This window comes from Streptomyces sp. NPDC023723, assembly GCF_040639815.1.
In the GTDB taxonomy this organism is placed as follows: Bacteria; Actinomycetota; Actinomycetes; order Streptomycetales; family Streptomycetaceae; genus Streptomyces.
Window position 1 is genome coordinate 57,672 of the sequence record NZ_JBFAAP010000017.1, and the last position, 57,285, is coordinate 114,956.

47 protein-coding genes (2 of these 47 running past the window's edge) are annotated in these 57,285 nt (G+C 71.7%); 25 read left to right on the forward strand and 22 right to left on the reverse strand.

Annotated features, from left to right (window positions below):
• The 4 genes from AB0G32_RS19725 to AB0G32_RS19740 form a co-directional block, all read left to right on the forward strand.
• On the forward strand, nucleotides 1-436 hold the 3' portion of the coding sequence (locus AB0G32_RS19725) for an alcohol dehydrogenase catalytic domain-containing protein (RefSeq protein WP_361164357.1). 593 nt of this gene lie to the left of the window's left edge; 436 of the gene's 1,029 nt are visible here — the last part of the coding sequence; its start codon lies off the left edge, out of view; it ends in the stop codon at nucleotides 434-436.
• Nucleotides 437-511: 75 nt separating this feature from the next.
• Complete coding sequence (locus AB0G32_RS19730) at nucleotides 512-1,363, forward strand: aldo/keto reductase (protein ID WP_361164360.1); 852 nt, start codon at nucleotides 512-514, stop codon at nucleotides 1,361-1,363.
• 291 nt (nucleotides 1,364-1,654) lie between these two features.
• Entirely contained in the window at nucleotides 1,655-4,372 is a 2,718-nt protein-coding gene (gene acnA / locus AB0G32_RS19735) for an aconitate hydratase AcnA (protein WP_361164363.1), read from the forward strand.
• Between the two features lie 334 nt (nucleotides 4,373-4,706).
• Nucleotides 4,707-4,832 carry a DUF397 domain-containing protein gene (locus AB0G32_RS19740; RefSeq protein WP_361164366.1) on the forward strand — a complete coding sequence of 42 codons (126 nt, stop codon included), beginning with the start codon at nucleotides 4,707-4,709 and terminating at the stop codon, nucleotides 4,830-4,832.
• A 261-nt stretch (nucleotides 4,833-5,093) separates the two neighbouring features.
• Here AB0G32_RS19740 and AB0G32_RS19745 read toward each other — a convergent pair whose 3' ends face one another.
• The 3 genes from AB0G32_RS19745 to AB0G32_RS19755 all read right to left on the reverse strand — a co-directional run bounded on the left by AB0G32_RS19745 (nucleotide 5,094) and on the right by AB0G32_RS19755 (nucleotide 10,412).
• The gene (locus tag AB0G32_RS19745; RefSeq protein ID WP_361164369.1) at nucleotides 5,094-5,462 is read right to left on the reverse strand and encodes a hypothetical protein; all 369 of its coding nucleotides are present in this window, start codon (nucleotides 5,460-5,462) and stop codon (nucleotides 5,094-5,096) included.
• Between the two features lie 105 nt (nucleotides 5,463-5,567).
• The gene (locus tag AB0G32_RS19750) at nucleotides 5,568-6,428 is read right to left on the reverse strand and encodes a helix-turn-helix transcriptional regulator (RefSeq protein ID WP_361164372.1); all 861 of its coding nucleotides are present in this window, start codon (nucleotides 6,426-6,428) and stop codon (nucleotides 5,568-5,570) included.
• Between the two features lie 180 nt (nucleotides 6,429-6,608).
• Nucleotides 6,609-10,412 (reverse strand): GH92 family glycosyl hydrolase, encoded by a 3,804-nt coding sequence (locus tag AB0G32_RS19755; protein ID WP_361164375.1) that lies wholly within the window; start codon nucleotides 10,410-10,412, stop codon nucleotides 6,609-6,611.
• 380 nt (nucleotides 10,413-10,792) lie between these two features.
• Between AB0G32_RS19755 and ngcE the strand changes: the two genes are divergently transcribed.
• The 10 genes from ngcE (at nucleotide 10,793) to AB0G32_RS19805 (ending at nucleotide 24,414) form a co-directional block, all read left to right on the forward strand.
• On the forward strand, nucleotides 10,793-12,253 hold the full coding sequence (gene ngcE, locus AB0G32_RS19760; protein WP_361164378.1) for an N-acetylglucosamine/diacetylchitobiose ABC transporter substrate-binding protein: 1,461 nt from the start codon (nucleotides 10,793-10,795) through the stop codon (nucleotides 12,251-12,253).
• A gap of 26 nt (nucleotides 12,254-12,279) precedes the next feature.
• Nucleotides 12,280-13,206, forward strand: a complete 927-nt coding sequence (locus tag AB0G32_RS19765) for a sugar ABC transporter permease (RefSeq protein ID WP_361164381.1) — start codon at nucleotides 12,280-12,282, stop codon at nucleotides 13,204-13,206.
• 4 nt (nucleotides 13,207-13,210) lie between these two features.
• Nucleotides 13,211-14,077, forward strand: coding sequence for a carbohydrate ABC transporter permease (locus tag AB0G32_RS19770; RefSeq protein ID WP_361164384.1), 867 nt, complete (start codon nucleotides 13,211-13,213; stop codon nucleotides 14,075-14,077).
• A 181-nt stretch (nucleotides 14,078-14,258) separates the two neighbouring features.
• On the forward strand, nucleotides 14,259-15,470 hold the full coding sequence (locus AB0G32_RS19775) for an ROK family transcriptional regulator (protein WP_361164588.1): 1,212 nt from the start codon (nucleotides 14,259-14,261) through the stop codon (nucleotides 15,468-15,470).
• A 133-nt stretch (nucleotides 15,471-15,603) separates the two neighbouring features.
• Nucleotides 15,604-16,707 carry a sugar ABC transporter substrate-binding protein gene (locus AB0G32_RS19780; RefSeq protein ID WP_361164591.1) on the forward strand — a complete coding sequence of 368 codons (1,104 nt, stop codon included), beginning with the start codon at nucleotides 15,604-15,606 and terminating at the stop codon, nucleotides 16,705-16,707.
• 182 nt (nucleotides 16,708-16,889) lie between these two features.
• Nucleotides 16,890-17,681, forward strand: coding sequence for an ATP-binding cassette domain-containing protein (locus AB0G32_RS19785; RefSeq protein ID WP_361164387.1), 792 nt, complete (start codon nucleotides 16,890-16,892; stop codon nucleotides 17,679-17,681).
• Entirely contained in the window at nucleotides 17,678-18,961 is a 1,284-nt protein-coding gene (locus tag AB0G32_RS19790; RefSeq protein ID WP_361164390.1) for a sugar ABC transporter permease, read from the forward strand. The genes AB0G32_RS19785 and AB0G32_RS19790 overlap by 4 nt, the downstream gene beginning before the upstream one ends.
• Nucleotides 18,962-19,404: 443 nt before the next feature.
• Nucleotides 19,405-21,327: a 1-deoxy-D-xylulose-5-phosphate synthase gene (gene dxs / locus AB0G32_RS19795; protein ID WP_361164393.1), complete on the forward strand. Its 1,923-nt coding sequence runs from the start codon at nucleotides 19,405-19,407 to the stop codon at nucleotides 21,325-21,327.
• Nucleotides 21,328-21,470: 143 nt separating this feature from the next.
• Nucleotides 21,471-22,964, forward strand: coding sequence for an amino acid permease (locus AB0G32_RS19800; RefSeq protein WP_361164396.1), 1,494 nt, complete (start codon nucleotides 21,471-21,473; stop codon nucleotides 22,962-22,964).
• Nucleotides 22,965-22,998: 34 nt separating this feature from the next.
• On the forward strand, nucleotides 22,999-24,414 hold the full coding sequence (locus AB0G32_RS19805; protein WP_361164399.1) for a glycosyltransferase family 39 protein: 1,416 nt from the start codon (nucleotides 22,999-23,001) through the stop codon (nucleotides 24,412-24,414).
• Between the two features lie 12 nt (nucleotides 24,415-24,426).
• Here AB0G32_RS19805 and AB0G32_RS19810 read toward each other — a convergent pair whose 3' ends face one another.
• Complete coding sequence (locus AB0G32_RS19810) at nucleotides 24,427-24,804, reverse strand: NTP pyrophosphohydrolase (protein WP_361164401.1); 378 nt, start codon at nucleotides 24,802-24,804, stop codon at nucleotides 24,427-24,429.
• 51 nt (nucleotides 24,805-24,855) lie between these two features.
• Here AB0G32_RS19810 and AB0G32_RS19815 point away from each other — a divergent pair, with 51 nt between their 5' ends.
• Together AB0G32_RS19815 and AB0G32_RS19820 are read left to right on the forward strand one after the other, a co-directional pair.
• Nucleotides 24,856-25,875 carry a hypothetical protein gene (locus AB0G32_RS19815; RefSeq protein ID WP_361164404.1) on the forward strand — a complete coding sequence of 340 codons (1,020 nt, stop codon included), beginning with the start codon at nucleotides 24,856-24,858 and terminating at the stop codon, nucleotides 25,873-25,875.
• A 101-nt stretch (nucleotides 25,876-25,976) separates the two neighbouring features.
• Nucleotides 25,977-27,236 carry a nucleotide sugar dehydrogenase gene (locus AB0G32_RS19820; RefSeq protein ID WP_361164407.1) on the forward strand — a complete coding sequence of 420 codons (1,260 nt, stop codon included), beginning with the start codon at nucleotides 25,977-25,979 and terminating at the stop codon, nucleotides 27,234-27,236.
• 53 nt (nucleotides 27,237-27,289) lie between these two features.
• Here AB0G32_RS19820 and AB0G32_RS19825 read toward each other — a convergent pair whose 3' ends face one another.
• The 4 genes from AB0G32_RS19825 to AB0G32_RS19840 form a co-directional block, all read right to left on the reverse strand.
• A complete protein-coding gene (locus AB0G32_RS19825; protein WP_361164410.1) occupies nucleotides 27,290-29,419 on the reverse strand; it encodes a 3-hydroxyacyl-CoA dehydrogenase NAD-binding domain-containing protein in 2,130 nt (709 codons plus the stop codon).
• Complete coding sequence (locus AB0G32_RS19830) at nucleotides 29,416-30,633, reverse strand: acetyl-CoA C-acyltransferase (RefSeq protein ID WP_361164413.1); 1,218 nt, start codon at nucleotides 30,631-30,633, stop codon at nucleotides 29,416-29,418. The genes AB0G32_RS19825 and AB0G32_RS19830 overlap by 4 nt, the downstream gene beginning before the upstream one ends.
• An 86-nt stretch (nucleotides 30,634-30,719) precedes the next feature.
• Complete coding sequence (locus tag AB0G32_RS19835; RefSeq protein ID WP_361164416.1) at nucleotides 30,720-31,754, reverse strand: LacI family DNA-binding transcriptional regulator; 1,035 nt, start codon at nucleotides 31,752-31,754, stop codon at nucleotides 30,720-30,722.
• The gene (locus tag AB0G32_RS19840; RefSeq protein WP_361164419.1) at nucleotides 31,751-34,111 is read right to left on the reverse strand and encodes a glycoside hydrolase family 2 protein; all 2,361 of its coding nucleotides are present in this window, start codon (nucleotides 34,109-34,111) and stop codon (nucleotides 31,751-31,753) included. Before AB0G32_RS19840 ends, AB0G32_RS19835 begins: the two co-directional genes overlap by 4 nt.
• Before the next feature lie 141 nt (nucleotides 34,112-34,252).
• Between AB0G32_RS19840 and AB0G32_RS19845 the strand changes: the two genes are divergently transcribed.
• From AB0G32_RS19845 to AB0G32_RS19855, 3 genes are read left to right on the forward strand one after another with little or no spacing between them, the layout of a single operon-like run.
• A complete protein-coding gene (locus AB0G32_RS19845; protein WP_361164422.1) occupies nucleotides 34,253-35,569 on the forward strand; it encodes an ABC transporter substrate-binding protein in 1,317 nt (438 codons plus the stop codon).
• The gene (locus tag AB0G32_RS19850; RefSeq protein WP_361164425.1) at nucleotides 35,569-36,513 is read left to right on the forward strand and encodes a sugar ABC transporter permease; all 945 of its coding nucleotides are present in this window, start codon (nucleotides 35,569-35,571) and stop codon (nucleotides 36,511-36,513) included. Before AB0G32_RS19845 ends, AB0G32_RS19850 begins: the two co-directional genes overlap by 1 nt.
• Entirely contained in the window at nucleotides 36,510-37,340 is an 831-nt protein-coding gene (locus tag AB0G32_RS19855; protein ID WP_361164428.1) for a carbohydrate ABC transporter permease, read from the forward strand. Before AB0G32_RS19850 ends, AB0G32_RS19855 begins: the two co-directional genes overlap by 4 nt.
• A 3-nt stretch (nucleotides 37,341-37,343) precedes the next feature.
• On the opposite strand, the gene AB0G32_RS19860 is transcribed toward AB0G32_RS19855, so the two are convergent.
• The 7 genes from AB0G32_RS19860 to AB0G32_RS19890 form a co-directional block, all read right to left on the reverse strand.
• Nucleotides 37,344-38,630, reverse strand: coding sequence for a ribonuclease D (locus AB0G32_RS19860; RefSeq protein ID WP_361164431.1), 1,287 nt, complete (start codon nucleotides 38,628-38,630; stop codon nucleotides 37,344-37,346).
• Nucleotides 38,631-38,763: 133 nt separating this feature from the next.
• Nucleotides 38,764-39,273 (reverse strand): hypothetical protein, encoded by a 510-nt coding sequence (locus AB0G32_RS19865; protein WP_361164434.1) that lies wholly within the window; start codon nucleotides 39,271-39,273, stop codon nucleotides 38,764-38,766.
• A 106-nt stretch (nucleotides 39,274-39,379) separates the two neighbouring features.
• Nucleotides 39,380-40,579, reverse strand: coding sequence for a putative T7SS-secreted protein (locus tag AB0G32_RS19870; RefSeq protein ID WP_361164437.1), 1,200 nt, complete (start codon nucleotides 40,577-40,579; stop codon nucleotides 39,380-39,382).
• Between the two features lie 9 nt (nucleotides 40,580-40,588).
• Complete coding sequence (locus AB0G32_RS19875; protein ID WP_361164440.1) at nucleotides 40,589-40,903, reverse strand: hypothetical protein; 315 nt, start codon at nucleotides 40,901-40,903, stop codon at nucleotides 40,589-40,591.
• A 46-nt stretch (nucleotides 40,904-40,949) separates the two neighbouring features.
• On the reverse strand, nucleotides 40,950-41,645 hold the full coding sequence (locus tag AB0G32_RS19880) for a hypothetical protein (RefSeq protein ID WP_361164443.1): 696 nt from the start codon (nucleotides 41,643-41,645) through the stop codon (nucleotides 40,950-40,952).
• A 208-nt stretch (nucleotides 41,646-41,853) separates the two neighbouring features.
• Entirely contained in the window at nucleotides 41,854-42,516 is a 663-nt protein-coding gene (locus AB0G32_RS19885; protein ID WP_003972894.1) for a response regulator transcription factor, read from the reverse strand.
• 306 nt (nucleotides 42,517-42,822) lie between these two features.
• Nucleotides 42,823-43,509, reverse strand: coding sequence for a DUF3000 domain-containing protein (locus AB0G32_RS19890; RefSeq protein ID WP_361164446.1), 687 nt, complete (start codon nucleotides 43,507-43,509; stop codon nucleotides 42,823-42,825).
• Between the two features lie 185 nt (nucleotides 43,510-43,694).
• Here AB0G32_RS19890 and hemE point away from each other — a divergent pair, with 185 nt between their 5' ends.
• On the forward strand, nucleotides 43,695-44,762 hold the full coding sequence (hemE, locus tag AB0G32_RS19895; RefSeq protein WP_361164449.1) for a uroporphyrinogen decarboxylase: 1,068 nt from the start codon (nucleotides 43,695-43,697) through the stop codon (nucleotides 44,760-44,762).
• Nucleotides 44,763-44,784: 22 nt separating this feature from the next.
• Here hemE and AB0G32_RS19900 read toward each other — a convergent pair whose 3' ends face one another.
• Entirely contained in the window at nucleotides 44,785-45,603 is an 819-nt protein-coding gene (locus tag AB0G32_RS19900; RefSeq protein ID WP_361164452.1) for a rhomboid family intramembrane serine protease, read from the reverse strand.
• Between the two features lie 124 nt (nucleotides 45,604-45,727).
• Here AB0G32_RS19900 and AB0G32_RS19905 point away from each other — a divergent pair, with 124 nt between their 5' ends.
• The gene (locus tag AB0G32_RS19905; RefSeq protein WP_361164455.1) at nucleotides 45,728-46,057 is read left to right on the forward strand and encodes a hypothetical protein; all 330 of its coding nucleotides are present in this window, start codon (nucleotides 45,728-45,730) and stop codon (nucleotides 46,055-46,057) included.
• A gap of 6 nt (nucleotides 46,058-46,063) precedes the next feature.
• On the opposite strand, the gene AB0G32_RS19910 is transcribed toward AB0G32_RS19905, so the two are convergent.
• The gene (locus AB0G32_RS19910) at nucleotides 46,064-47,464 is read right to left on the reverse strand and encodes an FAD-dependent oxidoreductase (RefSeq protein WP_361164458.1); all 1,401 of its coding nucleotides are present in this window, start codon (nucleotides 47,462-47,464) and stop codon (nucleotides 46,064-46,066) included.
• A gap of 41 nt (nucleotides 47,465-47,505) precedes the next feature.
• On the reverse strand, nucleotides 47,506-48,546 hold the full coding sequence (locus AB0G32_RS19915) for a DUF4349 domain-containing protein (protein WP_361164461.1): 1,041 nt from the start codon (nucleotides 48,544-48,546) through the stop codon (nucleotides 47,506-47,508).
• 164 nt (nucleotides 48,547-48,710) lie between these two features.
• On the opposite strand from AB0G32_RS19915, the gene hemG reads away from it, so the two are divergent.
• Nucleotides 48,711-50,180, forward strand: coding sequence for a protoporphyrinogen oxidase (hemG, locus tag AB0G32_RS19920; RefSeq protein WP_361164464.1), 1,470 nt, complete (start codon nucleotides 48,711-48,713; stop codon nucleotides 50,178-50,180).
• A 4-nt stretch (nucleotides 50,181-50,184) separates the two neighbouring features.
• A complete protein-coding gene (gene hemQ, locus AB0G32_RS19925) occupies nucleotides 50,185-50,916 on the forward strand; it encodes a hydrogen peroxide-dependent heme synthase (RefSeq protein WP_361164467.1) in 732 nt (243 codons plus the stop codon).
• Nucleotides 50,917-50,941: 25 nt separating this feature from the next.
• Here hemQ and AB0G32_RS19930 read toward each other — a convergent pair whose 3' ends face one another.
• The 4 genes from AB0G32_RS19930 to AB0G32_RS19945 form a co-directional block, all read right to left on the reverse strand.
• On the reverse strand, nucleotides 50,942-52,525 hold the full coding sequence (locus AB0G32_RS19930; protein WP_361164470.1) for an alpha/beta hydrolase: 1,584 nt from the start codon (nucleotides 52,523-52,525) through the stop codon (nucleotides 50,942-50,944).
• 181 nt (nucleotides 52,526-52,706) lie between these two features.
• Nucleotides 52,707-53,486 (reverse strand): TIGR04222 domain-containing membrane protein, encoded by a 780-nt coding sequence (locus AB0G32_RS19935; protein WP_361164473.1) that lies wholly within the window; start codon nucleotides 53,484-53,486, stop codon nucleotides 52,707-52,709.
• 94 nt (nucleotides 53,487-53,580) lie between these two features.
• Complete coding sequence (locus AB0G32_RS19940) at nucleotides 53,581-54,876, reverse strand: DUF692 domain-containing protein (protein ID WP_361164594.1); 1,296 nt, start codon at nucleotides 54,874-54,876, stop codon at nucleotides 53,581-53,583.
• 127 nt (nucleotides 54,877-55,003) lie between these two features.
• Nucleotides 55,004-55,720, reverse strand: coding sequence for a peptidyl-tRNA hydrolase (locus AB0G32_RS19945; RefSeq protein ID WP_361164475.1), 717 nt, complete (start codon nucleotides 55,718-55,720; stop codon nucleotides 55,004-55,006).
• Nucleotides 55,721-55,777: 57 nt separating this feature from the next.
• On the opposite strand from AB0G32_RS19945, the gene AB0G32_RS19950 reads away from it, so the two are divergent.
• A complete protein-coding gene (locus AB0G32_RS19950; RefSeq protein WP_361164478.1) occupies nucleotides 55,778-56,641 on the forward strand; it encodes an ATP-binding cassette domain-containing protein in 864 nt (287 codons plus the stop codon).
• On the forward strand, nucleotides 56,638-57,285 hold the 5' portion of the coding sequence (locus AB0G32_RS19955) for an ABC transporter (protein WP_361164480.1). 24 nt of this gene lie beyond the right edge of the window; 648 of the gene's 672 nt are visible here — the first part of the coding sequence; it begins with the start codon at nucleotides 56,638-56,640; its stop codon lies beyond the right edge, outside the window. The genes AB0G32_RS19950 and AB0G32_RS19955 overlap by 4 nt, the downstream gene beginning before the upstream one ends.

The following is a 57,285-nucleotide window of genomic DNA, read 5'->3' on the forward strand; positions in this document are numbered from 1 at the left end:
CGGCCGCCACCCGGCCCGCACCGACCTGGGCCGCTCCTTCGGTGCCACCGACGTCGTCGCCGAGCGCGGCGAGGAGGGCGTCGCCCGCGTCCGCGAGCTGACCGGCGGCGTGGACAAGGTCATCGAGGCCGTCGGCACCCGACCGGCCCTGGACACCGCGCTCGGCGCCGTTCTGGACGGCGGCACCATCAGCCGCCTGGGCGTGCCGCAGTACGAACAGGGACCGATCGGACCCTCCGTGTTCATGCGGAACATCACGCTGACCGGCGGCGCCAGCCCCGCCCGCGCCTACATCGAGCAACTGCTGCCCGACGTCCTGGACGGCACCATCGCCCCCGGCCGCGTCTTCGACCGCACCTACCCCCTCGACCGGACGCCGGACGCCTACCGGGCCATGGCCGACCGCCAGGTGCTCAAGGCTCTCATCCGTCCCTGAACCTGCCCCCCGTCCCTGAACCTCCCCCCCCGCTCCTGAACCCGCCCCCCCGCACACAGCAGAGGACTTCCGCTCATGCAGTACGTGACCCTGAACAACGGCGTGGAGATGCCGCTGCTCGGCTTCGGCGTCTACCAGATCCCCGCCGAGGACACCGAACGCGCCGTCTCCGACGCGCTCGCCGCCGGCTACCGCCTGCTGGACACCGCCGCCGCCTACGGCAACGAAGAAGCCGTCGGCCGTGCCATCAAATCCAGCGGCATCCCGCGCGAGGACCTGTTCGTCACCACCAAGCTGTGGCTCCAGGACGCTCCGGCCGAGGACAACACGCGCCGCGCGTTCGAGACGTCGCTGACCAGGCTGGGCCTGGACCACCTCGACCTGTACCTGATGCACCAGCCCTTCGGCGACGTCTACGGCCAGTGGCGCGCCATGGCGGACCTCTACCGGGCGGGCCTCACCAAGGCGATCGGCGTGGCCAACTTCTACCCCGACCGCCTGATCGACCTGATCGTCAACAACGAGATCACCCCGGCCGTCAACCAGATCGAGACCCACCCCTTCTTCCAGCGGGCCGGCTACCAGACCCTGATGCGCGAGCACGGCGTCCAGATCCAGTCCTGGGGCGGCTTCGCCGAAGGCAGGAACGACCTGTTCACCAACCCCCTGCTCGCCGAGATCGGCACGGAGCACGGCAAGTCCGTCGCCCAGGTCGTGCTGCGCTGGCTCACCCAGCGCGGCGTCATCGCCATCCCCAAGTCCGTACGCGCCGAGCGCATGGCCGAGAACCTCGACGTCCTCGACTTCGAGCTGACCGACGAGCAGATGGCCCGGATCGCCACCCTCGACACCGGCGGCTCCCTGTTCTTCGACCACCACGACCCGGAGATCGTCGCCTGGCTCGCCAAGCGCCGCCTGGACGCCTGAACCGGCGCTTCCCGGCCAAGGGGCGACTCGATTGACTGCCGGAGGACAACCGGGTCGAGGACAAGCAGGTCGCGGCCAACCCGGTCGAGACAACCGGGTCCGGGCATGACCGTTCCGCCCTCATGTACTAGAGTTATCTCGACATCGAGATATCTGCCGAGGCGTACTGCGGTCGCCACCCCGGCCCCACGCTAGTAAGGGTTACCTAACTTAGCCTTACCTTAGCGGATTGGCCAGGGCGGCGTGGCGGCAGGATGCGGTGGTACGCGCACATGAATGAAGGAGACTGTCGTGTCGGCGAACAGCTTCGACGCCCGCAGCACGCTGCAGGTGGGCGACGAGTCGTACGAGATCTTCCGGCTGGACAAGGTCGAGGGCTCCGCGCGCCTTCCCTACAGCCTGAAGGTGCTGCTGGAGAACCTGCTCCGTACCGAGGACGGCGCGAACATCACCGCCGACCACATCCGCGCCGTCGGCGGCTGGGACTCGCAGGCCCAGCCGTCGCAGGAGATCCAGTTCACACCGGCCCGCGTGATCATGCAGGACTTCACCGGCGTGCCCTGTGTCGTGGACCTCGCCACCATGCGTGAGGCCGTCAAGGAGCTGGGCGGCGACCCGAACAAGATCAACCCGCTCTCCCCGGCCGAGATGGTCATCGACCACTCCGTCATCGCGGACAAGTTCGGCACCAACGACGCCTTCAAGCAGAACGTCGACCTGGAGTACGGCCGCAACAAGGAGCGCTACCAGTTCCTGCGCTGGGGCCAGACCGCCTTCGACGACTTCAAGGTCGTCCCGCCCGGCACCGGCATCGTCCACCAGGTCAACATCGAGCACCTGGCCCGCGTGGTCATGGTCCGGGACGGCAAGGCGTACCCGGACACCCTGGTCGGCACCGACTCGCACACCACCATGGTCAACGGCCTCGGCGTACTCGGCTGGGGCGTCGGCGGCATCGAGGCCGAGGCCGCGATGCTCGGCCAGCCGGTCTCCATGCTGATCCCGCGCGTCGTCGGCTTCAAGCTGACCGGCGAGCTCCAGCCCGGCACCACCGCCACCGACCTGGTGCTCACCATCACCGAGATGCTGCGGGCGCACGGTGTGGTCGGCAAGTTCGTCGAGTTCTACGGCGAGGGCGTGGCGGCGACCAGCCTGGCCAACCGCGCCACCATCGGCAACATGTCGCCGGAGTTCGGCTCCACCGCCGCGATCTTCCCGATCGACGACGAGACGCTGAACTACCTGCGCCTGACCGGCCGCAGCGACCAGCAGGTCGCCCTGGTCGAGGCGTACGCCAAGCAGCAGGGCCTGTGGCTGGACCCGGCCGCCGAGCCGGACTTCTCCGAGAAGCTGGAGCTGGACCTCTCCACGGTCGTTCCCTCCATCGCCGGCCCGAAGCGCCCGCAGGACCGCATCGTCCTCGCGAACGCCGCCCAGCAGTTCGCCCAGGACGTCCGCAACTACGTGGACGACGTCGACGAAGCGGGCAAGGAGTCCTTCCCAGCCTCCGACGCCCCGGCCGTCGCCCCCAACGGCGCCCCGAGCAACCCGGTGCAGGTGACCGCCCCCGACGGCACCAGCTACGAGCTGGACCACGGCGCGGTGACGGTCGCGGCCATCACCTCCTGCACCAACACCTCCAACCCGTACGTCATGGTCGCCGCGGCCCTGGTCGCGAAGAAGGCCGTGGAGAAGGGCCTGACCCGCAAGCCGTGGGTCAAGACCACCCTGGCCCCGGGCTCCAAGGTCGTCACCGACTACTTCGAGAAGGCGGGCCTGACCCCCTACCTCGACAAGGTCGGCTTCAACCTCGTCGGCTACGGCTGCACCACCTGCATCGGCAACTCCGGCCCGCTGCCGGAGGAGGTCTCCAAGGCGGTCAACGACCACGACCTCGCCGTCACCTCGGTGCTGTCCGGCAACCGGAACTTCGAGGGCCGCATCAACCCCGACGTCAAGATGAACTACCTGGCGTCCCCGCCGCTGGTGGTCGCCTACGCGCTCGCCGGGTCCATGAAGGTGGACATCACCAAGGACGCGCTCGGCGCCGACCAGGACGGCAACCCGGTCTTCCTCGAGGACATCTGGCCCTCCGAGGCCGAGGTCAACGAGGTCGTGGCGAGCGCCATCGGCGAGGACATGTTCTCCAAGTCCTACGCCGACGTCTTCGCCGGCGACGCCCAGTGGCAGGCGCTGTCGATCCCGACCGGCAACACCTTCGAGTGGGACAGCGAGTCCACCTACGTCCGCAAGCCCCCGTACTTCGAGGGCATGACGATGGAGACCACCCCGGTCTCGGACATCTCCGGCGCCCGGGTGCTGGCCAAGCTCGGCGACTCGGTCACCACCGACCACATCTCGCCGGCCGGCGCCATCAAGGCCGACACCCCGGCCGGCAAGTACCTCACGGAGCACGGCGTCGAGCGCCGCGACTTCAACAGCTACGGCTCGCGCCGCGGCAACCACGAGGTCATGATCCGCGGCACGTTCGCCAACATCCGGCTGCGCAACCAGCTCGCGCCGGGCACCGAGGGCGGCTACACCCGCGACTTCACCCAGGCCGACGGCCCGGTGTCGTTCATCTACGACGCCTCGCGCAACTACATCGAGCAGGGCACGCCGCTCGTCATCCTGGGCGGCAAGGAGTACGGTTCCGGCTCGTCCCGCGACTGGGCCGCCAAGGGCACCGCGCTGCTCGGCGTCAAGGCCGTCATCACCGAGTCCTACGAGCGCATCCACCGCTCCAACCTCATCGGCATGGGCGTCCTGCCGCTCCAGTTCCCCGAGGGCCAGTCCGCCGGCTCGCTCGGCCTGACCGGCGAGGAGACCTTCGCCATCACCGGCGTCGAGGAGCTGAACAACGGCACCACGCCGCGCACGGTGAAGGTCACCACCGACACCGGCGTCGAGTTCGACGCGGTCGTCCGCATCGACACCCCCGGCGAGGCGGACTACTACCGCAACGGCGGCATCATGCAGTACGTGCTGCGCAGCCTGATCCGCAAGTAGGCGGCGGGGCAGGGCGGTCGAGGGCCGGGCCCTCCGGTTTCCGGAGGGCCCGGCCCGGCCCTGGTCACCCGGCCGGTTCCGGTATGGCTATCGGTCACCAGGGCCGCCTACGCTGGAATCTCGGTCACGCCAGGTGATGGCCGGTCGCCGCAGAGGTTTCCCGGTGGGGCAATTCCGGGTACTCCATGCGGTGGTGCACACCCGTCCACTAACCTGAACGGGCGCTATCCAGGCAGGTAGGGGAACCAGGGGGGCTGGGGCAGTGCATAAGGGGAAACCCTTGTGGCGCAGGAGCAGCAGGTGTGGCAACGAGAACGAGTGCGTGGAGGTCGCTGTGCGCTTGGGCAGAGTGCTGGCACGCGACTCCAAGACGCCCGCGCGTTCGTCACTGCGCTTCACCGCCTCCGCGTGGACGCACTTCCTGCATGCCGTCGTACAAGGAGAGTTGGACGGTCTGTGACGTTCTTATCCGGCCATCGGCAGGCGGTAGGGGGCCATATGAATGCCGAGGCATCCGCAGCGCAGCGATCGGGCGGCAGGCGGACCGCCGTCGTCGTCGGCGGCATCGTCACTTTCTCGGTGACGGTCGGGGCGGCCGCGACACTGGCCGCGGCCATCGCGTCCATGCTCGTCGACAGCGTACTCACCAAGAGGATTCTCTGGGTGACCGTGGCGGTCGCGGTGGCCGTGAGCGCGGGAGTGTGGCGCGCGGGGAACGGGTCTATGACGTCCCCACCTGGTTCTGATCGCCCTCGGTACGACTCTCGGGCGGGTTCTGCGGACTAGTGCCCCCGTGCCGCCGGGCGGAGAGCTTGCGTTTCACCCAGAAGCCCAGTCCGCCGAAAACCGGGGTCAGCAGGAAGGTGCCCAGCGCGGTGCCGATCCTGGACCAGGGCAGCTTGAGGTCGCCGGCCGCGTTGATGACGAACAGCGCCGCTCCGGTCAGGACAATGAGGGCTGCGAAGGCGAACGCGCAGAGGATCGCCGTGTGTTTGCGCTTGTCCCTCGCACGGGCTCCCTCGATGGCTATGAGACGCTCCGTCTGCCCCGGGTCCTGAACGGCCTGGCTCTTCAGCTCTTCGTCGTTCATGCCGGAGCCGAAGGCTATCCGGGCTATTTCCTCAATCGTCCTGGCTATCGACCTGGAGACCACGCCGGTCCTCCCCTGCCTCTGTCAGCCCTGAGTGCCGCGGCTCTATCGGGCCTCGAGGTCCTGCTTGACGCGCTCGATCAGGTCGAGGGATTCGGTCTCGCTCAGCGCCCGCTCCGTGATCGTATGGAAGCACTCCTGATACTGGGCCAGCAGCTCCAGATTCTCACCTCCGGTCATGCTGCCGGCGGCGTGCTCCACGTACACGAGGTCGTCGTCGTCGGGAAAGCGGAGCAGTACGAAGCTGCCCAGTGTGCTGTAGTGGGCTCCGGCCTCGAAGGGCAGCACCCGGATGGTCAGGCCGTCGCGTGCGCCGAAGTCGAGGATCTGGCGCAACTGCGCCTCGAACACGGCCCTGCCGCCGATCTGCCGTCGTACCGCGGCCTCGTCCAGGACGAAGGTGGCCGCCGGCCGCCCTGACCCGTCGAACATGCGCTCCTGGCGTTCCATCCTCAAGTCCACCACGCGGCCCGTCCGTTCGGCGGTCAGCCCGCGCTCGGCGAGGAGCGCCTCCGCGTACGCGCGGGTCTGCAGATGCCCGGGGACGACGATCGGGTGGTAGGTGTCGACGGTGTGCGCGGCCCCCTCGTACCCGAGGTACTGGGCGAACTGCGGGGTGACGACGTCGTGGTAGTGGGACCACCAGCTGGGCCCCTTGCTGCCCCGGGCCGCTTCCACCAGCTCGTCCACCGTGTCGGGCTCGGTGATGTGATACAGCGCCAACAGGGCGCGCAGGTCGCTCACGGACACGCTCACCGTCCCGGTCTCCACACGGATGAGCTTCGACTGCGACCACTCCACCTGCTCAGCGGCCTCACGTTGGGTGAGCCCTGCGCCCTCCCGTGCCTTGCGCAGGGCAAGGCGCAGCTTGCGCCGGTTGAGGCTCGGGTCTACGCGGGGTGTCATCGCTGCTCCTCCGACCGTGCACGTACCCTGAGGGGGACCGGCCATGCACAGATAGTTCCTAGCGTTGAGCTCCAGTCATTATGCATGGAGCTTTCCGCATAGAGCCAAAAGTGCCCCGGCCGAAGAAAGCGGTACGGCCCGCCCGGAGACCGGGCGGGCCGTCGTGTGCCGACGTGCGTCCTAGGCGAGCAGCTCGATCTCGGAGAGCGTCGACGAACCCGTGAACACCAGCCGGTACTTCGCGTACGCCCCCGGCGACTTCACCGAGAACGCCCGGGTCTGCCGGTCCCAGGCGAAGGACTCGCCGGAGCGTTCGTCCAGCGTCCGCCACGTCGTCCCGTCGGCCGAACCCTCCAGCTTCCAGCCGGTCGGAGCCGAGGTGTGGTCCTTCGGAGACGTCAGCGTGTACTGGACCGCCTTCGTGCCGTCGGCCACCGGGAGGTCGACGGAGGTCACCGTCGCCTCCGTGCCCGAGGTGTTGTCGAAGAGCGCGCCGTCGCCCTCGACGGCGTCCTTGCGCGGCGTAGGCACCTCGTCGTCGGTCGTGATCGACACCGGCGCCGCGTTCTTGCCGGTGCCCCACGAGGACGGCCGCGAGCCCATGTCGAACTCCAGGACGCCGCCCTTGGCGAGCACGGAGTGCGGGAGGGACGTGGAGTTCCAGGACCGTCCGTTCACCTTCAGGCCCTGCACGTAGATGTTCTTCGTGCTGTTCTTCGGCGCCTTCACCACCAGCTCGTGCCCGTTCTCCAGGTGCACGGTCGTCTTGGTGAACAGCGGGGAGCCGATGGCGTACTCGCCGCTGCCCATCACCAGCGGGTAGAAGCCGAGCGCGGAGAACAGGAACCAGGCCGACTGCTCGCCGTTGTCCTCGTCGCCGTGGTAGCCCTGCCCGATGTCGCTGCCGGTGTAGAGGCGGGAGAGCACCTCACGGACGTTCTTCTGCGTCTTGTACGGCTGCCCGGCCGCGTCGTACATGTAGAGGGCGTGGTGGGCGACCTGGTTGGAGTGCCCGTACATGCCCATCCGGACGTCCCGCGCCTCGGTCATCTCGTGGATGACTCCGCCGTAGGAGCCGACGAACTCGGCGGACGCGGTCTCCGGGGTGGCGAGGTACTCGTCCAGCTTGTCGGCGAGACCGGAGCGGCCGCCGTACAGGTTGGCCAGGCCCCGGCTGTCCTGCGGGGCGGTGAAGGCGTAGCCCCAGCCGTTGGTCTCGGTGTAGTCGTAGCCCCACACGCGCGGGTCGTACTTCTCCGAGTCCACCCGCCAGTCGCCCGACGCGTCCTTGCCCTGGAAGAAACCGGCCTTCGAGTCGAACATGTTGACGTAGTCCTGGGCGCGGTTCAGGAAGTAGGCCGACTCCTCCTTGTACCGCTTCTCGCCGGTCTCCTTGTAGAGCTTCGCGCCCATCTGCGCGATGCCGTAGTCGTTGAGGTAGCCCTCCAGCGCCCAGGACAGGCCCTCGTGCGTGTCGCTGGCGGTGTAGCCGAGGAACGGCGAGGTCTCCATGCCCTTGCGGCCCACGCCCGAGGACGGCGGCACCACCGTCGCGTTCTTCACCGCCGCGTCGTACGCCGCCTTCGCGTCGAAGTCGACCCCCTTGACGTAGGCGTCCGCGAAGGCCACGTCGCTGGAGGTGCCGGTCATCAGGTCCGCGTAGCCGGGGGAGGACCAGCGCGAGGTCCAGCCACCGTCCTTGTACTGCTGCACGAACCCGTCGACCAGCTCACCGGCCTTGTCGGGGGTCAGGAAGGAGTACGCCGGCCAGGTCGTCCGGTAGGTGTCCCAGAAGCCGTTGTTCACGTACACCTTGCCGTCGACGATCTTCGCGCCGGTGTGCGTGGGGGTGTCCGCCGACTCCATCTTCTGGAAGGGGGAGGCGTACTGGTACTTCCCGTCGACCTTCTCGAAGCCCGAGTTCGGGTAGAGGTAGAGCCGGTACAGGCTGGAGTACAGCGTGGTCAGCTGGTCCTGGGTGGCGCCCTCGACCTCGACCTTGCCGAGGATCTTGTCCCACGCCTGCCGGGCGTTCTTCTTCACCCTGTCGAAGGAGGTGCCCTTCGGGGCCTCCTGGCGCAGGTTGTCCTTGGCCTGGTCCACGCTGATGAGCGAGGTGGCCAGGCGCAGGGTGACGGTACGGTCCTCGCCCGCGTCGAAGCTCAGGGTGCCCTTGACGCCGCTGGAGTCGCCGCCGGTCACCTTCTTGTCGAACTCGCCGTACACGAACAGCCGGGTCGCGCCCGTCGACAGGCCGGACTTGACGTCCGAGTAGCCGGTGAAGGTGCCGTTCTCCTTGTCCAGGGTCAGGCCCGCCTGGTCGGTGACGTTGTCGAAGATCACGCTCGCGTCGTCACCGGGATAGGTGAACCGCATCAGCGCCGCGTGGTCGGTCGGCGCCATCTCGGCCTTCAGGCCGTTCTCGAAGGTGACGCCGTAGTAGTACGGGCGGGCCGTCTCGTTCTCGTGCCGGAAGGGCAGCGCGCGGGCCTCCCGGCCGGTGTCCGGGGTGCCGGACGCGGCGGACGGCATCACCTGGAAGGTCTGCCGGTCGCCCATCCAGGGGCTCGGCTCATGGCTCGCGCTGAACGCCTGGAGCGTCGGCAGGTTGTCCGCGTTGTTGCCGCGCGCGTAGTCGTACAGCCAGCTCAGCGAACCGGCGTTGGTCACCGGCGTCCAGAAGTTGAAGCCGTTCGGGACGGCCGTCGCGGGGAAGTCGTTGCCGCGCGAGAAACTGCCGCTGGAGTTGGTGCCGCGGGTGGTCAGCGCGTAGTCCGAGAGGTGCGCCTTGGGCTTCTCGGCCTTCGCCTCCTTGATCGACACGTCGTCCAGCCAGCCCCGGAACTTCGCCGGGCCCTTGGCCGAGTCGTACGCGACCAGGACGCGGTCGATCGTCTTGCCGGCCGCGACCGAGCCGATGCCCGACGCCACGCTGTTCCACTGGTTGACGTACAGGATCTTGGAGTCGCCCTGGCCGCGCGGGGTCAGCGGGAAACCGTGGCTGTCGGTGGCGCCCAGCCCGCTCAGATACGTGCCGTCGGTGAAGGCGAGGTCGACGGAGACGTTGGTGGCGTCGTAGTCGAGGTCGCCGTCGGCCATCGACGGGAAGATCTTGTAGGACAGCTCGGTACGGCGGTCCACCTTGACGTTGACGTCGAAGACCTTGTTGTACGAGTAGGCCCGGCCGTCGGCGGTGTGCCGGCCCGCGTAGCGCAGCGCCCGCTTGCCGGTGAAGCCCGCGCCCGCCTTGGCCGTCGGGGAGCCGCTCGGGCCCTTGTCGACCAGCGAGAGCATGTCCGCGGGCACGGTGGTCTCGTCACCGCCGGTGGAGAACTGCACGTCGGCGAGCTGGAGCGCGTCGCCCGCCCCGTTGTTCTTGGTGAACTCGATGCGGAAGTGCTGGTAGTCGGCCGGCTCGGCCAGCTCGTACGTCTTGGTCTGGAACCGCTCGGCGAACGACTCGCCGGAGCGGGTGTCCACCGTCGTCCAGCTCTCGCCGTCCGCCGACCCCTGCAACGTCCAGTCCACCGGGTCGCGTTCGTCGTGGTCGTTGGCGGAGGTGAGCGCGTACCGGGTGACCGGCGTCGCCGCGTCCAGGTCGAACTCCACCCAGCCGGTGGGCGCGAAGGTCAGCCACTTGGTGGACGGCTCGGTGTCGACCAGGTTCTCCTTCACCTCGCCGCCGCCGGTGTTCTCCGCGCTGGCCCGCACGTCGGTGACATGGTCGCTGACGTTGCCGGGGATGCCGGTGCTGTAGCCGCCGTCCACGCCCGAGGCGCGCTTGGCGCCGCCCGGACCGGTGTCGACGGTATTGAGCCAGTCCGGAGCCGGGTCGTCCGCCTCGAACGAGGACGTGAACTCCCGGTCCGCAGCGGCCGCCGCCCGCGGCAGCGCGACCGCCGCGCCCTGCGAGCCCACCGCCAGTGCGAACGCGGTCGTCACCACGACCGCCGGACCCCATCTGTGCCGAGTTCTGCGCTGCATCTCCCAGACCCTCCCTGCACGCCGGACAACGTTGTCAAAACTTCTGCGCAGGGTCCAGTAGTGGGTGAAGTGGTCAGTGCTGTCAAGGGTGTTGACTGCGACGTTCGGGGTGTATGTCGGGGATTTTTCCGGCAAGCTACACACAGGCCGCTCAAATGTCCGCCAGGTCTCAACTCGGAAAAGACCGGTGCCCAACCGTGCCCTCGATCTTGCTCCACCGGCGGAAAGTGGACTATACCTGTCGGCCACCGGAGAGATCTGAGTACGCACGCACGAGTCGCACGATCCGCACGGCCCGCACCACCCAGCGAGACCCGACAGCGGTGCCGGGAAGTCTCCGGTTCACCGCCTGAGTCCTGGAGAAGGCGAGGACTTGAGCAATGGGATCCACTTCCGCCGAGAACACCGGTACCGGTAGCGCGGGCGTCGGCCGCCGCGACCTGATCAAACGGTCCGCCGCGCTCGGCCTGATCGCCGTCCCCACGATGAGTTTCCTGTCCGCCTGCGCCAGCGGTGGCGGCGGTGACGACCAGGACAAGGCGGAGGCGGGGGAGAAGACCGCCAAGAACCCGCTGGGTGTGAACAACAGCGCCCAGCTGGAATTCGTCCTCTTCGACGGCGGCTTCGGCAAGGAGTACGCCGAGGACGCGGTGAAGATCTACGAGAAGAACTTCCCCGACGCGACCGTGAAGTTCTCCGCCACCCAGAAGATCCAGTCCACCCTCCAGCCCCGGTTCAACCAGGGCACCCCGCCCGACCTCATCGACAACTCCGGTGCGGAACAGATGGACATGGGCGTACTGGTCAGCAAGAAGCAGCTCGCCGACCTCACCCCGCTGCTCGACGCGCCCTCCTACGACGACCCGGACAAGAAGGTCCGCGACACGCTGCGCCCCGGCATCGTGGAAATGGGCCAGTTCAACGGCGAAAAGGTCTGGATCTTCTACTACGCCTACACGGTGTACGGCGTCTGGTATTCGCAGAAGGCACTGGACTCGCTGGACGCCGAATACCCGAAGACCTGGGACGAGATGCTCGCGGTCTGCGCGAAGGCGAAGAAGAAGGGCATGGCGGGCTGGACGTACGCGGGCAAGTACCCGTACTACCTTCCCTTCTCGCTCTACCCGATGATCGGCAAGGTCGGCGGCACCGAAGTCCTGGACGCCATCGACAACCTGGAGCCGAACGCCTGGAAGCACCCGGCCGTCAAGGCGTGTTTCGAGGCGTACTACGAGCTGTACCAGAAGGGGTACGTCCTCAAGGGCACCCCCGGCCTGGACCACATCCAGTCGCAGACCGCGTGGGCCAAGGGCGACGCCCTCTTCCTGCCCAACGGCTCCTGGGTGGAGAACGAGTCGGCCAACGTCATCCCGGCCGACTTCGACCTCGCCGTCTCCGCCCCCACCGGACTCGACGACTCCGACAAACTGCCGTTCGGCACCATCTGGGCGTCCGGCGGCGAGCCGTTCATCGTCCCCGCCAAGGCCAAGAACGGCACCGGCGGCATGGAGCAGCTGCGCATCATGCTCAGCGAGGCGTCCTCGAAGAACTTCACCGCCAAGGTGAAGTCGCTGACCGCCTTCGACGGCGGCACCGACGGCATCGAACTCACCCCGGGCCTCAAGTCGGGCGTCGCCGCGCTGGAACTGGCCGGCGACAACGTGGTCAACCCGCGCCTCCAGGACTGGTACGTCAAGCTCCAGAAGGAGCAGATCGGCGTCGGCGGCCTCGGCGAGATGATGGCCGGCCGGCTCACCCCGGCCGAGGCCATCAAGAAGATCCAGGGCTACGCCGACGACGCGGCCAAGGACTCGTCGATCGAGCACTACAAGCACCAGTAGGACGCCGGATCGGGGTCGAGAAGGCAATGCAGCACGGCAAGTACCGGTTCATCGTGGGATTCCTGGCGCTGCCGCTGGGAATCTACGCACTCTTCGTCATCTGGCCGTTCGTCCAGTCCATCTACTACTCGTTCACCGACTGGACGGGACTGAGTCCCGAATTCAAGATGGTCGGCTTCGACAACTACTCCCGGATGCTCGACGACGACATCTTCTGGAAGTCGCTGTGGCACAGCGTGCTCTTCGCGCTGCTGGTCCCCCTGGTGACACTCGGCCTCGCGCTGTTCCTCTCCTTCATGATCAACGTGGGCGGCCGGAAGCGGAAGGGCGGCCCGGTGATCTCCGGCGTCCGCGGCTCCGCCTTCTACAAGATCGTCTACTTCTTCCCGCAGGTGCTGTCCATCGCGATCGTCGCGCTGCTCTTCCAGTTCGCGTACAACCCGGACAGCGGCGCGATCAACTCGCTGCTGCGCGGGGTGGGACTCGACGGACTCCAGCCGTTGTGGCTGGGCGACCCGAACCTGGCGCTGTGGGCCGTGATGGCGGTACTGGTCTGGTCCACGGTCGGCTTCTTCGTGGTCCTCTTCTCGGCCGGCATGGCCTCCATCCCGGCGGAGCTGTACGAGGCGGCGCTGCTGGACGGGGCCACCCGCTTCACCACGTTCTCCCGGGTGACCCTGCCGCTGCTGTGGGACACCGTGCAGTCCGGCTGGGTCTACATGGGCATCCTCGCGCTCGGCGCCGAGTCCTTCGCCGTCGTACAGATCATGACGGTCGGACCCGGCGGCCCCGACTACTCGACCACCGTGATGGTCCTGTACGTGTACCAGAAGGCGTTCCGGGACGGTCAGGCCGCCTACGCCACCACCATCGGCGTCGCCCTGCTCGTGGTCACCCTGGCCTTCGCGGCCGTGGTGATGCGGCTGGGCCGGCGCGAGCGGCTGGAGTACTGAACGCATGAAGACGACCGACACTCCCGCCCCCGCGAAGCCGAAGAAGCAGGGCGGTGCCCTCAACGTCTTCTCCCACGGCATCCTCGTCATCTGGGCGATCATGGTGGTGCTGCCGCTGCTGTGGGCGGTGATGACGTCCTTCAAGGACGACGCCTCGATCTTCGGCTCGCCCTGGTCGCTGCCGGACACCCTGCACTTCGACAACTGGTCGCGGGCCTGGACCCAGGCGCACATGAGCGACTACTTCCTCAACACCGTCCTGGTGGTGGGCGGTTCACTCATCGGCACCCTGGTGCTCGGCTCGATGGCCGCCTATGTGCTGGCCCGGTTCGACTTCCCCGGCAACCGGTTCGTCTACTTCCTGTTCGTCGGCGGCATGAGCTTCCCGATCATGCTCGCCCTGGTCCCGCTGTTCTACGTGGTGGACAACATGGGGCTGCTGAACACCATCCACGGGCTGATCCTGGTCTACATCGCCTACTCGCTGCCGTTCACGGTGTTCTTCCTGACCGCGTTCTTCCGCACCCTGCCGACCTCGGTGGCGGAGGCGGCGTTCGTCGACGGGGCCTCGCACACCCGGACGTTCTTCCAGGTCATGCTGCCGATGGCCAAGCCGGGGCTGATCAGCGTCGGCATCTTCAACTTCCTGGGGCAGTGGAACCAGTACATGCTGCCGACCGTGCTGAACACCGATCCGGACAAGCACGTCCTGACCCAGGGCCTGGTGCAGCTCGCGGTCAGCCAGGGGTACAAGGGCGACTGGTCGGGCCTGTTCGCGGGCCTGGTGATGGCGATGCTGCCGGTGCTGGCGGCGTACGTCCTCTTCCAGCGGCAGGTGGTGCAGGGACTGACGGCGGGGGCCCTGAAGTAATCCGCGAGCAGTCCCGCCCACCGCTCCCGGACCGGCCGGGGGCGGCCGGTCCGATGCCCGCCGGTTACCCGGATGCGGTTCAACCTCTTGACGGGAGGCGACCCGAACAGCTCAGCTTAGAGTTCACTAGTTGGACATGGACGGGGCCTCATCGCTGCGGTCCCGCGCGCAGGAGGTCGTCGTGGAGACTCCGGGGTCGCAGTCGTCGCTGCACCGAGCCAACCTGGAGAGGGTCGTACGAGCGGTACGACTGGCCGGGTCGCTCACGCAGGCGGAGATCGCGAGGACCACAGGGCTGTCCGCGGCCACGGTCTCCAACATCGTCCGGGAACTGAAGGACGGCGGGACCGTCGAGGTCACGCCCACCTCGGCGGGCGGCCGGCGGGCCCGCAGCGTCTCGCTGAGCGGCGACGCCGGCATCGTCATCGGCGTCGACTTCGGCCACACCCATCTACGGGTCGCCGTCGGCAACCTCGCCCACCAGGTGCTGGCCGAGGAGTCCGAGCCGCTGGACGTGGACGCGTCCTCGGCGCAGGGCTTCGACCGGGCCGAGCAGCTGGTCAGCCGGCTGATCGTGGCGACCGGCGTGGACCGGAGCAAGATCGCCGGGGTGGGCCTCGGCGTGCCCGGCCCGATCGACGTGGAGTCCGGCACGCTCGGCTCGACCGCGATCCTGCCCGGCTGGAGCGGCACCCGGCCCGCCGAGGAGCTGCGGGGGCGGCTCGGCGTGCCCGTGCACGTGGACAACGACGCCAACCTCGGCGCCCTCGGCGAGCTGGTCTGGGGCAGCGGCCGGGGGGTGCGGGACCTGGCGTACATCAAGGTCGCCAGCGGTGTCGGCGCCGGCCTGGTGATCGACGGCAAGATCTACCGGGGCCCCGGCGGCACGGCGGGTGAGATCGGGCACATCACCCTCGACGAGTCCGGCCCGGTCTGCCGCTGCGGCAACCGCGGCTGCCTGGAGACCTTCACCGCCGCGCGGTACGTGCTGCCGCTGCTCAGATCGAGTCACGGCACCGGCCTGACCATGGAAGGCGTGGTACGGATGGCCCGGGACGGCGACCCGGGGTGCCGCCGGGTGGTGGCCGACGTCGGCCGGCACATCGGCAGCGGGGTCGCCAACCTGTGCAATCTGCTCAACCCCAGCCGGGTCGTCCTCGGCGGCGATCTGGCCGAGGCGGGCGAGCTGGTCCTCGGCCCCATCCGGGAGTCCGTGGGCCGCTACGCCATCCCCAGCGCCGGCCGCCAACTCTCGGTGCTCCCCGGGGCACTTGGCGGCCGGGCCGAGGTGCTGGGCGCCCTTGCCCTGGCACTGAGCGAGATGGGTGATTCGACCCTTCTGGACGGAAGCGCGGCCGGCACTCTGCCCGCTGCCACCCCCGTCTTCACTTAGAGAACGGATGGCACCGTTGCCATCTCGTTAAGGATTTACTTCTTGACGTCGCACGTATGGCCGAGTTGACTTCCAGCCACCTCGGCCGCAACGACGCGGCCTCGTCAGGGAGGTTTCTGAAGTGAACACGCGTATGCGTCGTGCCGCCGTTGCCGTAGCCGCCACCGCGATGGCCGTCTCGCTCGCCGCCTGTGGCAGCGCCAAGGAGTCCGGCGACAACGCCGACTCGTCGGACGACTCCAGCAGCAAGGGCGACGCCATCAAGGTCGGCCTGCTCCTGCCGGAGAACCAGACCGCTCGGTACGAGAAGTTCGACAAGCCCTTGATCGAGAAGAAGGTCAAGGAGCTCACGAACAACAAGGGCGAGGTCATCTACGCCAACGCCAAGCAGGACGCCAGCCAGCAGGCGCAGCAGGTCGACACCATGGTGACCAACAAGGTCGACGTGCTCATCGTCGACGCGGTGGACTCCAAGGCCATCGCCGGTTCGATCACCAAGGCCAAGCAGGCCGGCATCCCGGTCGTCGCCTACGACCGCCTGGCCGAGGGCCCGATCGACGCCTACACCTCGTTCGACAACGTGACCGTCGGCAAGACCCAGGGCGAGGCACTTCTGGAGGCGCTGGGCGACAAGGCCAAGAGCGGCCAGATCGTCATGATGAACGGTTCCTCCACCGACCCGAACGCCGCCCAGTTCAAGGAGGGCGCGCTGTCCGTCCTCAAGGGCAAGGTGAACATCGGCCGCTCCTACGACACCAAGGAGTGGAAGCCGGAGAACGCCAACGCCAACATGGAGGGCGCCATCTCCGCCCTGGGCAAGGACAAGATCATCGGCGTCTACTCCGCCAACGACGGCATGGCGGGCGGCATCATCACCGCCCTGAAGGCGGCCGGCATCGACGACGTCCCGGTCACCGGCCAGGACGCCGAGCTCAACGGCGTGCAGCGGATCCTCACCGGCGAGCAGTACATGAGCGTCTACAAGTCCTACCCGCAGGAGGCGGCCACCGCGGGCGAGATGGCCGTCGCCCTCGCCAAGGGCGAGTCGCTCGACTCCATCGCCACCAGCAAGGCCAGCAGCGCCACCACCAAGGACGTCCCCACCGTCCTCGTCCCGGTCGTCTCGCTGACCAAGGACAACATCAAGGAGACCGTGGTGAAGGAAGGTTTCTACACGGTCGACGAGATCTGCGCCGGCAAGTACGCCTCGGCCTGCAAGTCGGCCGGCCTGAGCTAAGCGGCCCCCGCCCCGTACCGCGTGCCACGCGCACGGGACCGGCTGCCCCAGATCCTCCGGCGCCCCGCACCCACCAGCCCCGCAAGCTAGGCGGGGCGCCGGACGGACCACCCGCGGGTATCTCCCGCCACCCCCCCCAAAATCTTCTGCACAACCTCCCGCCGGGTCAGGCGGCGAAGGAGTTGGTTCTTGTGTCCGCTACGCCCGTGCTGGCGTTGCGCGGGGTCTCCAAGCGGTTCGGTGCCGTCCAGGCGCTCACCGACGTAGAGCTTGAGGTCCACGCCGGTGAAGTGGTCGCCCTGGTCGGCGACAACGGTGCCGGAAAGTCCACGCTGGTCAAGACGATCGCCGGCGTGCACCCCATCGACGAGGGCGCCATCGAGTGGGACGGCAAGGCCGTCACCATCAACCGGCCGCACGACGCCCAGAGCCTGGGCATCGCGACCGTGTACCAGGACCTCGCGCTGTGCGACAACATCGATGTCGTCGGCAACCTGTACCTCGGCCGGGAGATCCGCAAGCGCGGCGTCCTGGACGAGGTGGAGATGGAGCGCCGCAGCCGTGAGCTGCTGGACACCCTCTCCATCCGCATCCCCAGCGTCCGCATCCCGATCGCCTCGCTCTCCGGCGGTCAGCGCCAGGTGGTGGCGATCGCCCGCTCCATGCTCGGCGAGCCCAAGCTGGTCATCCTCGACGAGCCCACCGCGGCCCTCGGCGTGGAGCAGACCGCGCAGGTCCTCGACCTGGTCGAGCGGCTGCGCGAGCGCGGCCACGCCGTCATCCTCATCAGCCACAACATGGCCGATGTGAAGGCGGTCGCGGACAAGGTCGCGGTGCTGCGGCTCGGCCGCAACAACGGCATCTTCGAGGTCAAGTCGACCTCCCAGGAAGAGATCATCTCCGCCATCACCGGCGCCACGGACAACGCCGTGACCCGTCGTGCGGCGCGCACCAATGGGGAGATCCAGAAGTGAGCATCGACAAGACCCCCGCCCCGGTCACCGAGCCGGCGGAGAAGACCGCCGCCGCGGCGGTCCCCGCGGTCGACCCCCGCCTGCTGGTGCGCGAACAGGGCTTCGCGGGCTACTGGAACGAGTTCAAGCGCAAGATGAAGGCCGGTGACCTCGGGTCCATACCGGTCGTCGTCGGTCTGCTGGTCATCTGGATCATCTTCACCAGCCTGAACTCCAACTTCCTCACCGCCGGCAACTTCTCCGACATGTCGGTCGCCATGGTCGGCACCGGCATGATCGCCGTCGGTATCGTCTTCGTCCTGCTGCTCGGCGAGATCGACCTGTCGGTCGGCTCGGTCAGCGGTGTGGCGGGCGCCGCCTTCGCGGTGATGAACGTCACCCACGGCATGAACGAGATCCTGGCCCTGGTGCTGTCGATCCTCACCGGCACGGTGGCCGGCGCGATCCACGGCTTCGTCTTCGCCCGCATCGGCGTCCCGGCGTTCGCCGTCACCCTGGCCGGCCTGCTGTTCTGGCAGGGCTTCATGCTCCGCATCCTCGGTGACAACGGCACCATCAACCTGGACGCGGACGGCATCGTCGTCAATCTGACCAGCTACTACTTCAGTGACGTGGCCGCCGCCTACGGCCTGGCGGTCGTGGTGACCGCGGGGTACTTCCTCTCCGCGTTCTTCGGCAACCGCCGCCGCGAGGCCGCCGGGGTGCCGTCCCGGCCGCTGAGCGAGATCATCGTGCGCACGGTGCTGCTGGCGGTGCTCGCCTTCATCGTGGCGATCGTCTTCAACCAGTACAAGGGCCTGCCGCTGGCCGTGGTGGTCTTCCTGGCGTTCCTGCTGCTCACCGACTTCGTGCTGCGCCGCACCGCCTACGGCCGCAAGGTGTTCGCGCTCGGCGGCAGCGTCGAGGCGTCCCGCCGGGCCGGCATCAACGTGGAGCTGATCCGGATCTCGGTCTTCGCGATCGCCGGCACCTTCGCCGCGATCGGCGGCCTGTTCGTCGCCTCGAAGATCGCCTCCGCCAACCAGGGCGCGGGCACCGGTGAGTTCCTGATGAACGTCATCGCCGCGGCCGTGATCGGCGGCACCTCCCTGTTCGGCGGCCGCGGCCGCACCTGGGACGCGCTGCTCGGTGTGATGGTCATCGTCTCCATCCAGTACGGCCTGGCCCTGGAGGGCATCGCCTCCCCGGTCCAGTACATGATCACCGGTGGCGTGCTGCTGGCCACGGTCGTCATCGACGCGGTGACCCGCAAGACCCAGAAGACGGCCGGCCGCGCCTGACGCTGCCGCCGCCTCTGAAGAAGCCTGTGCCCGGTACCAATGGCGGTACCGGGCACAGCCGCGTCCGGGGCGGGCCGGCGGTCGGGTTCGTCCCCGCCGGGGCGGGGCGTGTGACTCCCGTGTCGGGTGGGGTGCTCTTCGTGGGCGGCGGGCCCGGGGTATCCGTCCGCTGTCGCGGGGGGCTGTGCCGGGTATTGCTGGCGTTTCCGGCGCAGCCGCGTCCGGGGGCGGGTCAGCGGTCGGGTTCGTCTCCGCCGGGGCGGGGGGCGACTTCCCAGCTGCCCGGTGCGAACAGTCGTAGCGGGTACAGCCGTGTCATAGGTGGGGCGCGCGCGGGGTAGGGCCGAACGCGTGACGTACGCCGCACCGCCCGGAGTCGTAGCGCCGGAGCGGAACATTAGACTCGACAGGCCCGGCAACAGCTCTACTGCAAGGAGGCACGGGTGCCGCTGCTGACCCGCATCAGGGGACCGCGCGATCTGGACCGGCTCAGCCTGGAAGAGCTGGACCGGCTGGCCGAGGAGATCCGGACCTTCCTCGTCGACGCCGTCTCCAAGACCGGCGGCCACCTCGGCCCGAACCTCGGCGTGGTGGAGCTCACCATCGCCCTGCACCGCGTCTTCGACTCGCCCCGCGACAAGGTGCTCTTCGACACCGGCCACCAGTCCTACGTGCACAAGCTGCTCACCGGCCGACAGGACTTCTCCAAGCTGAAGATGAAGGGCGGCCTGTCCGGCTACCCGGCGCAGGCCGAGTCCGAGCACGACGTCATCGAGAACAGCCACGCCTCCACCGTGCTCGGCTGGGCCGACGGCATCGCCAAGGCCAACCAGATCCAGGGCCTGGACCGGCACGTCGCCGCGGTCATCGGCGACGGCGCGCTGACCGGCGGCATGGCCTGGGAGGCGCTGAACAACATCGCCGCCGCCAAGGACCGCCCACTGGTCATCGTGGTGAACGACAACGAGCGCTCCTACGCCCCCACCATCGGCGGCCTCGCCAACCACCTCGCGACCCTGCGCACCACCGACGGCTACGAGCGCTTCCTGGCCCGCGGCAAGGACCTCCTGGAGCGCACCCCGGTCGTCGGCCGCCCGCTCTACGACACCCTGCACGGCGCCAAGAAGGGCCTGAAGGACTTCATCGCCCCGCAGGGCATGTTCGAGGACCTCGGCCTGAAGTACGTCGGCCCGATCGACGGCCACGACATCGAGGCCCTGGAGTCGGCGCTGACCCGCGCCAAGCGGTTCGGCGGCCCGGTCATCGTGCACTGCCTCACCGAGAAGGGCCGCGGCTACCAGCCGGCGCTGGCCGACGAGGCCGACCGCTTCCACGCCGTCGGCAAGATCCACCCCGACACCGGTCTGCCGATCGCCACCTCCGGCGCCGACTGGACCTCCGTCTTCGGCGCGGAGATGGTCGAGCTCGGCGAGGAGCGCGCGGACATCGTCGCGATCACCGCCGCGATGCTCCAGCCGGTCGGCCTGGACAAGTTCGCCAAACGCTTCCCCGAACGGGTGTACGACGTCGGTATCGCGGAGCAGCACGCCGCCGTCTCCGCGGCCGGTCTCGCCCACGGCGGCCTGCACCCGGTCTTCGCCGTCTACGCCACCTTCCTCAACCGGGCCTTCGACCAGGTCCTGATGGACGTGGCCCTGCACAAGTGCGGCGTGACCTTCGTGCTGGACCGGGCCGGCATCACCGGCACCGACGGCGCCTCGCACAACGGCATGTGGGACATGTCGATCCTCCAGGTGGTCCCCGGCCTCCGGCTCGCCGCACCGCGCGACGCCGACCAGGTCCGCGCCCAGCTCCGCGAGGCGGTCGCCGTCGACGACGCGCCGACCGTGGTCCGCTTCTCCAAGGGCGCCGTCGGCCCCGCCGTCCCCGCCGTCGGCCGCGTCGGCTCCATGGACGTCCTGCGCGAGGCCGGCACCGGCACCCCCGACGTCCTGCTGGTCTCGGTCGGCGCGCTGGCCCCGATGTGCCTGGAGATCGCCGGCCTGCTGAACCAGCAGGGCATCAGCACCACCGTCGTCGACCCCCGCTGGGTCAAACCGGTCGACGAGGCCCTGGCCCCGCTCGCCGAGCGGCACCGGGTCGTCGTCACCGTGGAGGACAACTCCCGGGTCGGCGGCGTCGGCTCCGCGATCGCCCAGGCCCTGCGGGACGCGGGCGTCGACGTACCGCTGCGCGACTTCGGCATCCCGCCGCGCTTCCTCGACCACGCCTCCCGCGCCGAGGTGCTCGCCGAGATCGGCCTGACCGCGCCGGACATCGCCCGCCAGGTCACCGGCCTGGTCGCCAAGCTGGACGGCCGGTACGACCAGGCCACCGCCGAAGCGATGGAAGCCACCCGGGACTGACCCGCCCGGACCGCTCCGACGGACCGGTGCCGCCACCCGATGCGGTGGCGGCACCGGTCCGTTTGCGTGAACGCACGCGCGCCGGGGCACACGTACCGCGCCCCCTCTCGATCATGTCGAGGGCGACAAGCGTGGGAGGTCCCGTGAGCAGCACCCTCTTCCGGACGAAGAAGATCGAGCAGTCCATCCAGGACACCGAGGAACCCGAGCACGCCCTCAAGAAATCCCTGTCGGCGCTCGACCTGACCGTCTTCGGGGTCGGCGTCGTCATCGGCACCGGCATCTTCGTGCTGACCGGCACGGTGGCGAAGAACAACGCCGGGCCGGCCACCGCGCTCGCCTTCGTCGTGGCCGGCGTGGTCTGCGCGCTGGCCGCCCTCTGCTACGCCGAGTTCGCGTCCACGGTGCCGGTGGCCGGATCGGCGTACACCTTCTCCTACGCCTCGCTGGGCGAGCTGCCGGCCTGGATCATCGGCTGGGACCTGGTGCTGGAGTTCGCGCTCGGCACGGCGGTGGTGGCCGTCGGCTGGTCCGGGTACATCCGCTCGCTGCTGGACAACGCCGGCTGGCACTTCCCGGACTACCTCGGCGGCCGGGACGGCGCCGACGGCTTCGGCTTCGACATCCTCTCCGCCGCCCTGGTCCTGGTGCTGACCGCCATCCTGGTCCTCGGCATGAAGCTCTCCGCGCGGATCACCTCGGTCGTCGTCGCCATCAAGGTGGCCGTCGTCCTGGTGGTCATCATCGCCGGGGCGTTCTTCGTCAAGGGCGCCAACTACGACCCGTTCATCCCCAAGTCGCAGCCGGTGGAGGCAGGCAGCGGTCTGCACTCGCCGCTGATCCAGCTGATGTTCGGCTGGGCACCGGCCAACTTCGGCGTGATGGGCATCTTCACCGCCGCGTCCATCGTCTTCTTCGCCTTCATCGGCTTCGACATCGTCGCCACGGCCGCCGAGGAGACCAGGAACCCGCAGCGCGACATGCCCCGGGGCATCCTCGGTTCGCTGCTGATCTGCACCGTCCTGTACGTCGCCGTGTCCATCGTGGTCACCGGCATGCAGCACTACAGCGAGCTGTCGGTGGACGCCCCGCTCGCCGACGCCTTCAAGGCCACCGGACACCCCTTCTTCTCCGGCGTGATCAGCTTCGGCGCGGCGGTCGGCCTGACCACCGTCTGCATGATCCTGCTGCTCGGCCAGACCCGGGTCTTCTTCGCGATGAGCCGCGACGGCCTGCTGCCCCGCTTCTTCTCCCGGGTCCACCCCAGGTTCAAGACCCCGTACCGTCCGACGATCCTGCTCGGTGTCATCATCGCGATCGTCGCGGGCTTCACCTCCCTGAGCGAACTCGCCGAGCTGGTGAACATCGGCACCCTCTTCGCCTTCGTGATCGTCGCCTTCAGCGTGATCATCCTGCGCCGCACCCGCCCCGACCTGCCCCGCGCCTTCCGCACCCCGCTGGTGCCGGTGCTGCCGATCGTGTCCGTGGCGGCCTCGCTGTGGCTGATGCTCAACCTGCCCGCCGAGACCTGGCTGCGGTTCGTGATCTGGATGGCGATCGGCGTGGTCGTCTACTTCCTCTACGGCCGCACCCACAGCAGGCTGGCCCGCGGCGAGGCGGAGAGCGGCAACCGGTAGCCGCGCGGGGCCACGGTGCCACTAATGTGCCGCTATGCGCACCTTGGCCCCCGTTTCCGCACCGCGCACCGGGAACGGCTACTGGATCCGCCTGCTCCCGCCGCTGGCGCTCCTGGCCTGGGTCACCCGCGTCCCGTCCTTCGCCCGCCCGCTGTGGAACCCCGACGAGGGCTACCTCGCCGTACAGGCCCGGCTGCTCGCGGCCGGCGGCCGGCTCTACGAGACGGTCGTCGACCGCAAGCCGCCGCTGGTGCCGTGGCTGTACGAGGCCGCGTTCGCGCTGACCGGCTCCGGGTCGCTGGCGGCGGTCCGCGTCCTGGCCGTACTCGCCCAGCTCGCCACCGCCGCCCTGCTCGCCGCGCTGGCCCGCGGCCGCTGGGGCGACCGGTCCGGACGCACCGCGGGCGTCCTCTACCTCCTGCTGTCCATCGGCCTCAACCCCGAGGACGCCCAGGCCGCGACCTTCGAGATCTTCATATTGCCGGGCACCGCCGCCGCCCTGTACTGCGCCGACCGCCGCCGCTGGGGTGCCGCCGGGGCCGCCGTCGGCTGCGCCTTCCTCGCCAAGCAGACCGGCGCGGCGGTGCTGCTGCCGGTGCTGTGGCTGTGCGGCGCCCGCCGCGGCCCGCTGCTCCGGCTGGCCGCCGGGGCACTGCTCCCGGTACTGGCCGCCGCCCTGGCCACCGATCCGTCCGGTTTCCTCTTCTGGACCGTCACCGGCTCGACCGCCTACGCGTCCTTCTCCGGCTCCTGGACGCACGTGGTCCTGCGCGCGCTGGGCAACGCGGCGATCCTCGCCGTCGCCTGCGCCGCCCTGCCGCCGCTGCTACGGCACCGCACGCCGGGCCGCGCCGACCTCTGGCTGTGGCTCGCCGCGTCGGCCGCCGCGGTCGGCACCGGCCTGCACTTCTTCGGCCACTACTACCTCCAGCTGCTGCCGCCGCTGACCCTGCTGGCGACGGCCGCGCTCAGCACCCTGCCGCCCGCCCGCACGAGCCGGGCGCTGCTCACCACGGCCTGCTGCTGCGCGCTGTTCGTCACCTGGGGCCTGCTCGCGCCGCGCACCTGGCTCGACCACTCCCGGCGGCTGGCCGACGCGGTGGCCCGCACCACCGCCCCCGAGGACCGCGTGCTGGTCTGGGGCATGCATCCGGAGACGTACTGGCTGGCCGGCCGCACCCCCGCCGGCCCGCACCTCACCGCCGGCCTCCTCACCAACTACAGCGGCGGCCGGGCGGGCGCCCGGGTCGGCGCCCAGTACGCCGTCCCGGGCGCCTGGGCCGCCTTCCACCGCACGACCACCGCCCACCCGCCCGCCCTGATCGTCGACGACTCCCGGGGCGCCCCGTACGCACCGGAGCGGGTACCGGCCCTGCGGCGGCTGCTGGCGGCCCGGTACGCGGAGCGGGAGACGGTCGACGGGGCGGTGCTGTACGTCAGGGTGAGATGAGCGGCCGGCGGCTCAGCCCGCCGGCCGTACCGTGCGCGGCCCCGCCACCTCGGCCCCCAACTCCGCCACCCGGCGCCGCAGTTCCCGGTCCGCCGTGACCACCAGGACGGGGCGGTCACCGGCCCGCGCCACCAGGTCGACCATGTGGTCGTCGCCGCTGCCGGGCGCGTCCGTCACCGCCACGCCGGGCACCGACGCCACGCCGCGGGCCGCGCCCTCGACGACCAGCACGAGCTCCACCGGGCCGGGACGGCCCGGTACCCCGTCCGCCGCCAGCCGGTCGCGCAGCCGCTCGGCGGCGCCGCGCCGGTCCCGCCACCAGCCGTCGGGCACCGATCCGACCACGTTCGCGGCGTCGACGATCACGAGCAGGGGGGCGTTGTCGTCCATTGCGCCAGGGTCGCACGGCGGGGTCCGGACGGCGCCGCATAAAGTGAACTGGTGAACGGCGACTGGCTCCTGCGCGGCCGTGACGGCCGCCTCTGCGTCTATCTGCCGTCCGGCGACGCGGTCCTGTGCCGGGCCGAGCTGGGGCCCGACGGTCCCTGGGAGGCGCCGCGCCGGATCGGCGGCGACCAGAAGCTGCGCCCCGGCCTCGCGGTCGGCGTCGGCGCGGACCGGTACGCCCATCTGGTCGCGTGGCGGCCCACCGGCCGGGGCCAGTCCGGCCTGGTGCACTCCACCCACTACCAACCCCGGCTCGCCCCGCTGGACTGGAGCCCGGTCGGCCACCCGGACCAGAAGGGCGCCCGCACCGGCACGCCCGCCGTCGCGGTCGACGCGCAGGGCCGCGCCCACCTCTTCGTCCGGAACGCGGCCGGCGGGCTGAGCGTGCGGATCCAGAAGGAGAAGGGCGGCTGGGAGCCGTGGCGGGAGCTCGGCGCAGCGGGGCTCCAGGAGGAACCCGCCGCCGTCACGGGGGAGTCCGGCCTCGTCGAGGCGTACGCCGCCGCCGACGGCGTACTGCTGCACTGGCGGCAGGAGAAGCCCGGCGCGCGGCCGGTCCTCGGCGACAGCGTCGCGGCGGCGGTGCGGCCCGGCACGCTCCGGGCGCTGGCCACCTCCGCCGGGCACACCACCCTGTTCTTCACCGACGACTCCTCCGGTGACCTGTGCGCCTGGCGGCCCGGCGGGACGCCCGGCGCGCTGGTCGCCGCCGCGGGGCCCGGCCCGGTCGCCGCCGTGCGCTGTGTCATAGCGGGGCACGACTGCACGCTGCTGGGGCAGCGGTCGGCCGGTGGGCGGGTGGCCTTCGCGGCCTATCCGACCGAGCAGGAGACGGCGGGCGCCTGGTGGGCCGAGTCCGGGCCGGCGCTCGCCGGCGACGCCGAACTCGCCCTCGCCGTGGACGAGGCGGACCGAGTGGTCGCGGTGACCCTCTCGCCGTCCGGCGGGCGGCTGCTGCTGACCCGCCGCAAGGACGAGCCGGGGCTCGCGCTGACGGCCTGGCAGGAGGTCTGAGGGCCGGGGGACACGCGGCCGGAGGGGACCGGGTTACGGCTGGACCAACCGTACAGTTCATGCCATATATCCCGTTTGTCGCACTCTTCGGGGCGTGGATGATGAGTACGGACCTTGTCGTCATCGGACTCGGCTACGTCGGGCTGCCGCTGGCCCGCGCGGCCACCGCGGCCGGGCTGCGGGTGACCGGTCTCGACCGGCGCGCGGACGTCGTCGCGGGACTGAACGCCGGCCGGTCGCACGTGGACGACATCTCCGGCGCCGACGTGCGGGAGATGCGCGCGCGGGGGTTCACGGCCGTCACCGAGCCCGAGGTGATCGCCGGTGCCGCCGCCGTGGTGATCTGCGTACCGACCCCGCTCACCGCGCACGGCGCCCCGGACCTCGGCGCGGTGCGCGCGGCCGTCGCCGACGTCGCCGCCCACCTGCGGCCGGGGACCCTGGTGGTGCTGGAGTCCACGACCTACCCCGGCACCACCGAGGAGGTGGTACGGCCGCGCCTGGAGGCCGCCGGGCTGCGCGCCGGCGTCGACTTCCACCTGGCCTTCTCCCCGGAGCGGATCGACCCGGGCAACCCCGCCTACGGCCTGGAGAACACCCCCAAGGTGGTCGGCGGCGTCACCCCCGACTGCACCAAGACCGCCCGCGCCCTGTACGAGCGGTTCGTGACCCGGGTGGTGGAGGCCAAGGGCACCCGGGAGGCCGAGATGGCCAAGCTGCTGGAAAACACCTACCGGCACGTCAACATCGCGCTGGTCAACGAGATGTCGATGTTCTGCCGGGAGATCGGCGTCGACCTGTGGGACGCGATCCGCTGCGCCGCCACCAAGCCGTTCGGCTTCGCGCCCTTCCACCCCGGCCCCGGCGTCGGCGGCCACTGCATCCCGATCGACCCCAACTACCTTTCCTACAAGGTGCGGTCGCTGGGCATCCCGTTCCGGTTCGTGGAGCTGGCGCAGGAGATCAACCAGCGGATGCCGGCGCATGTCGTGGACCGGGCGGCCGAGTTGCTGAACGACGTGGGCAAGGCGGTGCGCGGCGCCCGCGTGCTGCTGCTCGGCGTCACCTACAAGGCCGACATCTCCGACCAGCGGGAGAGCCCCGCCCTGGCGGTGGCCGAGCGGTTCCGGGCCCGGGGCGCCGACCTGCGCTACTTCGACCCGCACGTCGAGGGGTGGTCGGTCGGCGGCGTCCGCGTCGAACGGGCCGACGACTACCTGGACGCCGCCGCGGCGGCCGACCTGACCGTGCTGCTCCAGCCGCACCGGGAGATCGACCCGGCGCTGCTGGCCGACCGCGCGCGGCTGCTGTTCGACACCCGGAGGGCCACCGCCGACCATCCCCGGGTGGCCAAGCTCTGAGCAGGGGGGAGAGAAGCTGGGCTTCTCTCCCCCCTGTTCCGGTCCTGCTCCGGTTATGCCGGGACGCTCGCCACGCCCGGTGCCAGGAACGGCTTGCCGGTCACCCGCTCGGCGACCCCCGCCCGGTCCAGGTACGGCGTGATGCCGCCCAGGTGGAAGGGCCAGCCGGCACCGGTGATCAGGCACAGGTCGATGTCCTGCGCCTCGGCGACCACGCCCTCGTCGAGCATCAGCCCGATCTCCTGCGCGACCGCGTCCAGCACCCGGTCCCGGACCTGCTCCTCGGTCAGCACGGAGCCGCCCTGCTTCAGCAGCGCGGCGACCTCCGGGTCCAGCTCCGGCCGGCCGCTGTCGTAGACGTAGAAGCCGCGCTTGCCCGCCTCGACGACCGCCCGGAGGTTGGGGGAGACGGTGAAGCGGTCCGGGAACGCCTTGTTGAGCGTCTCCGAGACGTGCAGGCCGATCGCCGGGCCGACCAGCTCCAGGAGGACCAGCGGGGACATCGGCAGGCCGAGCGGCTCGACCGCCTTCTCGGCGACCGCGACCGGGGTGCCCTCGTCGATGACGTTCTGGATCTCGCCCATGAAGCGGGTCAGGATGCGGTTCACGACGAACGCCGGGGCGTCCTTGACCAGTACGGCCGTCTTCTTCAGCTTCCTGGCCACCGCGAACGCCGTCGCCAGCGAGGCGTCGTCGGTCTGCTCGCCCCGGACGATCTCCAGGAGCGGGAGGACCGCGACCGGGTTGAAGAAGTGGAAGCCGACGACCCGCTCGGGGTGCTTCAGCTTCGACGCCATCTCGGAGACGGAGAGCGAGGAGGTGTTGGTGGCGAGGATCGCGTGCGCGGGCGCCACCGCCTCGACCTCGGCGAACACCTGCTGCTTGACGCCGATCTCCTCGAACACCGCCTCGATGACGAAGTCGGCGTCCGCGAAGCCCTCGGCCTTGTCCAGGACACCCGTCACCAGGGCCTTGAGCCGGTTGGCCCGGTCCTGGTTGATCCGGCCCTTGCCGAGCAGCTTGTCGATCTCGGCGTGGACGTAACCCACACCCTTGTCGACGCGCTCCTGGTCGATGTCGGTCAGCACGACCGGCACCTCCAGGCGGCGCAGGAACAGCAGCGCGAGCTGCGAGGCCATCAGACCGGCGCCGACCACGCCGACCTTGGTGACCGGACGGGCCAGCGACTTGTCCGGCGCCCCCGCCGGGCGCTTGGCACGCTTCTGCACCAGGTTGAACGCGTACAGTCCGGCGCGCAGTTCGCCGCTCATGATGAGGTCCGCGAGGGCCTGGTCCTCGGCGTCGTAACCGGCCTGGAGGTCGCCGTCCTTGACGGCGGCGATGATGTCCAGGGCGCGGTAGGCGGCCGGGGCCGCGCCGTGCACCTTGGCGTCGGCGACGAACCGGCCGCGCGCGACGGCCTGGTCCCAGCCCTCGCCGCGGTCGATGACCGGGCGCTCCACGGCGATCTCGCCCTTGAGGACGGCCGCCGTCCAGGTCAGCGACTGCTCCAGGAAGTCGGCGCCCTCGAAGATGGCGTCCGCGATGCCGAGCTCGTAGACCTGCTTGCCCTTGAGCTGCCGGTTCTGGTTCAGGCTGTTCTCGATGACGACCGAGACGGCCTTGTCCGCGCCGATCAGGTTCGGCAGCAGCGTGCAGCCGCCCCAGCCGGGGACCAGGCCGAGGAAGACCTCGGGCAGCGAGAACGCGGGGATCGCGGCCGACACCGTGCGGTACGCGCAGTGCAGGCCGATCTCGACGCCGCCGCCCATCGCCGCGCCGTTGTAGTACGCGAACGTCGGCACGGCCAGCTTGGACAGCCGCTTGAAGACGTCGTGGCCGCCCTTGCCGATGGCGACCGCGTCCTCGTGCCGCTTCAGCAGCTCGACGCCCTTGAGGTCGGCGCCGACCGCGAAGACGAACGGCTTGCCGGTGACGCCGACGCCGACGATGGTGCCGGCCGCGGCCTCCTGCTCGACCTGGTCGATCGCCGCGTCGATGTTGGCCAGCGACTGCGGGCCGAGCGTGGTCGGCTTGGTGTGGTCGTGACCGTTGTCCAGGGTGATCAGCGCGAAGCGCCCGGCCCCCAGCGGCAGGTCGAAGTGACGTACCTGGGCCTGCGTGACGACCTCGCCGGGGAACAGCTCGGCCGCACCCTTCAGCAGCTCAGCGGTGGTGCTCACTTGTCCCCCTCGAAGTGCGGGTTCTCCCAGATGACCGTGGCGCCCATGCCGAAGCCGACGCACATGGTGGTCAGGCCGTAGCGGACCTGCGGCTGCTCCTCGAACTGCCGGGCCAGCTGGGTCATCAGCCGGACCCCGGAGGAGGCCAGCGGGTGACCGAAGGCGATGGCGCCGCCGTACTGGTTGACGCGCGCGTCGTCGTCCGCGATGCCGTAGTGCTCCAGGAAGGCGAGCACCTGGACGGCGAACGCCTCGTTGATCTCGAACAGACCGATGTCGTCGATCGACAGACCGGCCTGCGCGAGCGCCTTCTCGGTGGCCGGGATCGGGCCGTAGCCCATCACCTCCGGCTCGACGCCCGCGAAGGAGTAGGCGACCAGCCGCATCTTGACCGGCAGGCCGTTCTCCCGGGCGAACTCCTCGCTGGCGATGATCGAGGCGGTGGCGCCGTCGTTCAGACCGGCCGCGTTGCCCGCGGTGACCCGGCCGTGCACCCGGAACGGCGTCTTGAGGCCGGCCAGGTTCTCCAGCGTGGTGCCCGGCCGCATCGGCTCGTCGGCGGTGACCAGGCCCCAGCCGGTCTCCCCGGCGTCCGGGTTGGTGCGCCGCACCGAGACCGGCACCAGGTCGGCCTGGATCTTGCCGTTGGCGTACGCCTTGGCGGCCTTCTCCTGGGAGCGCACGGCGTACTCGTCGGCCCGCTGCTTGGTGATGCCCGGGTAGCGGTCGTGCAGGTTCTCCGCGGTCATGCCCATGAACAGGGCGGACTCGTCGACCAGCTTCTCCGAGACGAACCGCGGGTTCGGGTCCGCGCCCTCGCCCATCGGGTGCCGGCCCATGTGCTCGACGCCGCCGGCGATGGCGACGTCGTACGCCCCGAAGGCGACCGAACCGGCCACCGTGGTGACGGCGGTCAGCGCGCCCGCGCACATCCGGTCGATGGCGTAACCGGGCACCGACTGCGGCAGACCCGCGAGGATGCCCGCCATCCGGCCGATGGTCAGTCCCTGGTCACCGACCTGCGTGGTGGCGGCGACGGCGACCTCGTCGACCTTCTTGGGGTCGAGCCCGGGGTTGCGGCGCAGCAGCTCCCGGATCGCCTTGACGACCAGGTCGTCGGCGCGGGTCTCGTGGTAAATGCCCTTCGGGCCCGCCTTGCCGAACGGGGTGCGGACGCCGTCGACGAAGACGACGTCCCTGACGGTACGAGGCACGATGGCTCTCCTCCAGGGTGCGGGACGCTGAGCGCTTGCTCAACCCATGCTACTTGCGAGTAACGCAGCGGGTACAGCGGCGCACGTCACACCGGAGCGGGTGGCGCCGTCGACCCCCGCGGCACCAGCACCGGCGTCGGCACCGGATGGGAATCCCCGCCCGTCCCGCCGATCACCCCGAACAGCGTCCGCCCCACCTCCGCCCCGAACCCGTGCACGTCATGACTCATCGCCGACAGCGTCGGATGAGTCAGCCGGCACAGCTGGGAGTCGTCCCACGCCAGCAACGACACGTCCTCCGGCACCCGCACCCCCATCTCCGCCGCCACCGACAGCCCCGCCACCGCCATGATGTCGTTGTCGAACACCACCGCGGTCGGCCGCTCTCCCGGCGGCGCCGCCAGCAGGGACCGCGTCGCCCGCGCCCCCGCGTCCCCGGAGAAGTCCGTGGCCACCTGCCGCGCCCCCGCCAGCCCCAGCGCCCGCGCCGTCGCCTCGAACGCGGCGGTACGGATCGAGGTGTGCCCGAGCGCCGCCGCACCCCCGACCCGGGCGATCCGCCGGTGCCCGAGCGCCGCCAGATACCGCACCGCCTCGGTGACGGCGGTGGCGTCGTCGGTCCACACCGAGGTGAGCCCGCCGGTCAGCGCCGGGTGCCCGACCGCGACCGCCGGGATGCCGAGCCGCGCCACCGGCTCCACCCGGGGGTCCGCGTCCCGGAGGTCGACGAGTATCGCCCCGCCGATCCGCCGCCCCCGCCACCAGGACTCGAGGAGCCCGGCCTCCTCCTCGACGCTGCGCACCAGCCGCAGCAGCAGTGAGCAGGAGTGTTCGGTCAGGACGCTCTCCACGCCCGAGACGAACTCCATGTAGAACGGCTCCAGGCCGAGCAGCCGGGCGGGCCGGCAGATCGCGAGGCCCACCACGTCCACCCGCGATCCGGCCAGTGTCCGGGCGGTCGCGTCGGGCGCCCAGCCCAGTTCCCGCGCGGCCCGGAAGATCTTGTCCCGGGTCGCCTCCGACAGGCCCGGCTTCCGGTTGAAGGCGAGGGACACGGCCCCTTTGGACACGCCGGCGCGGGCGGCGACGTCCTTGATGGTGACGCGGGAGCCGCTGGTCACTGAGCGGGCTCCAGGCAGTACAGGGCCGATCGGGCGGCGTCCGCGTCCGGAGCCCGCCAGCCGCGCACGCCGATGGTCACGCTCTCGCCGGGGAGCAGGGTGACCAGCCCCCGGTCGGCCCGCGCGGCCGGGTCCAGCCGGTCGGCCTGCAGCAGCAGGTCCCGGACCAGGGTGCGGGCGGTCACCGTGACACCGCCGGGCGCGAGCGCGACGTCGTACTGAGGGCGGACGTACGCGATGTCCCGGTCGGGCGCGGGAAAGCGCAGGGCGCGCAGCCGGTCCGCGTCCGCGACAAGGAACTCCTTCGGACCGGCGGGTGCCAGCTCCCCGGGCACGGGGACGTGGCCCACCGCCCGCCGCGCCACCGCGAACGGCACCTCGGCCCGCCCCAGCTCCGCCCCCTCGACGGACATCCGCCGCAGCACCGCCGTCCCGGTCCACTCCTCGGCGGCCTGGTTCACCACGGACAGCTCGCCCTCCCGGAGGGCCAGCAGCCGGTCCGCGTACAGCCGCCGCAGCTCGTGGTAGAGCGGCTTCTCCCGGCCGTCGCCGTCGATCGCGGCCCAACTGGTGACCGGCCAGCAGTCGTTCAGCTGCCACACGATCGTCCCGGCGCACACCGGCCAGTGCGCGCGCCAGTGCTCGATTCCGGCCGCCACCGCGCGGGCCTGGTTGACCTGTGTGAGGTAGTGCCAGCGGTCGAACTCGCCGGCGCCGGGCAGCGTGAAGTGCCGGGCCAGCCCGCGCTCCAGCTTGCCGTTGCCGTCCTCGGCCTTCTGGTGGTGCAGCATGCCGGGGGAGTCCGCCGCGAGCGGCTCGCCGGGCAGCGCGCGCCGCAGCGTGGCGTACGCGGGCGGCGCCTGCCAGCCGAACTCGGCCACGAACCGCGGCACGTCGGTGCGGTAGGCCGAGTAGTCCGCCCGGTTCCACACCTCCCACGAGTGGTGGGTGCCGTGCGCCGGGTCGTTGGGGTGCCGGTCCCAGGAGCCGGACCAGGGGCTGCCCGCGGTGTACGGCCGGGTCGGGTCCAACTCGGCGACCACCCGCGGCAGCAGCCCCAGGTAGTACCCCTCGCCCCAGGAGTCCCCGGCCAGCCGCGGCTCCCAGCCCCAGTCCCGGAACCCCCACAGGTTCTCGTTGTTGCCGTTCCACAGCACCAGCGAGGGGTGCGGCATCAGCCGTACGACGTTCTCCCGCGCCTCGGCCTCCACCTCGCCGCGCAGCGGCTGCTCCTCGGGGTAGGCCGCGCAGGCGAACGGGAAGTCCTGCCAGACCAGCAGCCCCAGTTCGTCGCAGGCGTCGTAGAAGTCCGCGCTCTCGTAGATGCCGCCGCCCCAGATCCGGACCAGGTCCACGCCGGCGCCGGCCGCCTGGGCCAGCCGTTCCCGGTAGCGCTCGCGGGTGATCCGGGACGGGAACACGTCGTCGGGGATCCAGTTGACGCCCCGCGCGAACAGCCGTTCGCCGTTGACGACCAGGGTGAATCCGGTGCCGTGCGCGTCGGCGGAGGTGTCCAGCTCGACGGTCCGGAACCCGATCCGGCGCCGCCACACGTCCAGCGGGACGTCCCCGTTCAGCAGCGTCAACTCAACGTCGTACAACGGCTGTTCGCCGTACCCGCGCGGCCACCACAGCTCCGCGTCCGGCACCCGCAGCCGTACCGTGCCGTGGCTGCCGTCCAGGTCCGCGCGGGCGGTGACGCCGGCGACGCGTGCCTCGACGGTCAGCGGTGCCTCGACGCGGGTCCGCTCGACGTCGACGCGCAGTTCGACGTCGCCGGTGCCGTCCGCGACGGTGACCAGGGGGCGGACCCGGGCGAGCCGGGCAGTCGACCAGTGCTCCAGCCGGACCGGCCGCCAGATCCCGGCCGTCACCAGGGTCGGCCCCCAGTCCCAGCCGAACGAGCAGGCCATCTTGCGTACGTACTGGTAGGGCTCGGCGTACGCGGCCGGCCGCTCGCCCACCTTGCCGCGCACCGCCTCGGCCTCGGCGTAGGCGGAGCCGAACCGCACGGTGAGCCGCCCGCTCAGCCCGGTGACGTCGAAGCGGTGCGAGCGGTGCATGTTCCGGGTCCGGCCCAGCGGCCGGCCGTCCAGCAGGATCTCGGCGACCGTGTCCAGCCCGTCGAAGACCAGGTCGCTCTGCTCGGGCCCGGAGCCCGCGTCGAGAGCGCGCTCGTACGTCCACTCCCGGCGGCCCACCCAGGCCACCTCGGTCTCGTTGCGGCCCAGGAACGGGTCCGGGAGCAGGCCCGCCGCCAGCAGATCGGTGTGCACACAGCCCGGCACCGCGGCCGGCAGCGGGCCGTCCGGGTGACACAGGGTCCATCCCTCGGTGAGCGGTGTCGCCTGAAGCATGCACACTCCCTTAACCGGTTCACAGCGACGGTCACATGATCAGAACACTGCCTGAGCACGGTTGGCGGAAACGGGACTTTACCGGTTCAGTACGCGCTGTCAGAGTGCGGAACCGGCCAACCACTCGTCGTAGGGGGCTCCATGAACCGCCGCAACGTGCTCGCCGGATCGATCGCCGTCCTCGCCCTGCTGGCCTCGGCCTGCACGGGCACCGGGGGAAGTACCGAGGGCGCGGACGCCGGGGCGCCCGCCGACCCGGGCAGCGTCGAGGGGACCATCACCGTCCTCACCCACCGGACCGACCTGGTGCAGGACGGGACGATGAAGAAGTACGCAGCCGAGTTCCGCCGGACCCATCCCAAGGTGAAGGTCGAGTTCGACGGCCTCACCGACTACGAGGGCGAGGTCAAGATCCGGATGAACACGGAGGACTACGGCGACGTCCTGATGATCCCGGCCGTGGTGCAGAAGAAGGACTACCCCCGCTTCTTCGCCTCGCTGGGCAGCCAGGACGAGCTGTCGGCGAAGTACCGCTTCACCGGCTACTCGACCGTCGACGGCAAGGTCTACGGGCAGAGCCCGATCGGTGTCGTCCCGGGCATGGTCTACAACAAGCGGGTCTGGCGGCAGGCCGGCGTCACCGACTGGCCCACCTCGCCGGCCGAGTTCCTCGCCGACCTGAAGGCGGTCAAGGCGAAGACCGACGCCGTGCCGTACTACACCAACTTCAAGGACATGTGGCCGCTGACCCAGTGGACCAACGTCAACGGCTCGGTCGGCTGTGACACCGGGGCGACCAGCAGGCTGGCGGAGGGTGATCCGTGGGCCGAGGGCGCCGACCTCCGGGTGGGCGACACGCTGCTGCACGACATCGTGGAGTCCGGACTGATCGAGAAGGACCCGACCACCACCAACTGGGAGGGCTCCAAGCCGAAGCTGGCCAAGGGCGAGATCGCCACCATGTGGCTGGGCTCCTGGGCGGTGATCCAGATGCGGCAGGCCGCCGAGCAGGCCGGCACCGATCCGGCCGACATCGGGTTCATGCCGTTCCCGGCACAGCGGGACGGCACGTTCTGCGCGGTCACCTCGCCCGACTACCAGCAGGCCGTCAACGTGCACTCCGCGCACAAGGAGGCCGCCCGCGCCTGGATCGACTGGTTCACCGAGAAGTCCGGCTACGCGGCGGCCAACCTGGCACTCTCCCCGCTCAAGGACGCCCCGCTGCCCGACCTGCTCAAGCCGTACCAGGAGGCGGGCGTCAAGCTGATCGACCTGGACGACACCAAAGGCGCCGAGGTCAAGGCCATCGACAACGCCTCCGAGGTCGGCATCTACCAGCCCGACTACCGCCAGGACCTGGTCGACCTGGCCCGGGGCGCGGCCGACGGCGACCTGGCGGGCTTCTTCGAGGAACTGAGCGAGAAGTGGAACACGGCCCGCGGGACGGCGGGTTCCTGATGACGGACACCACCCGCGGGGCGGCACCGGCGCTCAGGTCCGCGCCGGTCCGGGTCCCGCCCCGCCGGGCCCGGCGCCGCCGGCCCCCGACCCCCTGGCTGTTCCTGCTCGCCCCGCTCACCCTCCTGATCGTCTTCACCTACGCGCCGATCGCCAACATGATCGCGTACAGCTTCACCGACTGGGACGGCGTCAGCCCCGAACTGCACTTCACCGGCGCCGGCAACTACACCGAGATCTTCACCCGCGAGGACCTCTTCCGGGTCTTCTTCGTCAGCGGCTACTACCTCGCCGCCTCCGTCCTCCAGATCACCGCCGCGCTCTACTTCGCGACGGTGCTGAGCTTCAACATCCGCTTCCGGAACTTCTTCAAGGGCGTGCTGTTCTTCCCGTACCTGATCAACGGGGTGGCGATCGGTTTCGTCTTCCTCTACTTCTTCCAGGACGGCGGCACCCTCGACTCGGTGCTGAGCCTGTTCGGCTACGACGGCGACCGCGCCTGGCTCGGCACCTCTACGTCGGCCAACGTCTCGCTCGCCGGGGTGTCGGTGTGGCGCTACACGGGACTGAACTTCGTCCTCTTCCTGGGCGCCATCCAGTCCATCCCGGGGGAGCTGTACGAGGCGGCCGAGCTGGACGGGGCGAACCGGTGGCAGCAGTTCCGGTACATCATCGCGCCGAGTATCCGGCCGGTGATCGGACTGACCGTGATCCTGTCGGTCTCCGGCTCGCTGGCGGTCTTCGAGATCCCGTACATCATGACCGGCGGGGCGACCGGCACCGAGACCTTCGTGATCCAGACGGTGAAGCTGGCGTTCCAGTTCAACAAGACCGGCCTGGCCTCCGCGGCGGCCGTAGTCCTGCTGCTGATCGTGCTGGCGGTGACCTGGGTGCAGCGGCGTCTGGTCCCCGACGACCCCGACCGGAAGGCGGAGCCGGCATGACCCGCCGAGCCGTGACCCGCGCCCTGGTGTACCTGTCCCTGGCGGGCGCCGCGCTGGTCGTCCTGCTGCCCCTCACCGTCGTCCTGCTGACCTCGCTGAAGACGTCCGGCGAGATGGCCGACGGCTCGGGCGCGCTGGCCCTGCCGGACGACCCGTTCAACCTCGACAACTACGTGACCGCGTTCCAGGACGGCCGGATGCTGCTGGCCTTCGGCAACACCGCCTTCGTGCTGCTGTTCGCCATCGGCGGCACGGTGCTGATCGGGTCGATGGCGGCGTACGCGATCGACCGCTTCGCGTTCCGCATGAAGAAGCTGGTGCTGGCGCTGTTCCTGGTGGCCGCGCTGGTGCCGGGCGTCACCACCCAGGTGGCGACCTTCCAGATCGTCAACAGCCTCGGCATGTTCGACAGCCTGTGGGCGCCGGTCCTGCTCTACATGGGCACCGACATCGTGTCGATCTACATCTTCCTCCAGTTCATCCGGTCCATCCCCATCTCGCTGGACGAGGCGGCCCGGGTGGAGGGCGCGAACGCCTTCACGATCTACCGGAAGATCATCTTCCCGCTGCTCAGGCCCGCCATCGCGACCGTCGTGATCGTCAAGGGGATCACCGTCTACAACGACTTCTACATCCCCTTCCTCTATCTCCCGTCCGAGGATCTTGGCGTGATCTCGACGTCGCTGTTCCGCTTCAAGGGACCGTTCGGGGCCCACTGGGAGACGATCTCGGCAGGCGCGGTGCTCGTCATCCTGCCGACGCTGATCGTCTTCCTGCTCCTCCAGCGGTTCATCTACAACGGCTTCACGCGCGGGGCGACGAAGTGATGCTCAGGACGTCGGTGCCGACAAGGCCGCCACCAGCACCGGCGTCACCTGCTCCACCTGCCAGGGCCGGGCCCCGTGCCCGACGAGCGCCGCGGCCACCGACTCCGTGCCGGCCGGCGCCGGGGGCTCCCAGCAGACCCGGCGCACGGTGTCCGGGGTGATCAGGTTCTCCTGCGGCATGTTCAGCTCCTCGGCCAGGGCGGTCACCGCGGCCCGCGCGGCGGAGAGCCGGGCCGCGGCGGCCGGGTCCTTGTCGGCCCAGGCGCGCGGCGGCGGCGGGCCGGTCACCGGCTGCCCCGGCTGCGGAAGCTGCGCCTCGGACAGCGCTCTGGCCCGGTCGACCGCGGCCTGCCACTGCTCCAGCTGCCGCCGGTTCACCCGCCCGAAGCCGCTCAGCTGGGCCAGCGCGTGCACATTGGGCGGCAGCGCGAGGGCCGCCTCCACGATGGCCGCGTCCCCGATCACCTTGCCCGGCGAAACGTCCCGGCGCTGGGCGACGCGGTCCCGGGTCTGCCACAGCTCGCGGACCACGGCGAGCTGCCGGCGGCGGCGCACCTTGTGCATGCCGGAGGTGCGGCGCCAGGGGTCCTTGCGCGGCTCGGCCGGCGGGGCGGCGGCGATGGCGTCGAACTCCTGCCGGGCCCACTCCAGCTTGCCCTGCCGGTCCAGCTCCTTCTCCAGCGCGTCCCGCAGGTCGACCAGGAGCTCCACGTCGAGCGCGGCGTAACGCAGCCAGGGCTCGGGCAGCGGCCGGGTCGACCAGTCGACGGCGGAGTGCCCCTTCTCCAGGACGAACCCGAGTACGGACTCCACCATCGCGCCGAGCCCGACCCGCGGGAACCCGGCGAGCCGCCCGGCCAGCTCGGTGTCGAACAGCCGCGTCGGCACCATTCCTATCTCCCGCAGACACGGCAGATCCTGGGTGGCGGCGTGCAGCACCCACTCGGTGTCCTTCAGCGCCTCCCCGAGTCCGGACAGGTCCGGGCAGGCCACCGGATCGATCAGCGCCGTGCCCGCCCCCTCCCGGCGCAGCTGCACCAGATACGCCCGCTGCCCGTACCGGTACCCGGAGGCCCGCTCGGCGTCCACGGCGACCGGTCCGGACCCGGCCGCGAAGGCGGCGGTCACCTCGGCGAGCGCGGCCGCGTCGGCGATCACCGGCGGAATGCCCTCCCGAGGCTCCAGCAAGGGGATCGGCGCCTCCACAGCAGAAGTTCCGGTCTCGTCCGGAGGAGCGCCTCCGGTGGTGCGCGGTGCACGGTCTGCTGCGGTTTCGTGGGCGTCGGTCACCTGTCAAGGGTATCCGCAAGGACGAGCGGCTGACCTGCGCGTTCTGGACACGTTCGCTCTGACCTGCACAAACACCTGTTGTCGTTTCTTGCGGCCGACCGGCACTTCTCGGCCACCGGCGCCCGGCGGTCCGCTAGGGCGCTGCCGGACGCAGGGCGGCGACGAAGATCTTGAAGTCCGCCAGGACCTCCTGGAGCCGGCTCGCCCTCGCCGTCAGCGCGATCTCGATCTCGACGCGTTCACCGCGCTGCCGCTTGTTCTCCAGCACCAGCAGGACCTGGCTCTGCGCCAGCTCCATCGGCTGCCCGTTGACGGTGGCCTGGACGCGGAGGTTCTGCACGATTCCCGGGGCGTCGATCAGGCCCGGCGCCGGTGAGCTGCCCACCTCGGTGCGCTTGACGACCTCGACGGCGCCGACGTTCTCGCGCAGCCGCCGCACCGACTCCTCGGCCAGGGTGTGCAGGCCGGCCGAGCCCGTCAGGGTGCGGCCGGTGACCGTGATGTTCGGCATGAAGCCCTGGCCCCGGGAGGCGGTGTGCAGGGCGACGAAGGCGGCGTGCGGGGCGCCGACCTCGTCCGGGGGCGCCGAGTGCCAGCCCGGCGGAAGCTCGATCTCGAGCGGCACCGGAAGTGTGCCCGGCATGGTGGATCAACTCCTTGTCGTACGGATGACCGACGGTACGGGAAGCGAAGGGACAGGAATCGGAGGCGGAGGCGGAATCGGAGGCGGGGCAAGGGGCGGGGACGGCTCAGTCGCCCCAGTCCCCGATCGCGTCCCACGCGTCGCCGAGCGCGTCGGTGATCTCGCCCGGGTCGATCTCGACCTGGCCACCGAGCTTGCCGCCGAGGCCGAGGCCGACGCCCAGGTCACCGCCGACGACGAACTTGCCGTCCTTCAGGCCGGCGTCGAAGTGGGCCTCGGCGCCGGCCCCGGCCCAGGCCTCCGCCGTACCGCCGACGCCGATGCCGATGACGGAGGCGTGCCCGTCCGCGGCGGCCTTGGCACCGGCGAACGCCTCGCCGCCGGCGTGGACGCCGTCCGTGCCGACGGAACCACTGACCCCGGCTTCGGCGCCCGCGAACACCTCCGCCTTGCCGGAGACCGCGAAGACACCGGCCTCGTACTTGCCGTCGGCCGCGGCCTGGGCGAGATACGCCTTGCCGGACGCCTGCGCGGTGGCGTTGCCGTCCAGCAGCCCCACACCGGCGGAACCCTCGACACCGAGGAGGTTCACTCCGGCCGCCCCGGAGACATCACCCCCGGCGAACACCGCGTGCCCCTTGGCCTCGGCGCCCCACACCTTGGCACCACCGGAAACGGAGGGGCCGGCCACGACGATGCCCGGTCCCTTGTGCTCGCGCAGCGCATCCCGCTGCTCCCGCGTCAGGTTCGCCTGGTTGCCCCAGGCCCCCTTGTCGCGCAGTTGGGGTGCCCCTTCCAGCTCGGCGAACTGCCGGGTGGTCAGGCCCGAGTCGTCCTCCGCCACCTCGGAGGCGAAGAAGAGCCAGTCAGGTGCGTCGTCACCGCCGCCGCCCTGCGCCTTGAACTTCGCGGCCGCCGTGTCACCCGCCGACTCGGTCCGGCCGCGCGCCGTCTCCAGCAGTTGCTCGCCGCCGCTCTCGTCACCCGCCTCGTACAGCAGGACGGCCTGCTCCGCCTGCCCCTGGGCCCACTCCAGTACCCCGGCGTAGTCCCGCAGCGCCCGCGCGGCCGCGCTCAGCGCGTCCGCGCCGCGGTACCACTTCTGCTTCTGGCCGGAGAAATCCTCCCAGAAGGCATCGCTCGCCTGCCCCTGCCAACCGGGCACGCGGACGGAACCGAGCTGGTCCCCGATGCCTTCGAGGGTCTGCGCGTGTCCGTCGAGCCGGTCGGCGTCGCCGCCGAGTTTCGACGGGTTTCCCGGAATCAGCTCGCGCGGGTCCCGGGTCTCGCCAAGTCGTGCCGCCATCATTCCCCGTCAGTGGATGCCGGGGCCGACGACCGCGGGCCCGGTGAAGTTGTTCTGGGACAGTCGCTCGGCCTGCTCGTAGGAGGCGGCGTTGGCGTCGAGTCCGTCCGCCGAGTTGTCCGCGTCCTCCTTCATCGGGCTTTTGACGGCCGCGGTCCAGGTCGCCATCAGCAGACCGAACTCCTCCGCCGCGCCACTGTGGCCGAAGTCACCGCTGGACTTCCCGAGTTCGCCGAGCTTGACGCCGTCACTGCGGCCCGCCGCGTTCCTTATCTTGTCGGCGGCCGACCGCAGTTCGGACGGCTCGACATCGAACTGGCCCATCCATTCCCCCCCCATTGTTGGCGTGCTTGACGATCATGCGAGTCTGTTACGGCACCCGAGCGGGGCGGCCGGGCGCGCTGATCCCCATGACGCCGGCGGCGTCGACGAGGTAGTCCAGGGGACCGACCAGATTCTCGGAGTTCAGCGCGGTCCGGTCGCGCCAGGCGAACAGGCGGCCATCGGACAGGTGGAGCTGCAGTTCGGGGGCCCGGGGGTCGGTCATCAGGAACTCCGCCAGCCCGTTGAGCAGTACGGCACGGGCGCGCTCCTCGTCGCGGGAGACGATGTGGAAGTCCTTGTCCAGTTGCGGAACACCCACCTTCATGGCGCGCCCGTGCTCCAGCGTGTCGAGCAGGCCGTCGCGGTGGACCCGCACGTCCGGCAGGTCCACGTCCAACTCCAGGCACCAGCAGGAGTGGACGTTGACCGTGCTGACGCCGTCGTCCATGTCGTTGTGGCGCTCATGGACCTCGTGGGCCCGGAAGCCGAAGCCGCGATGGGTTCCGCTGACGACGTTGTTCCCCTGCACACCCGTGGTGCGATGCCACCACGGGCCGCCTCCGGCGACCCGCTCCACCACTTCCTGATAATTCCACCCCCGTCCCTCGGCGAAGGTCCGCAGCTTCGCGTAAGAGTCCGCTGCCTCACGCTTCTTGCGCGCCTTGCGCCGGGACGTCCACACGGTGAGCGCGATGATGCCGCTCACCCACAGCACGGCCACCACGGCTTCGATTCCACTCATGGCGTCAGCATCCCTCATGTCCCCCCGGACGCCCGGCCCGGACCAGTGAACCGTCTCGTCGACGCGTATTCGTATCAGTTGGCGCGGCCTGTCCGACAGGTCCTTCACGCCCTCCCGCGCCGCCCTGCCGATGATCTTCACGTCATGACATGCCGGTGCCCGTCGACGGAACGTTCCGTCGACGGGCACAAGGGGGGGTTGGGAGAGGTCAGTGGATGATGCCGGTGCGCAGGGCGACCGCGACCATGCCGGCGCGGTCGCCGGTGCCCAGCTTGCGGGCGATGCGGGCCAGGTGGCTCTTGACGGTCAGGGCGGACAGGCCCATCGAGACGCCGATCGCCTTGTTGGACTGGCCCTCCGCGACCAGGCGGAGCACCTCGACCTCGCGGCCGGACAGTTCGCGGTAGCCGCCCGGGTGGCTCGGGGCACCCGGGGGGCGGCGGTGCAGCCGGGCGGCGGCGGCGCCGATGGGGGCGGCACCCGGCCGGGTGGGAAGCCCGACGTTGGTACGGGTGCCGGTGACGACATAACCTTTGACTCCGCCGGCGAGCGCGTTGCGCACCGCGCCGATGTCGTCGGCCGCGGAGAGGGCGAGGCCGTTGGGCCAGCCCGCGGCGCGGGTCTCGGACAGCAGGGTCAGGCCGGAGCCGTCGGGAAGATGGACGTCGGCGACGCAGATGTCGCGGGGGTTGCCGATGCGGGGACGAGCCTCCGCGACGGACGAGGCCTCGATGACGTCGCGCACACCGAGCGCCCACAGATGGCGGGTGACGGTGGAACGGACGCGGGGGTCGGCCACGACCACCATGGCGGTCGGCTTGTTCGGGCGGTAGGCGACCAGGCTTGCGGGCTGCTCGAGGAGAACGGACACCAGGCCTCCTGGGTGCGGGGACGACGGGGCCGGCTCGTGGGGAAGAAGCCGGGACGAACCGTGCTTTCAAGGTCACAGTCGTCTTCGGCAATAAACCTGTCCTCCTTTAGAGAATGATCACGATCTGGTGAGTAACAATCCGAGCAATTCGGACAGGCGATCGATCATTCGAAGACCGAACGGTTCCGGACTGCGTCGTTACGCGCTCGAAAGTGGTCGTATCGACAAAGTGACCCGACCGATTCGGGGCAAAAAGAACGGAGGGTACGGCTGCTGCCGTACCCTCCGTTTCCGGTCCTCGCGGCGCTACCGGGACTGCGGCCCCCGGCGCTGCGGCAGTGTCACCACCGACGCGTCGCCCGGGCCGGCCGGCGGCAGTCCGCCGACCTGGGCCAGCAGGTCGCACCAGGCGCCCAGGTGCGCGGCGGCGTCCGGCACCCCGCCCAGGCCCTCGCGCGGCGTCCAGGAGGCGCGGATCTCGATCTGCGAGGCGGCCGGGCGGGCGGCCAGGCCGCCGAAGTAGTGCGAACTGGCGCGCGTCACCGTGCCGCCCGCCTCGCCGTAGGACAGACCGCGGCCCTGGAGGGCGCCGGTGAGCCAGGTCCAGCACACCTCCGGCAGCAGCGGATCGGTGGCCAGTTCCGGCTCCAGTTCCGCGCGCACCAGCGTCACCAGCCGGAAGGTGCCCTGCCAGGCGTCGTGCCCGGCCGGATCGTGCAGCAGCACCAGCCGCCCGTCCGCCAGATCCTCGTCGCCGTCGACCACCGCGGCCTCCAGCGCGTACGCGTACGGCGCCAGCCGCTGCGGCGGGCGGGTCGCCTCCACCTCGATCCCCGGGCGCAGCCGGGCCGCCCGCAGCGCGTCGACGGCGGACCGGAACGGCAGCGGAGCCGTATCCTCCGGATATCCGACGCCCTCCGCACCGTCCTTGATGTTGTTGGGTTCGTCCATTCCGCCCGTGCCGTCCGACAGTCGTCCCTGAGCCGCAGCCATGCGGGGAAGGTTAAGCGGAACGGCGCCCCGGCGCAGGGAGGACACCCGCAGCGGGGCGCGATGTCCGGATCACACGGCGCGCGGACGGGCCGGGCGGCGCACGGGCCGGGCGCGGCGACGGGGCCGCCCGCCCCGGTGCGCCCCGGGGGCCGGGACGGGCGCCGAGGCGTGCGAGACTTTCCGTCGTGAGTGCCAACGACACCCCCACGGGCCAGCCGCCGACCGCCACGTACGACTCCGCCTTCCTCAAGGCGTGCAGGCGTGAGCCGGTGCCGCACACGCCCGTGTGGTTCATGCGCCAGGCCGGCCGCTCGCTGCCGGAGTACCTCAAGGTGCGCGAGGGCATCCCGATGCTGGAGTCCTGCACCCGGCCCGAACTGGTCGCCGAGATCACCCTCCAGCCGGTGCGCCGGCACGGCGTGGACGCGGCGATCTACTTCAGCGACATCGTCGTCCCGCTCAAGGCCATCGGCGTCGACCTCGACATCAAGCCGGGCGTCGGCCCGGTCGTCGAGAAGCCGATCCGCACCCGCGCCGACCTGGCCCGGCTGCGCGACCTGACCCCCGAGGACGTCTCCTACGTCACCGAGGCGTTCGGGCTGCTCACCGCCGAACTCGGCGCGACCCCCCTGATCGGCTTCGCCGGCGCCCCCTTCACCCTCGCCAGCTACCTGGTGGAGGGCGGCCCGTCCCGCAACCACGAGCACACCAAGGCCCTGATGTACGGCGACCCGCAGCTGTGGGCCGACCTGCTGGACCGGCTCGCCGACATCACCGCCGCCTTCCTCAAGGTGCAGATCGAGGCGGGCGCCAGTGCCGTGCAGCTGTTCGACTCCTGGGTCGGCGCGCTGGCCCCCGCCGACTACCGCCGCTCGGTCATGCCCGCCTCCGCGAAGGTCTTCGAGGCCGTGGCCGGCTACGGCGTCCCGCGCATCCACTTCGGCGTCGGCACCGGCGAACTCCTCGGCCTGATGGGCGAGGCCGGCGCCGACGTGGTCGGCGTCGACTGGCGGGTCCCGTTGGACGAGGCCGCCCGCCGGGTCGGCCCCGGCAAGGCGCTCCAGGGCAACCTCGACCCGGCCGTCCTCTTCTCCTCCCGGGAGGCCGTCGAGGCCAAGACCGGCGAGGTCCTGGCCGCCGCCGAGGGCCTGGCGGGACACATCTTCAACCTCGGCCACGGCGTCCTGCCGACCACCGACCCGGACGCGCTGACCCGCCTGGTCGCGGACGTGCACACGCGCACGGCACGCTGAGCGGCGTGGAAGGCCGGCGGGATCAGGGCGCCCGCCGGGCCCGTCGCCCGAAGACGATGCCGGGTGGCTCCGGTGGTGCGGGGGTGCCCGGCTTCAGTGGCCGGGCCAGCAGCATGCCGAGGACGAAACCGGCCACATGGGCCACGTACGCGACGGTTCCCGCGGCACTGACGCCCTGGCCCGCCGAGTAGAACGCCTGCAGGACGAACCACAGGCCCAGCACGATCCAGGCCGGCAGCCGCAGCGGCAGGAAGATCAGGAACGGGACCAGGACCCAGACCCGGGCCCTGGGGTAGAGCACCAGATACGCGCCGAGGACGCCGGCGATCGCCCCGGAGGCGCCGATCAGGGGCGCCGCCGACGTGGTGTCCGTCAGGGCGAACCCGTACGCCGCCGCGTAGCCGCAGACCAGGTAGAACAGCAGGAACCGCAGGCGGCCCATGCGGTCCTCGACGTTGTTGCCGAAGACCCACAGGAACAGCATGTTGCCCAGCAGGTGCAGCCAGCCGCCGTGCAGGAACATCGCGGTGAGCACGCTCAGCTCGGGGGACTTGGCGTAGTCCGGCGCCGCGATCACGCACCCGGGGCCGTGCGGGCCCACCCCGGTGTCGCCGGTGGGCACCAGGCGCGGGAGCCGGTGGTGGACCAGCTCCCGCGGGACGGCCGCCCAGTGGTCCAGGTACGCCTGGAGATGACACCGCTGGGCCAGGCCGCCGGCGCCGGTGAGCGAGTCGGCCATGCCGGGCATGGACAGGAACACCGCGACGTTCGCGGCGATCAGCGCGTAGGTGACCCACGGGGTGCGGCGCACCGGGTTCACGTCATGGACGGGGATGACCACGGATCACTTCTGCCCGGCACCCGGACGGCGAATCGGCGGGCGCGCTGAACGCCGCCGTCCGGGTCCGCGTATCCCTCCTCGACCGTCCGTGGCGCGGTGCCGCGGGACGAGGGAGGAACAGGCGATGAACGACCGAGCGACTCCCGCGATGCACGCCCTGCCCGACGGCGAGGCGGAGATCGCGCTGGTACTGCGGCTGCCCTGGGAGGACGTCGCCCGGCTCGGCCAGGAGGCCGGGCGGCTGGCCGCGCAGCGGCAGCGGCCGGTGACGCTGGACGAGGCGGTGAGCCACCGGCTGCGCTCCGCGCGGAGCGCGGCGCACGCCCGGCCGGGCGCGCAGCCGGGGGAGCAGCCGGCCCCGGTGGTCGCTCCCGCGCCGGTGTCGTCGCTGCCGCCCCGGCCGCCGGGGGAGCAGGCGCGGCAGGCCATCGACCGGATCAACGGCACCGCGTGAGCCTGCTCAGCCGCGCCGCTCGACCGCCCGGGCCGCCTTGCGGGCCGCCACCAGCACCGGGTCCCAGACCGGCGAGAACGGCGGGGCGTAGCCGAGGTCCAGGGCGGTCATCTGCTCCACCGTCATGCCCGCCGTGAGCGCCACCGCCGCGATGTCGACCCGCTTGCCCGCGCCCTCCCGGCCGACGATCTGCACGCCCAGCAGCTTGCCCGTGCGGCGCTCGGCGAGCATCTTCACCGTCATGGGCGAGGCGTTCGGGTAGTAGCCCGCGCGGCTGGTCGACTCGATGGTGACCGCGACGAACTCCAGCCCCACCCGGCGGGCGTCCTTCTCCCGCAGTCCGGTCCGGGCGATCTCCAGGTCGCAGACCTTGCTGGCCGCCGTGCCGACCACACCCGGGAAGGTGGCGTACCCGCCGCCCGCGTTGGTGCCGATGACCTGGCCGTGCTTGTTGGCGTGGGTGCCGAGCGCGATGTGCCGCTGCTGCCCGGAGACCAGGTCGAGGACTTCGACGCAGTCGCCGCCCGCCCAGATGTCCCTCTGCCCGCGCACCCGCATCGCACGGTCCGTCAGCAGCCCGCCGTAGTGGCCGACGGGGAGACCGGCGGCCCGCGCCAGCGACGTCTCGGGGGTCACGCCGATGCCGAGCACCACGACGTCCGCCGGGTACTCCGCGGCCGGGGTGACGACGGCGCTCACCCGGCCGTCCGGGCCGGTGCGCACCTCGGTGACCTCGGTGTCGTTCACCATGGTGATGCCGAGGCCCTCCATCGCCTCGCGCACCAGGCGGCCCATGTCCGGATCGAGGGTGGACATCGGCTCCCGGCCGCGGTTGACGACCGTCACCCCGTAGCCCCGGCGGATCAGCGCCTCGGCCATCTCCACGCCGATGTACCCGGCGCCCACGACCACCGCGCGGCGGCCGCCCGCGCGGGCCAGCGTGTCCAGCAGCGCCTGCCCGTCGTCGAGCGTCTGCACGCCGTGCACCCCGGGCGCGTCCGCGCCCGGCAGGTCGGGCCGCACCGGCCGCGCGCCGGTCGCGACGACGAGCTTGTCGTACGCCGTCCAGGACTCGGCCCCGGAATCGACGGCACGCGCGCGTACCCGCCGGCCCGCCACGTCGATCTCCGTGACCTCGGTGCGCGTCCGCAGGTCGATGCCGCGGGCCCGGTGCTCCTCGGGGGTGCGGGCGATCAGCCGGTCCCGCTCGTCGACCTCGCCGCCCACCCAGTACGGGATGCCGCACGCCGAGTAGGAGCTGAAGTTGCCGCGTTCGAACGCCACGATCTCCAGTTCGTCCGGGCCCTTCAGCCGGCGGGCCTGCGACGCCGCGGACATCCCCGCGGCGTCGCCGCCGATGATCACCAGTCGTTCGCGCCCGCCTGCCGCACCGCCGCTCATGTCCATGCGGACACGCTACGGGGCGCCGCCGGGCGGCGCGGCAGCGGTCAGTCCGCCTCGCGTCCCTGGTCCGCCCCCGGCGCCGGGCGGGCCGTCGGCAGCGGGCCCAGGGCGGTCGCGGTGGCGGCGGGGGCCGGGCGGCGCGGCAGCCGGGGCCGCAGCAGCCGCACCCACAGCAGCACCAGCAGCGCCGCCACCGCCGCGAACGGCAGCACCGCGCCGAGCACCACGGCCAGCCAGCGCAGCATCGTCACGAACGCGTCCCAGCCGCCCGCCAGGGCGTCGGTGAACCCGGGATCGTCGTCCTGGCCGCCGGCCGGCGCGGGCGACTCGGTCAGGGTGAGGGTGATGGTGGCCAGCGCGGCGCGGTCCGCCAGGGACGCCTGCCGGGCGAGCAGCGACTCCAGCTCCGCCTGCCGGCCGCTCAGTTCGCCCTCCAGCGTCACCACGTCGCTCAGCCGCTCCGCCCGGTCCATCAGCTCGCGGACCCGGGCCACGCTGGCGCGCTGCGAGGTGATGCGGCTCTCGACGTCCACGACCTGGTCGGTGACGTCCTGCGCCTTGGAGCTGCGGTCCAGGAGCTCGCCCGCGCCCGCCAGGCCGTCCAGCACCTTGTCGTAGGCGTCGACGGGCACGCGCAGCACCGCCTCGGTGTACTCGTGGTCCTCCTCGTCGCGTTGGGTGGTCTCCTCGCCGACGTAGCCGCCCGCGTCCTCGGCGGCGGTCCGGGCTTCGGCGAGGGCCTCGGGCACGTCCTCGACCCGCACGGTCAGGGCGGCGGTGCGGATGATGTGCGTGGCGGGCAGCTTCACCGGCGCCGTCGCCCCGGCCTCCTTGCCGGCCCCGCCGCCGGCGGCCTCCGGCGCGCCCTGCCCGCCCTGTTCGCCCTGCCCGCCCTGTCCGGCGTCGGCCGCCTTGTCGGCCGAACCGCTCGCGCCGCCGTCGCCCGCGCCGGAGCAGCCGGTGAGCGCGAGGACGGCGGCCAGCAGCAGGGCGGCCAGCGCCGGGACGGGACGGCGCGGGGAACGGCGTGCGGGACGCCGTACGGAGCGGTGTGGTGAACGGTGTGGTGAACGTTGTGCGTGCATGCGGACCCCCGCGCTCTGGACGACTGATGCTCCTTCGACGCCGGGCCGGGGCAGAACGTTGGCGCCCGCCGGTCCCGAACAGGTCACGGTCCGGACGCGGCCCGGACGCGGGCCGGCACCGGGGACCGTCGGGCGTTGTCAGTGGGGTCTGAGAAGGTGGTGGCATGTACGCAAGTCGGACCCGTGCGGGCACGGGGCATGTCGTCGTCGTGGGAGCCGGGATCGCCGGTCTGGCCGCCGCCCACCGGCTGCTGGAGCGGGGTGCGCGGGTGACCGTCCTGGAGGCGTCGGACCGGGTCGGCGGCAAGCTGCTGCCCGGCGAGATCGCGGGCGTCCGGGTCGACCTGGGCGCCGAGTCGATGCTGGCCCGCCGCCCCGAGGCGGTCGGCCTGGCCCGCGCGGTGGGGCTCGCCGACCGGCTCCAGCCGCCGGCCACCGCGACGGCCGCGCTGTGGACCCGCGGCGCCCTGCGGCCCATGCCCAAGGGCCACGTCATGGGGGTCCCCGGCACCGCCGCCGCGCTGTCCGGCGTGCTCTCCGCGGCGGGGCTGGCCCGCATCGAGCAGGACGCCGAACTGCCCCGCACCGAGGTCGGGGACGACGTGGCGGTGGGGGAGTACGTGGCGGCCCGGCTCGGCCGCGAGGTCGTCGACCGGCTGGTCGAGCCGCTGCTGGGCGGGGTGTACGCGGGCGACGCGTACCGCATCTCGATGCGCTCGGCCGTCCCCCAGCTGTTCGAGGCGGCGCGGACGCACACCTCCCTCACCGAGGCGGTCCGCGCGATCCAGGACCGCACGGCCGCCGCGCCCGGCCCCGGCGGCCCGGTCTTCATGGGCATCGAGGGCGGCATCGGCACCCTGCCCCCGGCGGTCGCCGAGGCGGTCCGCGCCCGGGGCGGCGAGATCCTGCTGAGCACCCCGGTGACCGAACTGCGCCGCACCGCCCCGGACGGCGGCTGGCGGATCGCCGCCGGCGACCGGGTGCTGGCGGCCGACGCCGTGGTCGTCGCCGTCCCCGCCCCGGCCGCCGCGGCGCTGCTGCGCGCCGAGGCGCCCGCCGCCGCGGCCGAGCTGGCCGCCGTGGAGTACGCCTCCATGGCGCTGATCAGCCTCGCCTACCGCCGCGCGGACGCCGCCGCGCTGCCCGAGGGCAGCGGCTTCCTGGTGCCGCCGGTGGACGGACGCACCATCAAGGCGGCCACCTTCGCCTCCCGCAAGTGGGGCTGGGTCGACCGCGCGGACCCGGAGCTGGTCGTGCTGCGCACCTCCGTGGGCCGCTACGGCGAGACGGAGATCCTTGGCCGCGACGACGCCGGCCTGGTCGCCGCCGCCCGGCACGACATCGAACAGGCCACCGGCCTCACCGCCGCCCCCGTCGCCACCCGCGTCACCCGCTGGCACGACGGCCTGCCCCAGTACCCGGTCGGCCACCACGCGCGGGTGGCCCGCCTCCGCGCGCACGTCGCGAAGCTCCCCGGCCTCGCCGTCTGCGGCGCGGCCTACGACGGCGTCGGCATCCCGGCGTCCGTGGCCGGCGCCCACGCGGCCGCCGACCAGCTCCACGGCGACCTCACCGGTGTGCAGGAACTCACCGCCCACCCGGTGCGGAGCCCGCACGGCGGAGCGGGAGAATAAGGCCATGAGTGACGACGCCACCACCCCTGCCGCCGAGCGCATCCCCAACAAGGGCAAGCTGGCCAAGGACCTCAACGAGGTCATCCGCTACACCCTCTGGTCCGTCTTCAAGCTGAAGGACACGCTCCCCGAGGACCGTGCCGGGTACGCCGACGAGGTCCAGGAGCTGTTCGACCAGCTCGCCGCCAAGGACGTCACCGTCCGCGGCACCTACGACGTGTCCGGGCTGCGCGCCGACGCCGACGTCATGATCTGGTGGCACGCCGAGACCAGCGACCAGCTCCAGGAGGCGTACAACCTCTTCCGCCGCACCAGGCTGGGCCGCGCGCTGGAGCCGGTCTGGTCGAACATGGCGCTGCACCGGCCCGCCGAGTTCAACCGCGCGCACATCCCGGCCTTCCTCGCCGACGAGACGCCGCGCAACTACATCAGCGTCTACCCGTTCGTGCGCTCCTACGACTGGTACCTGCTGCCCGACGAGGACCGCCGCCGCATGCTCGCCGACCACGGCAAGATGGCCCGCGGCTACCCCGATGTGCGGGCCAACACGGTTGCCTCGTTCTCGCTGGGCGACTACGAGTGGATCCTCGCCTTCGAGGCCGACGAGCTGTACCGGATCGTCGACCTGATGCGCCATCTGCGCGGCTCCGAGGCCCGCCTGCACGTCCGCGAGGAGGTCCCGTTCTACACCGGCCGCCGCAAGGACCTGCCCGAGCTGGTGGCCGGGCTGGCCTGAGCGCGCGGGCGGCGGGCCGCTCCGGTCAGCCCTCCGGGGCCGGCCTCGGCGCCGGGCGCGGGGCGCAGGACGCGTCCCGCGCCGGCAGCCGGCCCGCCAGCAGATACGCCTCCAGGTGGCCGTTGACGCACGCGTTGGGGCCGCCCGCGATGCCGTGGGTGCCGGCGTCCCGCTCGGTGACCAGCACCGAGCCCGCCAGCCGGCGCCGCAGCTCCAGCGCCCCGGCGTACGGCGTGGCCGCGTCCCGCTCGGCGGCCAGGATCAGTACCGGCGGCAGCTCGCCCGGCGCGGTCCGCACGTCCAAGGGCCGCTGCCGGGGCGCCCGCCAGTAGGCGCACGGCAGGTTGGTCCACACGTTGTCCCAGGTCTCGAACGGCGCCCGGCGCGCCAGCCGGGTGTTGTCCCGGTCCCAGACCTCGAACTCCGTGGGCCAGGGCGCGTCGTTGCACTCGACGGCCGTGTACACCGCGCTCGAGTTCTCCGCCCCCTCGGCCGCCTCCGGATGCGGCCCGGCCAGCTCCACCAGTGGCTCCGGGTCGCCCTTCAGATAGGCCGACAGCGCCCGCGCCCGGTGCGGCCAGTGCTCGTCGTAGTACCCGGCGCGCAGGAACGACCCCTGGAGCTGGGCCGGTCCGACCGTGCCGCCGGCCGGCCGCTCGGCCAGCATCGCGCTCGCCCGCTCGTAACTGCCCCGTACCTCGCGCGGGGTGTCCCCGAGCCCGTACACGTCGTCGTGGGCGGCGATCCACTTGCGGAAGTCCCGCCAGCGGTGTTCGAAGGCCGCCGACTGTTCGAGGTTGTTGCGGTACCAGATCATCTCCGGACCGGGATCGACCACCGAGTCGAACACCATCCGCCGTACCCGCCCCGGGAACAGCTCCGCGTACAGCGCGCCGAAGTACGTCCCGTACGAGGCACCCATGAAGGTCAGCTTCCGCTCGCCCAGCGCGGCGCGGATCACCTCCAGGTCCCGGGCGTTGTTCAGGGAGTGGTAGTGCCGCAGCGCGTCGCCCGTCCGCTCGGCGCAGCCGCGGGCGTACGCCGCGGCCTCGGCGGCGCGCTCCCGCTTGTACGCCTCCGAGGGCTGTTCCGGAGCGGGCCGGGGCCCCTTGAAGAAGCGTTCCGGGTCCTGGCAGGACAGCGGCGCGGACGGGGCCACCCCGCGCGGCGCGTAGCCGACCAGGTCGTACGCCGCCGCCAGCCGCTTCCACTCGGGGACCATGCCGATCAGCGGGAAGTGCAGTCCCGAGGCGCCCGGTCCGCCCGGGTTGTAGACCAGCGCGCCCTGCCGGGGCACCGCGCGCTCGCCGCCCCCCGGGGCCTTGCCGGTGGCCCGTACCCGGCCGACGGTCAGTTCGATCCGCCGGCCGTCGGGGCGGGCGTAGTCCAGCGGGACGGTGACCGTGCCGCAGCGCATGCTGCCCGGCAACTCGTCCGCGTCGGGGCAGTCGCCGAACCGGATGCCGGCCGCGGCGGCCCGGGCGGCGGCCACCTCGGCGCCCCGGCGCTCGGCCGCGCCCGGTTCCCCGGGAGCGCCGCCGGCGGGGGCGGCGGTGAGGGCGGCCAGGAGCAAGGAACCGGCGGCCGAGTGGAGGACGGCTGCTCTCATCGCGTATCCCTTTCGCTGCACGGAGTCGCCGCACGGAGTCGCCGCACGGAGTCGCCGCACGGAGTCACTGCACGGATTCACCGCACGACGTGCGACAAAAGGGATGGTTCGTTCGACGGTCGGGGAAGGCAAGCACCCCGGCCGGTGTCGGCGCCGGCCGTTCCCGTGGCCCCCGGACGGGTCAGTCCGGCAGCCCCCCGCACTCCCCACGGTGTGCGAAGGCCGCGCGCAGGTCCGGTTCGCCGATCGCCCGGACGCCGCGGACGGCGACGGAGGTCAGGTCGGTGGGCGCGTCCCCGGGGCGGCCGGCCCGCCGGGCGAACGCGCCGAGCAGCCGCTGCCCGGCCGGTGACGCCCACGCCGAGTACGGGTGCACCTCGATGCGGGCTATGGCCAGGCAGGCGAGGGTCAGGGTGAGCGGCAGCGCGAACCACAGGCCGACCAGATAGCGTGGCACGTCGTAGACGGCGGGCAGCGCCAGCGCCGCCGCCCCCAGCGCGCACACCACCAGCGCCGCGAGCCGCACATGGCGGACGGCGGCGGCCACCGTGCGGACGCCGTCCGGCACCGCCAGACCCGCGCTGACCAGCCGGTCGGCCAGCCCCCGCACCGCCTCGGTCGAGGCGGCCGACACCCGTACCGGGGCGATGCGGGACTGGCCGCCGGGTCCTATCGCCCCGATCACGGACCGCTCCATCTCGTCCTGTCCGCGCGGGTCGACCACGGTCGCCCAGCCGGTGTGCGCGAGCAGCAGCCGGCGCTGCCGGGCCATGGACACCATCGTCAGGTCGGCGACCCGGGCGGGGCCGCCGGACAGGAACGCGGCCTCGTAAAGGTCTAGTTCACGTCCACGGCCGAAGTCCGACCCGCCGTTCGCGGCGCGCGCGGCGGCCAGACACAGCCGGGTGCACGCCGTACCGGCGACGGCCCAGGCGGACAGCAGAAGAAGGACCCAGAACATGCCGTTTTTCTATGCCAAAGGCAGGCTCTTCGCCACGCCCTGTTCAGCATCCGGACCCAGTGTTGCCGGTATGTGACGTTCCGTTCGGGGCGGTTCAGCGCCCCAGCACCATCCGTCGCGTGGCTCGCGCCAGTCGCACCGCCGGACGCCGGGAGCGGGGCACCGGTCCGGACCGCTCCCGCCACCACTGCCGTACCTCCCGCCGGACCCGGGCGTCCTGCGGCGAGCCGGTCCGCACCAGGTGCGCGGCGAAGTCCAGGGCGTCGCGGCGGTAGCCGCCCGTCATCGGCCGGCCCCGGGCGTACCCGAGGAAGGCCGGCCGGTACGCCGGGCCGAGGATCACCGGCAGTTCGGGCGCGACCTTCGCCACCACGTCGGCCCGTTTCCCGGCCAGCGCCCGCGCCTGCACCGCCAGCCGGGCCCGGTCGAACCCCGCGGGCACCGGCGCCCCGGCGACCAGCGCCGACAGCAGGGCGTCCTGGGCGAGCGCGAGCCGTCGCCGGGCGTCCGCGCCGGCGGCCGGCACCGCCCGGCGGCCTCGCGCGGCCTCGGCACGCACCGGCCCCCGACCCTTCTCCACCGCCGCCCGGATCGCGGCCAGTTCCCCCTCCAGTTCGGCCGGCGCGGGGAAGTCCTCGTCCCGCTCCAGCAGCACCCCCGGCGGCGCGACGCGTGCCGCGAGGTCGCTCAGCACGTCCAGCACCGGCTGGGTGACGGGGTGGGCGTGGCTGTCGTGCCAGACGCCGTCGCGTTCGAAGCCGCCCGCGACATGGACGTAGGCGAGGGCCTCCAGCGGGAGCTCCGCGAGCGCCGCGGCCGGGTCCTCGCCCCGGTTGACGTGGTTGGTGTGCAGGTTGGCGACGTCGATCAGCAGCCGTACGCCGGTCCGGTCGGCCAGCTCGTACAGGAACTGACCCTCCGTCATTTCCTCGCCCGGCCAGCAGAGCAGCGCGGCGATGTTCTCCACGGCGAGCGGCACGGGCAGCGCGTCCTGGGCGACGCGGATGTTCTCGCACAGCGCGTCGAGGGCGTCGCGGGTGCGGGGCACCGGCAGCAGGTGCCCCGCCTCCAGGCGCGGCGTGCCGGTCAGCGGGCCGCCCGCCCGGACGAACGCGATGTGCTCGGTGACCAGCGGCGACCCGAGCGCCTCGGCCCGCGCGGCCAGCGCCGCCAGCCGGGCCGGGTCGGGTCGCTCGGCGTCGCCCAGACCGAGGGAGACGCCGTGCGGCACGACCGTGACACCGCGCTCGCGCAGCCGCAGCAGTGACTCGGGGAGATGGCCGGGGCAGACGTTCTCGGCCACGACCTCGACCCAGTCGATGCCGGGCATCGCCTCGATGGCGTCCGCGATCTCCGGGCGCCATCCGATGCCGGTTCCCAGCCGGTGCATGGCCTCCACCCCCTCTCCTTCGCACATGCCGTTGGTATCGCCGCCGGCGGGGGTGCCGAACCGTCGCACGGGCCCGTTCAGAGGAAGATTTGAGGTTCGGCGGGCGGGGGAGACGAGCGGTCACCCGCTAGCGCAGCCCCGGATGATCCGCCACCACCGTGCAGGAGCCCGGCGCGATCTCGGTGAACCCGGCGTCCCGGACCACCGGCAGACCGCTGCCGGTCAGGCGGGCCCAGTCGGCCGGGTCCGCGGTGCGCACCGCGAGCGGGAAGCCCGCGGCGTGCCAGGCGGCGCGCTGCTCGCCGGTCAGCTCCCACCAGGCGAGCTGGGCGCCGTGCCCGGCCTGCGCCATCGCCTTGCCCGCCGACATGCCGACCTCGGGACTCATCCACAGCACCGGCCCGGACCGGTCGGCGGCGGCGGGCGGCTCGGGGTCGTCCAGGTCGGTGCCGGAGACCTGGAGCTTGGCCAGCTCCTTGGGCCAGCCGTCCAGCGGGACCGGCGGGAAGACCCGTACCTCGGCCGTCTTCCCGGTCACCGTGATGCCGTCCAGCGCCTCGGCCCGCCGCCACTCGGCGCCCCGCGCCCGCCGCACCACCTTGCGGATCCGGGCGTCCTGCCAGTCGCGCACCGCCTCGGCCCATTCCCCCTCGCCCATCGACCGCGCGTCGGCGAGCATCACCAGCACCGCCCGCGCGGCGGTCTCCAGCGCGTCGGTACGGGCCGGCGGCGCCGCCCGCTCGATCCGTACCACCAGCGGCAGCACGAACTGCGGGGCGAGGTCGCGGCCGGTGGGTTCGGCGCGGAAGGGGCTGTCGGGAGCGGATGTCGCGTCGTTGTTCACACCGCCCAGTCTGCCAAGCCGCCACGGACCGGGCCGAGCCCGGGAGAGTATGGGGCCATGCGAGGTGAGGTACGGCTGACGGGCGTGGGCCGCCGCTACGGCCTGCGCGGCCCCTGGGTGCTGCGCGGCGTCGACCTGACCGTGCCGTCCGGCGCGCTGGTCCGCGTCGAAGGCGCCAACGGCACCGGCAAGTCCACCCTGCTGCGTCTCCTCGCCGGCCTCGACCGGCCCACCGCGGGCCGGATCACCGGGCGCCCGCGCACCGCGTACGTCCCCGAACGCTTCCCGCCCGCGCTGCCGTTCACGGCCCTCGGCTACCTCACCCACCTCGGCGCGGTGCACGGCATGCCCCGGCGGGCGGCGGTCGACGCGGCCGGGCAGTGGCTGGAGCGCCTCGGTGCCGCCGGGCACGCGGGCACGCCGCTGGCCCGGCTGTCCAAGGGCAGCAGCCAGAAGGTGGCGGTGGCGCAGGCGCTGCTCGCCGAGCCGGGACTGCTCGTGCTCGACGAGGCGTGGACCGGCCTGGACACCGACGCCGGTACGGAACTGGAGCGGGCGGTGGCCGAACGCGCCGCGTCCGGCGCGGCCGTGGTCTTCGTCGACCACGATCCGCGCCGTCTGACCGGCCTCACCGACGCCACGTACACCGTGCGCGACGGGGCCCCGCACCGGCGCACGGCACGGGCGGCGGAACCCGCCGGGCCGCGGGTCGTCGTACGGACCCGAGGCCCGGCGGGGAGCGCACTGCCGGCCGACGCGCACCGGCTCGCCACCGTTGTCGAGGAGCCGGCCCCGGGCACGTACCTGCTCACCGCCCCCGCCGCCCGCTCCGACGCTCTGCTGCGCACCCTGCTGACCGCCCGTCCGCCGTGGCACGTGGCGGAAGTGGCGGCGGAACACGGGCCGGAGGCCGGACCATGACGGCGCTCCTCCGCTACCAGACCGCTCTCCTCCTGCGTTCCCAGCGCTGGTTGCCGCCCCTCGTGCTGTATGCCGCCGTCCTGGGCGTCGGAGTACAGGCCGGCCAGCCGGTGCTGGACTCGCTCGGCTGGGCCGCCGCGATGCTGCTGCCGGTCGCGGCCTGGCTGGTGCGGATCTGCGTCATGGCTGAACCGCCCGCCGCCCGTGCCTGTGTGGCCGCCGCTGCCGGACCCGGCCGGGCTCATCTGGCGGCCGTGCTCGTGGCGCTGACCGCCGCGACCGCGCTGGGCGCGGCGGCGGCCGCGCTCGTCACCGTGATCAGCGACCCGGTGAGCACCGACCGCGCCACCCGCCTCTCCCCGCTCGCGGCGGGCGGCGCGGGACTGCTCGCCACGCTGGTCTGCGCACTGCTCGGCACCGCCGTCGGCGTGATCGGCGCCTGGCCGGTACTGCGCTCACCCGGCCGCGCGGTCCCCGCCCTGCTGCTCACGGCGCTGCTCGCCCTGGTGGCGACGGGCTCCCCGGCGCACGCGGCGGTGACCGGCCTTGTCGCCGGCTCACGGTCGGGCACGGTGCCACTGCCCCTGATGCCGCTCGCCGGGGCGGCCGTCCTCGCGGCCGCCGCCACCGGCGGGGCCTGCGCG

Excerpts from the sequence above, each read along its gene's own strand:
- AB0G32_RS19730 (WP_361164360.1), top strand. The coding sequence starts at position 512 with ATGCAGTACGTGACCCTGAACAACGGCGTGGAGATGCCGCTGCTCGGC.
- AB0G32_RS19745 (WP_361164369.1), bottom strand. The coding sequence starts at position 5,462 with ATGAACGACGAAGAGCTGAAGAGCCAGGCCGTTCAGGACCCGGGGCAG.
- AB0G32_RS19750 (WP_361164372.1), bottom strand. The coding sequence starts at position 6,428 with ATGACACCCCGCGTAGACCCGAGCCTCAACCGGCGCAAGCTGCGCCTT.
- AB0G32_RS19755 (WP_361164375.1), bottom strand. The coding sequence starts at position 10,412 with ATGCAGCGCAGAACTCGGCACAGATGGGGTCCGGCGGTCGTGGTGACG.
- ngcE (WP_361164378.1), top strand. The coding sequence starts at position 10,793 with ATGGGATCCACTTCCGCCGAGAACACCGGTACCGGTAGCGCGGGCGTC.
- AB0G32_RS19765 (WP_361164381.1), top strand. The coding sequence starts at position 12,280 with ATGCAGCACGGCAAGTACCGGTTCATCGTGGGATTCCTGGCGCTGCCG.
- AB0G32_RS19770 (WP_361164384.1), top strand. The coding sequence starts at position 13,211 with ATGAAGACGACCGACACTCCCGCCCCCGCGAAGCCGAAGAAGCAGGGC.
- AB0G32_RS19780 (WP_361164591.1), top strand. The coding sequence starts at position 15,604 with ATGCGTCGTGCCGCCGTTGCCGTAGCCGCCACCGCGATGGCCGTCTCG.
- AB0G32_RS19805 (WP_361164399.1), top strand. The coding sequence starts at position 22,999 with ATGCGCACCTTGGCCCCCGTTTCCGCACCGCGCACCGGGAACGGCTAC.
- AB0G32_RS19810 (WP_361164401.1), bottom strand. The coding sequence starts at position 24,804 with ATGGACGACAACGCCCCCCTGCTCGTGATCGTCGACGCCGCGAACGTG.
- AB0G32_RS19820 (WP_361164407.1), top strand. The coding sequence starts at position 25,977 with ATGAGTACGGACCTTGTCGTCATCGGACTCGGCTACGTCGGGCTGCCG.
- AB0G32_RS19840 (WP_361164419.1), bottom strand. The coding sequence starts at position 34,111 with ATGCTTCAGGCGACACCGCTCACCGAGGGATGGACCCTGTGTCACCCG.
- AB0G32_RS19845 (WP_361164422.1), top strand. The coding sequence starts at position 34,253 with ATGAACCGCCGCAACGTGCTCGCCGGATCGATCGCCGTCCTCGCCCTG.
- AB0G32_RS19850 (WP_361164425.1), top strand. The coding sequence starts at position 35,569 with ATGACGGACACCACCCGCGGGGCGGCACCGGCGCTCAGGTCCGCGCCG.
- AB0G32_RS19855 (WP_361164428.1), top strand. The coding sequence starts at position 36,510 with ATGACCCGCCGAGCCGTGACCCGCGCCCTGGTGTACCTGTCCCTGGCG.
- AB0G32_RS19865 (WP_361164434.1), bottom strand. The coding sequence starts at position 39,273 with ATGCCGGGCACACTTCCGGTGCCGCTCGAGATCGAGCTTCCGCCGGGC.
- AB0G32_RS19870 (WP_361164437.1), bottom strand. The coding sequence starts at position 40,579 with ATGGCGGCACGACTTGGCGAGACCCGGGACCCGCGCGAGCTGATTCCG.
- AB0G32_RS19875 (WP_361164440.1), bottom strand. The coding sequence starts at position 40,903 with ATGGGCCAGTTCGATGTCGAGCCGTCCGAACTGCGGTCGGCCGCCGAC.
- AB0G32_RS19880 (WP_361164443.1), bottom strand. The coding sequence starts at position 41,645 with ATGAGTGGAATCGAAGCCGTGGTGGCCGTGCTGTGGGTGAGCGGCATC.
- AB0G32_RS19890 (WP_361164446.1), bottom strand. The coding sequence starts at position 43,509 with ATGGCTGCGGCTCAGGGACGACTGTCGGACGGCACGGGCGGAATGGAC.
- AB0G32_RS19905 (WP_361164455.1), top strand. The coding sequence starts at position 45,728 with ATGAACGACCGAGCGACTCCCGCGATGCACGCCCTGCCCGACGGCGAG.
- AB0G32_RS19910 (WP_361164458.1), bottom strand. The coding sequence starts at position 47,464 with ATGGACATGAGCGGCGGTGCGGCAGGCGGGCGCGAACGACTGGTGATC.
- AB0G32_RS19915 (WP_361164461.1), bottom strand. The coding sequence starts at position 48,546 with ATGCACGCACAACGTTCACCACACCGTTCACCACACCGCTCCGTACGG.
- hemG (WP_361164464.1), top strand. The coding sequence starts at position 48,711 with ATGTACGCAAGTCGGACCCGTGCGGGCACGGGGCATGTCGTCGTCGTG.
- hemQ (WP_361164467.1), top strand. The coding sequence starts at position 50,185 with ATGAGTGACGACGCCACCACCCCTGCCGCCGAGCGCATCCCCAACAAG.
- AB0G32_RS19930 (WP_361164470.1), bottom strand. The coding sequence starts at position 52,525 with ATGAGAGCAGCCGTCCTCCACTCGGCCGCCGGTTCCTTGCTCCTGGCC.
- AB0G32_RS19935 (WP_361164473.1), bottom strand. The coding sequence starts at position 53,486 with ATGTTCTGGGTCCTTCTTCTGCTGTCCGCCTGGGCCGTCGCCGGTACG.
- AB0G32_RS19940 (WP_361164594.1), bottom strand. The coding sequence starts at position 54,876 with ATGCACCGGCTGGGAACCGGCATCGGATGGCGCCCGGAGATCGCGGAC.
- AB0G32_RS19950 (WP_361164478.1), top strand. The coding sequence starts at position 55,778 with ATGCGAGGTGAGGTACGGCTGACGGGCGTGGGCCGCCGCTACGGCCTG.